The sequence below is a fragment of the uncultured Eudoraea sp. genome (assembly GCF_947490415.1).
In the GTDB taxonomy this organism is placed as follows: Bacteria; Bacteroidota; Bacteroidia; order Flavobacteriales; family Flavobacteriaceae; genus Eudoraea.
Genome location: NZ_CANLGX010000001.1, coordinates 807,400 through 865,070 on the forward strand (window position 1 = coordinate 807,400; position 57,671 = coordinate 865,070).

General features: G+C 38.8%; 39 protein-coding genes and 1 tRNA gene (2 of these 40 only partly in view). 22 read left to right on the plus strand and 18 right to left on the minus strand.

Going from position 1 to position 57,671, the window contains the following annotated elements; translation table 11 throughout:
- Positions 1 to 203, plus strand: the final stretch of a protein-coding gene (locus Q0874_RS03620) for a M1 family metallopeptidase (protein WP_299159475.1). The gene continues 1,663 nt to the left of window position 1, outside the view; 203 of the gene's 1,866 nt are visible here — the last part of the coding sequence; its start codon lies beyond the left edge, outside the window; its stop codon occupies positions 201 to 203.
- Positions 204 to 241: 38 nt separating this feature from the next.
- Here Q0874_RS03620 and Q0874_RS03625 read toward each other — a convergent pair whose 3' ends face one another.
- Complete coding sequence (locus Q0874_RS03625) at positions 242 to 1,447, minus strand: succinylglutamate desuccinylase/aspartoacylase family protein (RefSeq protein ID WP_299159477.1); 1,206 nt, start codon at positions 1,445 to 1,447, stop codon at positions 242 to 244.
- A gap of 3 nt (positions 1,448 to 1,450) precedes the next feature.
- Complete coding sequence (locus Q0874_RS03630; RefSeq protein WP_299159479.1) at positions 1,451 to 3,388, minus strand: CBS domain-containing protein; 1,938 nt, start codon at positions 3,386 to 3,388, stop codon at positions 1,451 to 1,453.
- A gap of 41 nt (positions 3,389 to 3,429) precedes the next feature.
- Between Q0874_RS03630 and rnpA the strand changes: the two genes are divergently transcribed.
- From rnpA to Q0874_RS03675, 9 genes are all read left to right on the plus strand, one after another.
- Positions 3,430 to 3,819 (plus strand): ribonuclease P protein component, encoded by a 390-nt coding sequence (gene rnpA / locus Q0874_RS03635; RefSeq protein WP_299159481.1) that lies wholly within the window; start codon positions 3,430 to 3,432, stop codon positions 3,817 to 3,819.
- Positions 3,800 to 5,428: a S41 family peptidase gene (locus tag Q0874_RS03640; RefSeq protein WP_299159484.1), complete on the plus strand. Its 1,629-nt coding sequence runs from the start codon at positions 3,800 to 3,802 to the stop codon at positions 5,426 to 5,428. Before rnpA ends, Q0874_RS03640 begins: the two co-directional genes overlap by 20 nt.
- A 241-nt stretch (positions 5,429 to 5,669) precedes the next feature.
- Positions 5,670 to 6,515 (plus strand): fumarylacetoacetate hydrolase family protein, encoded by an 846-nt coding sequence (locus tag Q0874_RS03645; RefSeq protein ID WP_299159487.1) that lies wholly within the window; start codon positions 5,670 to 5,672, stop codon positions 6,513 to 6,515.
- 13 nt (positions 6,516 to 6,528) lie between these two features.
- Complete coding sequence (locus tag Q0874_RS03650) at positions 6,529 to 7,410, plus strand: SMP-30/gluconolactonase/LRE family protein (protein WP_299159489.1); 882 nt, start codon at positions 6,529 to 6,531, stop codon at positions 7,408 to 7,410.
- On the plus strand, positions 7,407 to 8,189 hold the full coding sequence (locus Q0874_RS03655; RefSeq protein WP_299159491.1) for an SDR family NAD(P)-dependent oxidoreductase: 783 nt from the start codon (positions 7,407 to 7,409) through the stop codon (positions 8,187 to 8,189). The genes Q0874_RS03650 and Q0874_RS03655 overlap by 4 nt, the downstream gene beginning before the upstream one ends.
- 89 nt (positions 8,190 to 8,278) lie before the next feature.
- Positions 8,279 to 9,922, plus strand: a complete 1,644-nt coding sequence (gene glgP / locus Q0874_RS03660) for an alpha-glucan family phosphorylase (RefSeq protein WP_299159494.1) — start codon at positions 8,279 to 8,281, stop codon at positions 9,920 to 9,922.
- Between the two features lie 35 nt (positions 9,923 to 9,957).
- Positions 9,958 to 10,818, plus strand: a complete 861-nt coding sequence (locus Q0874_RS03665) for a fructosamine kinase family protein (RefSeq protein ID WP_299159496.1) — start codon at positions 9,958 to 9,960, stop codon at positions 10,816 to 10,818.
- 85 nt (positions 10,819 to 10,903) lie between these two features.
- Complete coding sequence (locus Q0874_RS03670; protein ID WP_299159498.1) at positions 10,904 to 13,012, plus strand: PQQ-binding-like beta-propeller repeat protein; 2,109 nt, start codon at positions 10,904 to 10,906, stop codon at positions 13,010 to 13,012.
- Positions 13,013 to 13,155: 143 nt separating this feature from the next.
- Complete coding sequence (locus Q0874_RS03675) at positions 13,156 to 14,217, plus strand: Gfo/Idh/MocA family oxidoreductase (protein WP_299159500.1); 1,062 nt, start codon at positions 13,156 to 13,158, stop codon at positions 14,215 to 14,217.
- Between the two features lie 22 nt (positions 14,218 to 14,239).
- Here the strand turns inward: Q0874_RS03675 and Q0874_RS03680 are convergent, their stop codons facing one another.
- From Q0874_RS03680 to rpiB, 3 genes are read right to left on the minus strand one after another with little or no spacing between them, the layout of a single operon-like run.
- On the minus strand, positions 14,240 to 14,680 hold the full coding sequence (locus Q0874_RS03680) for a GNAT family N-acetyltransferase (RefSeq protein WP_299159502.1): 441 nt from the start codon (positions 14,678 to 14,680) through the stop codon (positions 14,240 to 14,242).
- A gap of 3 nt (positions 14,681 to 14,683) precedes the next feature.
- Positions 14,684 to 15,601 (minus strand): cation diffusion facilitator family transporter, encoded by a 918-nt coding sequence (locus Q0874_RS03685; RefSeq protein ID WP_299159504.1) that lies wholly within the window; start codon positions 15,599 to 15,601, stop codon positions 14,684 to 14,686.
- A gap of 9 nt (positions 15,602 to 15,610) precedes the next feature.
- Complete coding sequence (gene rpiB / locus Q0874_RS03690) at positions 15,611 to 16,042, minus strand: ribose 5-phosphate isomerase B (protein ID WP_299159506.1); 432 nt, start codon at positions 16,040 to 16,042, stop codon at positions 15,611 to 15,613.
- A 612-nt stretch (positions 16,043 to 16,654) separates the two neighbouring features.
- Between rpiB and rnr the strand changes: the two genes are divergently transcribed.
- Genes rnr through Q0874_RS03705 form a run of 3 tightly spaced genes read left to right on the plus strand, consistent with a single transcriptional unit; the run spans position 16,655 to position 20,264 of the window.
- Positions 16,655 to 18,844 (plus strand): ribonuclease R, encoded by a 2,190-nt coding sequence (gene rnr, locus Q0874_RS03695; protein ID WP_299159508.1) that lies wholly within the window; start codon positions 16,655 to 16,657, stop codon positions 18,842 to 18,844.
- A 56-nt stretch (positions 18,845 to 18,900) separates the two neighbouring features.
- Entirely contained in the window at positions 18,901 to 19,581 is a 681-nt protein-coding gene (locus Q0874_RS03700) for a head GIN domain-containing protein (RefSeq protein ID WP_299159528.1), read from the plus strand.
- Between the two features lie 17 nt (positions 19,582 to 19,598).
- Positions 19,599 to 20,264 (plus strand): LysE family translocator, encoded by a 666-nt coding sequence (locus tag Q0874_RS03705; RefSeq protein WP_299159534.1) that lies wholly within the window; start codon positions 19,599 to 19,601, stop codon positions 20,262 to 20,264.
- Positions 20,265 to 20,306: 42 nt separating this feature from the next.
- Here the strand turns inward: Q0874_RS03705 and Q0874_RS03710 are convergent.
- The 6 genes from Q0874_RS03710 to Q0874_RS03735 form a co-directional block, all read right to left on the minus strand.
- Positions 20,307 to 20,380, minus strand: a tRNA-Cys gene (locus Q0874_RS03710).
- A 47-nt stretch (positions 20,381 to 20,427) separates the two neighbouring features.
- Positions 20,428 to 20,787, minus strand: a complete 360-nt coding sequence (gene folB / locus Q0874_RS03715) for a dihydroneopterin aldolase (protein WP_299159536.1) — start codon at positions 20,785 to 20,787, stop codon at positions 20,428 to 20,430.
- Positions 20,788 to 20,831: 44 nt separating this feature from the next.
- Positions 20,832 to 21,773, minus strand: coding sequence for a type IX secretion system membrane protein PorP/SprF (locus Q0874_RS03720; RefSeq protein ID WP_299159539.1), 942 nt, complete (start codon positions 21,771 to 21,773; stop codon positions 20,832 to 20,834).
- Positions 21,774 to 21,794: 21 nt separating this feature from the next.
- The gene (locus tag Q0874_RS03725; protein WP_299159542.1) at positions 21,795 to 33,608 is read right to left on the minus strand and encodes a T9SS type B sorting domain-containing protein; all 11,814 of its coding nucleotides are present in this window, start codon (positions 33,606 to 33,608) and stop codon (positions 21,795 to 21,797) included.
- Complete coding sequence (locus tag Q0874_RS03730) at positions 33,609 to 35,618, minus strand: type IX secretion system membrane protein PorP/SprF (RefSeq protein ID WP_299159545.1); 2,010 nt, start codon at positions 35,616 to 35,618, stop codon at positions 33,609 to 33,611. It abuts the gene before it with no gap.
- Positions 35,619 to 35,626: 8 nt separating this feature from the next.
- On the minus strand, positions 35,627 to 37,882 hold the full coding sequence (locus Q0874_RS03735) for a gliding motility-associated C-terminal domain-containing protein (RefSeq protein ID WP_299159548.1): 2,256 nt from the start codon (positions 37,880 to 37,882) through the stop codon (positions 35,627 to 35,629).
- 285 nt (positions 37,883 to 38,167) lie between these two features.
- Here Q0874_RS03735 and Q0874_RS03740 point away from each other — a divergent pair, with 285 nt between their 5' ends.
- A complete protein-coding gene (locus Q0874_RS03740; protein ID WP_299159551.1) occupies positions 38,168 to 39,862 on the plus strand; it encodes a glutamine--tRNA ligase/YqeY domain fusion protein in 1,695 nt (564 codons plus the stop codon).
- A 259-nt stretch (positions 39,863 to 40,121) separates the two neighbouring features.
- On the opposite strand, the gene Q0874_RS03745 is transcribed toward Q0874_RS03740, so the two are convergent.
- From Q0874_RS03745 to Q0874_RS03755, 3 genes are all read right to left on the minus strand, one after another.
- Positions 40,122 to 41,042: an SPFH domain-containing protein gene (locus Q0874_RS03745; RefSeq protein ID WP_299159554.1), complete on the minus strand. Its 921-nt coding sequence runs from the start codon at positions 41,040 to 41,042 to the stop codon at positions 40,122 to 40,124.
- Between the two features lie 76 nt (positions 41,043 to 41,118).
- Entirely contained in the window at positions 41,119 to 42,642 is a 1,524-nt protein-coding gene (gene gltX / locus Q0874_RS03750; RefSeq protein ID WP_299159557.1) for a glutamate--tRNA ligase, read from the minus strand.
- 53 nt (positions 42,643 to 42,695) lie between these two features.
- A complete protein-coding gene (locus Q0874_RS03755) occupies positions 42,696 to 43,745 on the minus strand; it encodes an alkane 1-monooxygenase (RefSeq protein WP_299159559.1) in 1,050 nt (349 codons plus the stop codon).
- A gap of 136 nt (positions 43,746 to 43,881) precedes the next feature.
- On the opposite strand from Q0874_RS03755, the gene Q0874_RS03760 reads away from it, so the two are divergent.
- The 5 genes from Q0874_RS03760 (at position 43,882) to Q0874_RS03780 (ending at position 51,412) form a co-directional block, all read left to right on the plus strand.
- Positions 43,882 to 47,265, plus strand: coding sequence for a DUF4175 family protein (locus Q0874_RS03760; RefSeq protein ID WP_299159561.1), 3,384 nt, complete (start codon positions 43,882 to 43,884; stop codon positions 47,263 to 47,265).
- Positions 47,258 to 47,677 (plus strand): rRNA maturation RNase YbeY, encoded by a 420-nt coding sequence (gene ybeY, locus Q0874_RS03765; protein WP_299159563.1) that lies wholly within the window; start codon positions 47,258 to 47,260, stop codon positions 47,675 to 47,677. The genes Q0874_RS03760 and ybeY overlap by 8 nt, the downstream gene beginning before the upstream one ends.
- 7 nt (positions 47,678 to 47,684) lie before the next feature.
- Positions 47,685 to 49,553 carry a tRNA uridine-5-carboxymethylaminomethyl(34) synthesis enzyme MnmG gene (gene mnmG / locus Q0874_RS03770; protein ID WP_299159566.1) on the plus strand — a complete coding sequence of 623 codons (1,869 nt, stop codon included), beginning with the start codon at positions 47,685 to 47,687 and terminating at the stop codon, positions 49,551 to 49,553.
- A 245-nt stretch (positions 49,554 to 49,798) separates the two neighbouring features.
- Positions 49,799 to 50,638, plus strand: a complete 840-nt coding sequence (locus Q0874_RS03775; protein WP_299159569.1) for a class I SAM-dependent methyltransferase — start codon at positions 49,799 to 49,801, stop codon at positions 50,636 to 50,638.
- A gap of 267 nt (positions 50,639 to 50,905) precedes the next feature.
- A complete protein-coding gene (locus Q0874_RS03780) occupies positions 50,906 to 51,412 on the plus strand; it encodes an OmpH family outer membrane protein (protein ID WP_299159571.1) in 507 nt (168 codons plus the stop codon).
- An 87-nt stretch (positions 51,413 to 51,499) separates the two neighbouring features.
- On the opposite strand, the gene Q0874_RS03785 is transcribed toward Q0874_RS03780, so the two are convergent.
- Positions 51,500 to 51,898, minus strand: coding sequence for a DoxX family protein (locus tag Q0874_RS03785; protein WP_299159573.1), 399 nt, complete (start codon positions 51,896 to 51,898; stop codon positions 51,500 to 51,502).
- Positions 51,899 to 51,941: 43 nt separating this feature from the next.
- Positions 51,942 to 53,102, minus strand: a complete 1,161-nt coding sequence (locus tag Q0874_RS03790; RefSeq protein WP_299160101.1) for an ATP-binding protein — start codon at positions 53,100 to 53,102, stop codon at positions 51,942 to 51,944.
- Positions 53,103 to 53,209: 107 nt separating this feature from the next.
- Between Q0874_RS03790 and pgk the strand changes: the two genes are divergently transcribed.
- The 3 genes from pgk to Q0874_RS03805 all read left to right on the plus strand — a co-directional run bounded on the left by pgk (position 53,210) and on the right by Q0874_RS03805 (position 57,145).
- Complete coding sequence (gene pgk / locus Q0874_RS03795) at positions 53,210 to 54,403, plus strand: phosphoglycerate kinase (RefSeq protein ID WP_299159575.1); 1,194 nt, start codon at positions 53,210 to 53,212, stop codon at positions 54,401 to 54,403.
- 116 nt (positions 54,404 to 54,519) lie between these two features.
- Entirely contained in the window at positions 54,520 to 56,154 is a 1,635-nt protein-coding gene (locus Q0874_RS03800; RefSeq protein WP_299159578.1) for a lytic transglycosylase domain-containing protein, read from the plus strand.
- 10 nt (positions 56,155 to 56,164) lie between these two features.
- Entirely contained in the window at positions 56,165 to 57,145 is a 981-nt protein-coding gene (locus tag Q0874_RS03805) for a DUF4837 family protein (RefSeq protein ID WP_299159581.1), read from the plus strand.
- A gap of 72 nt (positions 57,146 to 57,217) precedes the next feature.
- Here the strand turns inward: Q0874_RS03805 and Q0874_RS03810 are convergent, their stop codons facing one another.
- Positions 57,218 to 57,388, minus strand: coding sequence for a DUF6747 family protein (locus Q0874_RS03810; RefSeq protein WP_299159584.1), 171 nt, complete (start codon positions 57,386 to 57,388; stop codon positions 57,218 to 57,220).
- 244 nt (positions 57,389 to 57,632) lie between these two features.
- A protein-coding gene (locus tag Q0874_RS03815; RefSeq protein WP_299159587.1) for a DUF6747 family protein crosses the window boundary here: on the minus strand, positions 57,633 to 57,671 show its final stretch. It continues 132 nt past the right edge of the window; the window shows 39 of its 171 coding nt (coding positions 133-171); its start codon lies beyond the right edge, outside the window; the stop codon is at positions 57,633 to 57,635.

A 57,671-nucleotide genomic window follows, 5' to 3' on the forward strand; every position in this document is an offset into this window, starting at 1 on the left:
CATTACGTATTATGAGAGGGCAAAAAGATAATCCTTATCCAAATATTGAGAGAACAATTTTACCAGATTGGCCATGGGCTTATCCTGTATTTGAATTTGTTATTGATAAACCTGTCAGTGCCATCAAAGCGGTAGTAATTGACCCGTCACAGCTAATGGCTGATATTAACCTTGAAAACAATATTTGGCAAGCTTCTGAGTAATTGTGTTTACCTGGCAGGAGAATACGTATAAAAAGGATTTAGTTTTTATACCAAAAGGTATCTTTATACATTTCATTTTTCGCGGTCCGCTCCCGATTATTTAAAAGTAAATGTGTTTGATCAACCATCCTGTTCCTATACCCCAGAAGGTGAAAAAAGGGTTTACTAAAGAACCTGGCTATTTTTAAATTGACCTTAAGCTTATCGCGAGCCTCATTTGACCATGAAACTCCCGGAAGTAATGCCAGAAAAGAATCAAATTTTATTCTGCGCAAAAATGCCGAAAATGATAATATCCATCCGGGTATTCTGCGAATAAGAAAAAAGCCCTCTTCACCCTGAACCTGATAAAGAGGCATGAAAACTATAGTGTCTTTATACGCGGCAATCTCTTCTCCATTATAATTGGCCATTGCCCTGCCCTTCCGCAATTTGTCAAAACTGCGGAAGCCGGGTAACATTTCAAAGTTATCAGACTCAGTAATGCAATGTCTGTGAATTACTTCATAGAAAATAGTATTTCCCTTTGCCGCCAAACTAAGTTGGTCATGATACTTTTTATAGTCAGGTAACTGTTCTTTAGCAAGCACTCCACAATAAATCATGGTCAACCAGATAAAGGAAATTGTATTTGTTACTGCGTCTTCTGTAAAGTGTTGCCCGGATTCAAATCCTAAGGATACATATCCTTTTTGATTGATATAACTTAATAACGGTCCTTCCAGATATTCTTCTATCCCAAGGATTACCGGAACAGGAAATAAGCAAGCAAATTCCCGGTTTATTAAAGCGTCATTTATTGTGATAAATGGCAACGTAGGGCTGGAAGTGGTATGAAAATCAATAAAGTAGAAAGGAGGAGATTGAGTCTCAAATATATCTGAAATCAGTTGATAAATTTCAGACAACTCATTTTCTTCAACTGAACGCTCTGATTCGCTTCTGCGTTTAATGTCGTCCATTCTGGAATGAGTCCAAATTCGATTTAGATCGTGCTCTAAAAAACGTTTCTTTTCGAGTAATGCCGGTAAATTGCCCTTAATTCCAAAAATCGATCCCTTTATTTGCAGTTCACTGACCTTTAATTGCCTAAAAACTTGCTCAAGAGCTTCAACCCCTGAAGGTTCGTTTCCATGTATTCCTCCAAACAAAACCAGGGTAGGGCCCGTTTCCTCCCCGGAAATTTGACCTATTATTCTTTCGGTTTTCAGTTTTACGATAGACTTAGTTTGGATTTGATCCATGAATCATAAATCATTGGTCGTGATAATTCCAATTAATTTTTTTCCCTCTACTACAGGTAAACAATTAATGTTATTAGAGCTCATAAGTTTTTTGGCTTCATTTAATGGCGTTTCCGGGCCTGCAGTAATCAAATCCCTGGTCATTAGCGTGCTAATATTTTGTTTTAGCTTAGCAGGGTTTTCCATATAATTTTTTACATCTGTCCAGCTCAGTAATCCGCTAAGGTCAAGATTTTGATCTAATATTGGAGCATGGTGAATATTTTTCCAAAGCATCATTTTTAAAACCAATTCTGCACTGTCATTCTCTTGTGCGGTCAATGTTTTTCTGTTCATTCGGTCTTTAACTTTAAGATGATCTTCAGAAATCACATATTCATCTCCTCTTGGTAGTTGCCAAATATCTACGGTATAACGCTTTTCCTGTCTCTCATACATTGTGGCTACCAAAATCTTAAGTGCATCCGTTACGTTATAACTTTCTTTGAGTTTCCGGAATGATTTAATCATCCACCTGGAGCCATTATTTGAACGAATTCTATTTTCAATAATAGATAAATAATGTTCTGCGTCTCTTGGAGCAACACCCATGCTATATAGTCCTCTGAAAGCCATGGGTAAAAAGTGATCAAGTAGTAATTCCTGGCTGCTAATCAGTTTTCCATCCCAATAAAACTGTGCTGCCATACCATATCTTGCAGCGTTGAAGAAATTGCCTTTTATATCTTTAAAATTCATTTTATTATGAATTTCATCAAAGGCTTTCGGCCTTCCCATCATCACCCCTACCCATAACATCATATTTGCAATTTCATCATCTGTGGTAGGTCCGGATGGCATATATCTATTCTCAATTCTCACATGGGGGACATTGTCTGTCACCCCATAACAAACCCTGTTCCATTTATAAATAGTCCCATTATGAAGCGCTAATGCCCTTAATTTTGGCGTTTGACCACTTTTAAGCAATGTCATGCTGTCGGTATCAAAGTCGGTAGTTAACAGGCTCCTAAATCTGATTATAGCATCTTTATAAAAATCGGCTACAGATCCTGAAACCCAATCATTTCCAAAACCTACTCTGGATTCCTTTTCGTTGAGAATGAAGGTACTTGCCCTGGTGTCAACACTTTGAGTAAATAAAGCAATTCGTGTCTCTTCCCATAATTCCTGCCCCAACAACAAAGGAGAATTAGCGGAAATAGAAAGTATTGGTCCTGCAATGGCTTGTGCCCAGTTATAGGTATCCGCAAAATTATCCGCGTCAATTTGAAGATGTGATTGGAAGCTTGTATTACAGCCTTCATACAGTATTGTATTGTGATGAAGGTTAACCTCATCTACCCCTTTTATGTGCAACTCTATATCATCTTTCCTGATATCTTTAATAGCTTCGTTTAAAACCCGATATCGCTTTAAGGGGGTCATATATGACGTTTCTAAATACTTCGTATCTACAGTAGGCAATATTCCGGTTAGAATAACTTTGGTGCCGTGTTTTGCTGCGCTTGATTTGGCTTTGTCGATTAATTCTAATAATTGTTTGTGCAGCTCAGAAAAACATTGGTCATTTAATACAAGAGGGTCCAGGTTGATTTCTAAATTATAAAGTGTCAACTCAGAAGTAAAGTGAGGGTCATTTATGTCCTCGAGGATTTTATCTGCTATATTTGTGGGCTCCCATTTTTCATCGGTAAGACAGAATTCCTGCTCTGCTCCAATGCGCACCGGGGTCTTTTTAAACATTTTATTTTCCAGCATATATTCAAGTGCTTCAATATCAGTAAGCAATTGATCAATATAACCAACCTTTTCTTCGTTCTGCGTAAGCTTTTTTACATTCAATTCCCCCATAATGAGTGGTATTTTGGTATATAGCCTTGAAATATAATCCAATGCAAGATAAAATCCTAGTTCACGGATAAATATGATAATTATCATGCTGCCGGGGCATGGTTTTTATTGTTTAATTTAGCGGCGTTATGTCTTCAAAATTTCCAAAAAAAGAAAAATTAAAAAGCGAGATCCTTATTCGTAGTATTTTTGAAGAAGGAAAATCGATTACCAGCTATCCATTAAAGCTGATCTATTTGGACATAAAAGACCCGACCAGAGTAAAAATTCAATGTGGGGTTACGGTACCCAAAAGAAATTTTAAAAGTGCGGTAAAAAGAAATCGTATTAAGAGATTGTTAAGGGAAAGCTACAGGTTAAACAAAGAACAAATTTTTAACAACATCGAGGGAAGCTTTGCGTTTCTATTTTTATATATTGGAAAGGAAATACCCGGATACGAAGAAGTAGAAAAGCACATGCGGGTAATTCTAGAGAAATTTTTAAAAAAAGTAACTAATGAAAACTCTATTGAGTAAAAAAATCCTGATACCTGTACTAGCGGTGGTTATGCTAGCCGTTGGAAGTAGTTTTAAAAGCGATTTTTTTGAAATTGCTAAACAGATAGAAATTTTTACCACCTTGTTCAAGGAGCTAAACATGAATTATGTAGACGAGACCAATCCTGCAGAGCTTATGGATACCGCCATAAAGAATATGTTGGATGATCTTGATCCATACACTAAATTCCTAAATGAGCAGGATGTTGAGGCTTATAAAATAAACAACGCAGGGGAATATTCCGGTATCGGATCCTTGGTTCGTTCATATGACAGCAAACTGGTGATTATTGAACCATATAAAGGTTATCCGGCAGATAAAGCAGGCTTAAAGGCGGGAGATGAAATCATTAAAATTGGAGACATTTCCATTGCAGATTTTAAAGATGATGCCAGTGAATTATTAAAAGGAGCCAACAATACCAAAGTTGAAGTAACGTACCTAAGACAAGGTAAAACAAATACTACTGTAATTGAAAGAGAGGCTATCGAAGTTGATGCCGTTCCCTTTTACAATATGGTTAATGAAAATACAGGCTATATAGTGCTTTCCAAATTTAATGCAAAGGCCTCTTCCCAAACAAAGGCTGCTCTTCGCGATTTAAAGGGGAAAGGTGCTGAGCAAATTATTTTAGATCTGAGAGGAAATCCCGGTGGGCTCTTATCTGAAGCAATTAATGTTACAAATCTCTTCGTGCCTAAAGGAGAGCTGATTGTAACGACCAAATCCAAAGTAAAAAAATTCAACAGTGAATACAAAACAAAAAATCAGCCCGTGGATGAAGATATCCCATTGGTTGTCTTAGTAAATGGAGGAAGTGCATCGGCTAGTGAAATTGTTTCGGGAAGCCTACAGGATTTGGATCGTGCTGTAATCATTGGGGCCCGTAGTTTTGGTAAGGGATTAGTTCAACGGCCTCTGCGGCTTACTTATGGAACTCAATTAAAAGTTACTATCTCCAGATATTATACCCCTTCCGGGCGCTGTATACAATCTTTGGATTATTGGAATAGAGATCAAAATGGCAACGCTGTAAAAACCACAAAATTTAATGAATTTAGGACAAGAAATGGCAGAAAAGTTGAAGATGGTGGAGGGGTTATGCCAGATATTGAAATAGCAGCCCTAAAAACTAACGCACTAACTAAGGCGCTTATTAACAATAGTGTTGTATTTGATTTCGCCACCAACTATTACTATCAAAATACGATTACAAATGTTGACGACTTTGACTTTAGCTCTTCGGATTTTGAAGAATTCAGAAACTATGTGTCTCAGAGCAATTTCAATTTTGAAACTAAAACGGAAAAGGCTCTAAAAGAAGCAATTACAGGTGATGACAAGGCCATATATGGCGCAGATATACAGGATAGCTACAAAAGCCTGTTAGCAGAAATTAGTAAACGTAAACTCAACGCCCTGGAAACGTATCAAAAGGAAATTCAGATAAATCTTCAGGACGAAATTATAAAGCGCTATTTCTACAGAGAAGGCCTTTATCAGTATTATTTAAAAAATGATGAAGCCATACTAACGGCTGTCGATCTGATGGAAGATAAAGCAAAATATCAGTCTGTCTTGAAATAGGTGTTTAAAACAGCTTTGATTACCCTGTTTTACCACTTTCTTATGCCTTGGAGAATATTAATCTCCGGGATTTTATTACCTTGTTTTTAAAACGCGCACTAATCCCCGATGATTGTGCTTTTTTCTCAACTATATTATTAAGTTGGGGCTAATAAAACTATGTTTACTTTTTAAGTTTTAATCTCATATAAAATAGTTATAAATTGATTGACGTTTGACCAAAATTTAAATACGACCAACTATGAAACTTATACGCTTTGGCGAAAAAGAAAATGAAAAGCCCGGTGTTCTTCATCTAGGTAAAAGATTAGACTGCTCCGAAGAATTCAGCGATTGGGACAGAAACTTTTTTCAAAATAATGGCTTACAAAGACTTGAGAAGTACTTAGAATCGAATGCAGCGGAGTTGCAGGAAATTCCTGATTCTGTAAGACATGCCCCCTGTATTAGCAGGCCTGGAATGATTATGTGTATAGGGCTTAATTATTCTGAACACGCTGCGGAATCTAATATGGCCATTCCCGAAGAACCCATTATTTTTGGCAAAGCTACCAACACCTTAAGCGGCCCCTATGATGACGTATCTATTCCAAAAAATTCTATCAAAACAGATTATGAAGTAGAGCTTGGGGTGGTTCTGAATAAAGATGTCCTCTACCTTAAAAATGAGGCGGAGGCCGCAGAAGCGATCGCTGGATATTGCGTTATAAATGATTTGTCTGAAAGGTCATTTCAATTAGAAAAAGGAGGGCAGTGGATTAAAGGGAAATCATGCCCGGGCTTTAGTCCTGTTGGCCCATACCTGGCTACTCCGGATGAATTAGGGGATCTTAATAATTTAAAAATGACTCTATCTGTAAATACGGATTTAAGGCAAAATGGCAATACTTCAAATATGATTTTCAGGCCGGCCTTTATTATCTATTACCTGTCCCAATTTATGCTTCTTGAGGCGGGTGATTTAATTTCTACCGGCACACCTGCCGGCGTTGGTATAGGCTTAGATCCACCCTCTTACCTTTCTAAAGGAGATTTGGTTGAGTTAAGCATTGAAGGGCTTGGAACTCAAAAACAAAAAATGATTTAAATCCATTTAGAGGGTGCAGAAAGCAAATCTTGTTTATGATGCAAAAGCAACGCTTGGAGAAGGTCCTTTTTGGGATCATGAATCTGAGCAGCTATTTTGGGTAGATATAGAAGCTGGTATCGTTCATGGACACCACTTAAAAACCAATAAGAATTCTGAATGGGTTTTTGATGAAATGATAGGGGCGGTAATTCCAATTAGTAGGGGTAAGTTACTTTTGGCTATGGAGAGCGGCATTACATCCTTTAATTACCAGACTAATGAACTCAAAAGCCTTCATATCCTGGAAAACTCCGATCAAAATTTGAGGTTTAACGATGGTAAGTGTGATTCCTCCGGCAACTTCTGGATAGGAACCATGCATAAAAATCTCAATCCCGGCTATGGTAATCTTTTCAAACTGGATAAAGATTTGAAGGCGACCATACAAATTAAAAATACCTCAATTTCAAATGGGATGTCCTGGTCTCCTGATAATACTAAATTTTATTATATTGATACTGCTGTTTATGAGGTTTGGGAATATGATTTCGAGCTTTCAACCGGTGAAATTTCTAACCGGAGAACCTTATTCAAAATCCCTAAATCCTATGGCGGAGCGGATGGAATGACTATTGATCAGGAAGGGATGCTTTGGATTGCTCATTGGGGGGGTGGTTGTGTGAGACGTTGGAACCCAAAAACAGCTGAAGTTGAAGAGAAAATTGTTGTCGATGCGCCTCATGTCACTTCTTGCTGCTTTGGGGGAAAAGAAATGAAAACATTATATATTACCACAGCCCGGAGCGGCCTGTCGGAAGAAAGTCTGAGGCTATACCCGCAAAGCGGAGGGCTCTTTAGTTATAAAACAAAAATTGGTGGTTTTAAGGTTAATTGTTTTAAAGGCAATCTATGATCTACACAGGAATAAAGGAAAAAGTGGCAATTATAACCGGGGCAGGCATGGGAATAGGTTATGCCATTGCTGAATTATTGCTGAAAAATGGTGCAAGGGTAGTTCTAAATGAGGTAGATGAAAAGGTGGCAGAGAACACATTGATAAGTCTGAAGAAAAAATTTCCTGATAGTTGTTCCCTTTTTATTGGTGATGCAGGGGACGTTGAGGTAATTGACGGGCTTGTTCATTTTACATTGGAACAATATGGCAGAATAGATTTTGTTATTCCAAATGCCGGGATTACCTTATTTGGTGATTTCTTTAAATTTAAGCCGCAGGAATTCGACAAAGTAATAGGTGTTAATTTGAAAGGCGCTTTTTTTCTCGTGCAAAAAACCGGAGAAATTATGAAAAAACAAGGTGATGGGGGGCGGGTCATTTTGATGTCCTCCATTACGGGAATCAAAGGATACCCCAATTTAACAGCCTATTCCATGACTAAAGCAGCCTTGCAAATGATGGCCAAAAGCCTGGTGCTTGCCCTGGCGCCTCATGAAATAACTGTAAATGCCATTGCTCCCGGGGCAACCCTTACAGAACGCACAAAAGAAGAAGAGCCTGACTATGCGGGAACATGGGGTAAACTTATCCCTAGAGGTATTGTTGGAAAGCCAAATGACGTGGCAGAAGCCTGTCTTTTTCTGCTTTCTGATGGGGCGGCGCATATAAATGGTCAAACCTTGGTTGTAGATGGTGGCTGGACAGCAATTGGCCGCTATCCCGAAGATCTGGAGTAGTTTATGCTATAATGCCAAAAAAATGTTTCTTTCACTTCTCATTCATTTCTATTATTTTAAATTAGTGGCTTCTTAAAAAACACCTTTTTATGTCAAGTAAATATAGTACATGGTATCATCCCTACAAACCAGATACAAAATATAAAAAAAGAGCAGCTTATTTTAGTATGGAATTTGGTATTCATCAGGCGCTTAAAATCTATTCCGGAGGCCTCGGTTATCTTGCGGGATCTCATATGATTTCAGCAATGGAATTGAAGCAGAATATGATAGGAATAGGAATGCTTTGGAAATACGGGTATTATGACCAGGGCCGAAACACCGATCAGACCTTACAAACCAGTTTTATTGAAAAGCACTATAATTTCCTTGAAGACTCCGGAATAGAAGTAGAGGTAAAAATTCACGATAACCCATCCGTTAAAGTTCGGGCCTACGTTCTTAAACCGGAAGTGTTTGGCTCCGTGCCAATCTATCTGCTTACCACAGATGTTCCGGGTAATGATCATTTGTCTAAAACCATTACAGACCATTTATATGACAATAATACATTAACACGTATCTCCCAAAATATTGTGCTTGGTATTGGAGGCGCCAAGGTTGTTCAGGAATTAGGTGGGGCAGACATATATCATTTAAATGAAGGGCATGCGCTGCCCGCTTTTTATTACCTGCGCAATATTGGAATTACCAAAAGTCAAATGTTCTTTACCACACATACTCCTGAAAAGGCTGGTAACATGGAGCGAAATGGCCATCTGCTGAATAGTTGTGGCTTCTTTGGAAAAACACTTACCGACGAAGAATTGCAAAAAGAAGTGGTTAATGATGATATGCTAAACTATACAGTGGCGGCGCTTAGAATGGCTAAAAGAGCTAATGCTGTTTCCAGGCTCCATGCTGTTGTTGCCAACAATATGTGGAATAGTTTTAAAGGGACAAGTAAAATTATTCCGATAACCAATTCCCAAAACCAGCATTTTTGGCAGGATAGTATTCTTGCTAAGGCCTGGAAAGGTCTTAATGCAAAGGCGTTTAAAAAGCGAAAACTGGAATTAAAAACCCAGCTTTTTGATGTTGTATTAGATCAGACCGGGAAACTTTTTGATCCCAATATCCTTACTATAGTCTGGGCAAGAAGATTTGCTCAATATAAACGGGCCGACCTGTTATTATATGATCTTGAGCGTTTTGAAAAACTTGTCTCTTCGGTGAACTATCCGGTTCAGGTTATTTGGGCAGGGAAACCATATCCTACCGATTATTATTCTATAGACATGTTTAATCACCTTGTTAATTATACAAAATTTAAACCGAATATGGCGGTCCTTATTGGATATGAAATGGAGCTTTCCCGTAAGCTTAAAAAAGGTTCTGATGTATGGTTGAATACCCCAAGAATTACCCGGGAAGCTTCTGGTACAAGTGGGATGACTGCTGCCATGAATGGCTCTTTAAACTTAACAATTAACGATGGCTGGGTCCCGGAGTTTGCTGTAGATGGTGTGAATTCGTTTGTTCTTCCCGAAGCAGATTATAGATCCCCTGCCTGGGAACAGGATAAATTTGACAGTGATAATCTCTATAATACTTTGGAAAAGCGTGTTCTTCCGACGTTTTATGAGGATCCAAAGAAATGGCAGGAAATGGTTTTTAAAGGAATTGATGGGGTTGTGCCGGCCTTTACAAGCCGCAGAATGGCTGATGAGTATTATAATGTTCTTTATAAATAGAAGAAAATGCCCGTGAGTCTTTTTAAGTAAGAAAAATGAAAGCCGAGATTAAAGATTTTATAGGCACGCTCATTGGAACCAAAATTAAAAACTGTGTACCTGTATCCGGCGGAGATATTTCCAGGGCATATGTGCTATATACAGATTCTGATCGCATTTTTTGCAAATTAAATAATTCTTCCGCAGCGAAGTCTATGTTTGAAGCAGAAGAAGAAGGTTTGAAGGCTATTGACAAAACTAAAACTGTAAAAACCCCCATCGTTTACGCTGTTAATGCTTTGGAAAAAGGGGCTTGTTTGTTAATGGAGTACGTGGCCTCCAAAAACCCGGAATCAAAGGATTTGGAAATGTTTGGTGTTCAACTTGCTGTAATGCATCAAACAAGTTCCGATTTTTATGGCTGGGATAATCCAAATTTTATCGGGAATTTACTGCAGTCCAACCACAAACATCCCAATTGGGTTTCTTTTTACGTAAAAGAACGTTTAGACTCTCAACTTCAAACTGCTGTTCGTCGCGGATTTTTAACAAAAGAAGAGGTTCCGAGCATTGATAAACTTCAATCTGTTATTAGCTCTTATTGTACAGGTATTAAACCATCTTTGTTGCATGGCGATTTATGGAGCGGTAATTACTTAATCTCCGAAAATGGCGAGCCTTATCTTATAGATCCGGCTGTATATTTTGGCCATAGTGAAATAGACTTGTCCATGTCCCGCCTTTTTGGTGGTTTTAGCTCTTCTTTTTACGCTGCTTATTTTGAAATTAATCCATCACAACCAGGTGAGTCTGATCGTATGGCAATCTATCAGCTTTATTATTTGCTAGTTCACCTCAACATCTTTGGAAAGTCTTATTACAAATCAGTAAAAGAAATCCTGCAAGTGCATTTCTGATAAAATCTGTATTGGCTTATGTGAAAATATCGCTAGCTAAATTTAGATTCTTTTAATACTTTTAAAAACAACTAAGTTTAGCAGAATGTTTTTAAGGAAATCCTATTGTATTGTCTTTTTTATAGCCCTCTTTGTTTCTGGTTGTCAAAATTCAGAAGAGCCTGTTAAGGAGAAATCAACATACACTACCTGGTCTTCTTATTTAGGTGGTCCTGACAGAAATCACTTTTCCACTCTTTCCCAAATAACGAAAGAAAATGTAGATCGCCTGAAAATTGCCTGGCGATACGAGGCCCCGGATTATGGACAAATGCAAATGAATCCTATAGTTGTAGACACCATTTTATATGGCGTTACGGCGGCTCTAAGGGTAGTTGCCCTCCAGGCTGAAACCGGTAAAGAAATCTGGCGATATGGTGATTCTTTGCAAATATGGCATTCAACCAGCAGGGGTGTTTCTTATTGGGAGGAGGGGGAAGATAAACGAATTCTGTTCACAAAAGGGCCTGAATTATTTGCACTGAATGCCATCACCGGAAAACCCATTACCGAGTTTGGAGTTAATGGCAAGGTTGATATGCATATAGGCATGTCAGAAACGGCAAAAGATAAGTTTGTTATATCAAATACCCCCGGGACTATTTTTGAAGACCTTATTATTATGCCACTAAGGGTTTCTGAGGATGTGGGCGCTGCGCCAGGGAACATTATGGCTTTTAATATTAAAACAGGAAACCTTGAATGGGTTTTTCATACCATTCCTCTCTCGGGGGAGGCGGGCAACGAAACCTGGGAGGATAAAAACCCTTTGGTTGGAGCGGCAAACAATTGGGCCGGGATGGCGGTTGATGAAGCCAGGGGTATTATTTACGTGCCTACAGGTTCTGCAGCTCCGGATTTTTATGGAGGCATCCGAAAAGGAAGTAATTTATTTGCCAATTGCCTGCTGGCGTTGGATGCAAAAACAGGCAGGCGACTATGGCATTTTCAATTCACACATCACGATATTTGGGATCGGGACCCGCCGGCGCCTCCTAATTTAATTACTATTACCAGAAATGGTAAAAAAATACCGGCCGTGGCCCAGGTTACAAAACAGGGCTATGTATATGTTTTTCACAGAGAAACCGGTGATCCCTTGTTTGATATCGATGAAGTGCCTGTCCCCGCCTCCTCCCTAAAAGGGGAAAGGTCCTGGGAAACACAGCCATTTCCGGTTTCGCCTAAGCCCTTTGCGCGTCAGTCTTCAGAGTTGACAGAAAATGATGTCAACCCTTATTCCAAAAACCAGGATTCACTTAAAGCTATTCTCAATAACGCGGATAAGCGTATTTATGCCCCGCCCAGCCTCAAGCCGGTTTTGCTTTTCCCGGGATATGATGGTGCGGCCGAATGGGGAGGTGCTTCGGCAGATCCGGAAGATGGAATATTATATGTTAATTCCAATGAGATGCCCTGGATAATGGAAATGGAAGAAAACAAACCTGCTCCCGAAGATCTTCCCTATGGAGAAAGTGTTTATCAAAAATACTGTGCTGTTTGTCACCAAAAAGACAGGGGTGGTATGGCTGCTAGCGGATTTCCCTCTTTGATAAATATTGGTGATAAATTAAGTAAAGAAGAATTGCTTAATCAAATTAAACTTGGAAAAGGTATGATGATCGGTTTTCCGCAGCTAACATCAATCGAAAAAGAAGGTCTTATTAGTTTCCTGATGGACGAGGATGATAAAAAAGAAGTAGGGTCCAACCTTCCTGCATCGGAAGACATTCCATATAAACATAAGGGGTACAATAAGTTTTTGACAAGTGATGGCCTTCCGGCTATTTCACCTCCATGGGGAACCCTCCATGCAATTGATCTCAATTCAGGGGAATTTATCTGGTCTGTACCTTTCGGGGATACTCCCGAATTAAAAGAACAGGGATACCCAACAACCGGAACAGAAAATTATGGGGGTGCCGTGGTTACAGAAAATGGTCTGTTATTTATAGGTGCTACAAAAGATGGTTACTTCAGGGTGTTCGACAAACACAACGGAAAGGTTCTTTGGGAATTTAAATTGCCTGCTGCGGCTTTTGCAACACCGGCAATGTATCAGGTTAATGGGAAACAGTATATTGCTATTGCCTGTGGAGGTGAAAAGTTGGGGACAGAGAAAGGGAATCAGATAGTGGCGTTTTCTTTAGAATAGTGTGGCCCATTTTTAAAAAGCCACCATTAATATCGCCTGAATTAAATTTAAGTGGCTTGGCTTATAAATATATAAAAAGTGTGCTATTTTTAAACCTCCGGAATTATAGCTTTCTTTAATTCTTTGTGTAAAACGAACTGAATATGGAAAAAATTAAAATCCTTGTTGTGGGTTGTGGAAATATGGGTACCAGCCATGCCCGTGCATACCACAAATTACCGGGTTTTGAAATTGTCGGATTGGTTAGCAGAAAACCCCAAAGCCGTGAGCGGCTTTCTGATGAATTGGGTGGCTTGCCTAAATTTGGTGATTTTAAAAAGGCTTTGGCCACTACCAAACCCGATGCTGTAGCCATAAGTACTTATCCCGACACCCACGCAGCCTATGTTAGAGAAAGTCTGATGGCGGGGGCTCATGTTTTTGTTGAAAAACCCATAGCCTTAACCGTTGAGGAGGCAGAAGAACTTGTTGAATTAGCTAAAACAAAAAAGAAAAAATTAGTTGTTGGTTATATTTTAAGGGTTCACCCAGCCTGGACAAAATTTGTGGAAACTGCACAAACCCTTGGTAAACCACTTGTAATGCGAATGAACCTTAATCAACAAAGTTCTGAAGAGCAGTGGTATACGCATAAACAACTAATGCAGTCGATGTCGCCAATTGTTGATTGCGGGGTGCATTATGTTGATATTATGTGTTTAATGACAGGGGCGCAACCCGTAAGCGTAAGCGCTATTGGAGCCCGGTTAACCGAAGAGATAGATACTGATATGTATAATTACGGGCAGTTGCAGGTGCGTTTTAATGATGGTTCTGTTGGTTGGTATGAGGCCGGTTGGGGCCCTATGATTAGTGAAACGGCTTTTTTTGTAAAGGATGTAATTGGGCCCAAAGGCTCCGTTTCTATTGCGGATGAAAAAAAGGGAGATTCAGATGATATTGAAGGGCATACCAAAACGGGGGGGCTGATTTTACATTTTAGTGAGCTGGATGAAAATGGAAAATTTATTAAAAAAGATAGGTTGCTTAGTACTGAAGATGAACCGGATCACGATGGGCTTTGTTTATTAGAGCAGGAATATTTCTTAAAATCTATTCAAAGAGATCTTGACCTGACCAATCATTTATCCGATGCTGTTAATAGCTTAAAAATTGTTCTTGCGGCTGATAAATCTTTTAGAACTGGCGAAACAGTTCATCTATAAGACTGTTTATTTAGAAATTAAGCTATTCTTTTACCATAAGAATATGCGGAATATCATCTTCTAAATACGTTTCTCCAACAGCTATAAAGCCTAATTCGCTATAGAATTTCTGCAAATAGGTCTGTGCCGAAAGATAAATTGTGGTCTCTTTAAAATTATCCTTAATGGCATCAATTGAAGCCAGCATTATTTCTTTTCCATACCCTCCTTGCCTTTCTGATTTCCTAACTACCACGCGCCCTATACTGGCGTGCTCCATATAATCCCCCGGTCTGAAAATTCGGGTGTAAGCTATTATTTTATTATTCTTTGATCCTATAACATGCAAAGCCTTGACGTCTTTTCCGTCCATGTCCTGATATACACAATCCTGCTCCACCACAAAAACCTCAGTCCGCAATTGAAGAATCTGATATAATTCCAGTTTACTTAGTTCTTGAAAAGATTTTGTGTTGATATTCATTAGTTAATCCTGTACAATAACTTTTTTGCTATCGCATTTTCCATATTCGGGCTGTATGTTCAAATGGCTTATACCAAATTTATGATAGACTTCTTCTTCTATTTTTTCCAATATCAGATCAAATTCTGAAAGGTTTATATCTTCATCAAAATCGATGTGTGCTTCCAGGTGTACCTCATCTTCATTTAGTTGCCAGACATGTACATGGTGTACATTTTTTACAGGTCGTATTTTGGTAATAGCAGATACTATTTGTTGAACCTCTATCGTGTTCGGGGTAAAAAGCATTAAAACTCTGGTAGATGTCTTTAACAGATCATACCCCATATAAATAAGGTATAGCGCAATTAATATGGTTAAGATCGGATCTACCCAATAAAACTCGTAAAACTTCATCAATATGCCCCCAATAAGCACTGCAACAGACGCCATCATATCTGTAAATAAATGGAGGTATGCAGATTTCATATTCATATTTACTTTAGCATCCTTCTTAATTAAAAGAACACTAAATCCATTGGCTAAAATCCCTAATAGTGATAACCAGATAACTAAATTCGATTCAATCTCAACCGGATTTACAAATCGTTCAACAGCCTCTTTGATTAATATTATAGCGACTATTATCAAGGTTGAAGAATTAACAAAAGCAGCAATTATTTCCGCCCTCTTATATCCAAAGGTCTTTCTAACAGAGGCTTTCTTTTTTGATAATAAAGTAGCTACATAACTTATAATCAGGGAGACGACGTCGCTAAAATTGTGGAGGGCGTCTGATAATAAAGAGAGACTGCCAGAAATTATTCCGCCAATTGCCTGGGCAACGGTTATTAAGATATTCAGGAATATTGTAATAATAAGATTCCTTCCTTTTAAATCCTTATGAGAATGGGAATGATTATGAGAATGGGAATGGCTCATTTAATTACTTTAAGAACAGGGAATTTTTTCAATCCTTCGTTCATGTCTCCCTCCTTCAAATTTTGTGTTGAGAAAAGTTTTAACCATTTCTAAAGCCTGAGTGAGTGAAATAAAACGGGCAGGAAGACTAAGAATGTTTGCATTGTTGTGCTCTCTGGCTAATTCTACTATTTCTTTGTTCCAGCAAAGTGCAGCTCTAACTCCCTGATGTTTATTAGCCGTCATACTTGCCCCATTTCCACTACCACAAATAATAATTCCTGAATCTGCATCTCTATTTTCCACGTCAGTTGCAACAGGATGTATAAAATCCGGGTAATCTACACTATCAGTACCATCCGTACCGTGATTAATTACTTCTATACTCATCGATTTAAGAAGACCTACTATTGCCAGTTTATATTCCGTACCGGCATGATCATTACCAATTGATATTTTCATATAATATAGGTATTTAGAATTAACACAAAGTTACAAATACCTTTGTTATACCTTCTTTATAATATTGTTAACATAGTTATTTATAAAAAACCCTAAGTGTTTGGATAAGAACGTTTTGTTTATTTGTCTGATTTGTTAATAACCGGAGGATAAGAAATAAGTACTATTTTTTACAGACTGCTTAAAAAAATGCTTTACAAAACCTGTTGATATTTAGAAATTAAAATTTTTAAAACTTAATAGAAAGATATTAAAAATGAAACTGTGGTAGTTAACAGAAATAAAAAAATTAGTTGTAAGTAGTTTGTATTAAAACTAGTTATTAATAGTCGTTCATAACATACTTAAGTAATTGACTATTAGAATATATAATAATATTTAAATTGTCAATAAACTCAATTACTTGTTTATAGCAACAATCCTGCAAAAAATTTATAAGCAGTACTAACAAGCAATCATAAACATCATTTTTTTTATAAATTAATAAAACAAATAATTAATTACTTAATAAGTGTTCATATGTTATTTATCAAGTGAGTTTATCGAAATGTAATTTGTTCAATATAATGCTATGGATTATAATTCGTAATTTTCCACGCAAATAAAGATTTAATGTCGAAGAAAAAGAAACGTGCAAAAAGCCACAAAAAAAATGAAATTACCAAGGGTATATTTAATGTCCTTGAAAAGGAGCCATCAAAAAGCTTTAATTATAAACAAGTTGCCTCTAAACTTGATCTTATTGATACTGAAAGTAGAAATTTATTAATTAGAAGATTAGGTGAATTAAAAAATGAAAAACGAATCCTGGAAAATACACGAGGTAAATACCAGGCAATAACAAATGGGGAATATTACCAGGGAAAAGTAGATATTACAGCAAGGGGAAATGCTTATGTTGTGGTTGATGAATTAGAGAATGACATCTTTGTACCTTATAATAGAATAAATAGAGCATTCCACGGTGATATCGTTGAAGTAGATATACTAAATAAGAAAAGTAATAAAAAACCAGAAGGAGAAATTAAAAAAATTCTGGAGCGAAAAAAGAAAAGATTTGTTGGTATAGTAGATTTACAGAAAACATTTGCATTTATAAGACCCACCGATATAAGAATGTATACAGATATATTTATACCTCCTGAAGGTGTAGGTAAAGCAAAGAATGGGGAAAAAGTACTTGTAGAAATTATTGAATGGCCCGATAAAGCGGAATCACCCTATGGAAAAATAATTGAAATACTTGGTAAACCGGGTGAACACCACACAGAAATTCATGCCATATTAGCCGAATATGGATTGCCATCTGAATTTCCCGCTGAAGTAGAAAATTTTGCCAATACTTTAGATACTTCAATAAAAGAGGAAGAAATTTTAAAAAGAAAGGACTTACGAGAACTTCTTACATTCACAATTGATCCAAAAGACGCAAAAGATTTTGATGATGCCTTATCGTTTGAAATTTTACAAAACGGTAATTTCTCAATTGGCATCCATATTGCTGATGTTTCTCATTATCTAAAACCCGATACAGTATTGGAACAGGAAGCTTATGAAAGAGCTACCTCGGTTTATCTGGTAGACAGGGTTGTACCAATGTTACCTGAAGTATTATCTAATAATGCTTGTTCTTTACGCCCACATGAGGATAAATATACATTTTCTGCAATTTTTGAAATAGATGAACATTGTTCAGTAAAAAACCAATGGTTTGGGCGAACTGTTATAAATTCAAATGAACGATTTGCTTATGAGGAAGCCCAATATATAATAGAAACGGGCGAAGAATCTATTCCTGAGTCTGTCTCAATTCGAAATAAGGCTTATACTGTAGGTAAAGAGACTGTTTATGCTATTAACACCTTAAATAGCTTAGCGAAAAAAATGAGGATTAAAAGGATGGATTCCGGAGCTATATCATTCGATAAAGTAGAAGTTAAATTCATTCTTAACGCTGAAAACGAACCTCAGGGTGTTTATTTTAAAGAGGCTAAAGACTCAAACAAGTTAATTGAAGAGTTTATGTTATTAGCAAACCGCAAAGTAGCAGAGTTTATAGGTAAACAAAAACCAACAAAAACATTTGTATACAGAATTCATGATCAACCGGATGAAGAGAAGTTATTAGCTCTAAACAACATTATTTCACGTTTTGGACACAAGCTTAACCTTAGGGATAAAAAAGCCGTTAACAGCTCTTTAAATAAGCTTCTGGAGGACGTTAGAGGCAAGAAGGAGCAAAATCTTGTAGATACTTTAGCTATTCGAAGTATGAGTAAGGCAATTTACAGTACAGATAACATTGGGCATTACGGTTTAGCTTTTGATTTTTACTCACATTTTACATCACCTATAAGGCGTTATCCGGATGTCTTGGTACACAGGCTGTTGCAACATTATTTAGATGGCGGGCAATCTCCCAAAAAGGAAACTTATGAGGAATTGTGTAAACACTCTTCAGATATGGAAGGTTTAGCTTCCAGTGCTGAACGTGATTCTATTAAATATATGCAGATAAAGTTTATGCAAGATCATAAGGATCAAGAATTTACAGGTGTTATTTCCGGAGTTACAGAATGGGGAATTTATGTTGAGATAATTGAAAATAAATGCGAAGGCATGGTGCGTATACGAGATATAAAAGATGATTATTATACCTTTGATGAAAGGGAATATGCTATAATTGGTGAACGTACACATAAAAAGTACCAACTGGGAGATACAGTCAGGGTTATGGTTAAAAGCACAGATTTAGTAAAACGTCATTTGGATTTCTCACTTTTAGGCAAACCTGAAGAATAAATAATATTTGGAATAGAATTTGTTTATTTTCATTGATAAACACTAAAACCAACATAATGAAACAAGTAATACTTTTTGTTTTATTCCTGTTTCTTATACAGACAGTAAGACCTCAGGATGGAAAAATCAGTATGAATTTGACAAAATTCACGGAGGTTAAGGCGTTTGATGGTATATCTGTGAACTTAATAAAATCAAATGAAAATAAAGCCGTAATTACTGGAGCTAACACTGATAAGGTTAATATTGTGAATACTGATGGAATTCTAAAAATCCGTATGCAGATAACTAAAATTTTTAGTGGATACAGGACTTTTGTAAATCTTTACTATTCAGAGAATTTACTCGTAATTGATGTTAATGAAGACGCGAGAATCACCTCTGAAGAATTGATAAACCAGGAAGTAATTGAATTAAAAGCTCAGGAAGGAGGAGAACTAAAAATAAAAGCGGAGGTAGAACAAATGTTAATCAGATCTGTCTCAGGAGGAGTTATTACCACTACTGGAGCTTCAGATGTTCAGGATGTAGCTATTAATACCGGTGGTTCTTATTTAGGTAAAGAATTTAAAACAAAATTTACCACAGTTAATGTAAACGCAGGATCCAACGCAGAGATTTTTGCGTCAGATTATGTAAAGGCTACGGTAAAAGCCGGAGGAGAAGTTTTAGTTTATGGAGATCCAACAAAAATGGATGAAAAAACTGTTTTTGGAGGTAAAGTAACAAGAATGTAAAGGAATTCTATAGTTTAATGATAGAAGATATTCAGGCAGCGATACCCCTAGGTTTTTTGTTAGCCTTTATGATTGGCCCTGTTTTTTTTGTGCTACTGGAAACAGGCGCAACAAAGGGCTTTAGAGCAGGTTTGTTTTTTGATCTGGGCGTTATTCTTGCAGACATAATTTTTCTTACAATTGCTTATTTCAGTAGTTTTCAATTACTGGAGAATTTGAGCAATCAACCAGGCTTGTATGTCTTTGGGGGTGTCATTCTTCTAATTTATGGTCTTACCACCTTTTTTAACAGAGACTATGTAAGGGGGAAACCAGACATCAAACCCAGAAAAGGAGGCTATTTAAGCCTTTTTATTAAAGGCTTCTTACTGAACTTTATTAATATTGGGGTGCTTGTTTTTTGGCTGGGCGTGATTATAATCGTGGGCCCAAGTCTCGACAACGAACCAAACAGAATTATTGTATTCTTTTCAACCATGCTTGGAGCCTATTTCATTACCGATATATTTAAAATACTACTGGCTAAACAACTTCGCCGTAAGCTTACTACAGAAAGGATTCGTATGGTTAAGAAAGCCCTGGGGGTTATACTGGTTATTTGCGGACTTGTGCTTATCATTAAAGGTTTTCTGCCAAAAGACAAATTAAACATAGAAAAAGGAATAGAATATATAAGAGAGTAAAAACTCCGGATACTAAAAAACCTCTCAATAATTGAGAGGTTTTGGAGGCATCGAACGGATTCGAACCGTTGTACAAGCTTTTGCAGAGCTGCGCCTAGCCACTCGGCCACGATGCCATTTAAAGGCGCAAAGGTACTATTTTTTCTTTCTAAGAAAAAGAAACTTATTCCCTCTTTTCTTTAAGAGTTACAGTTACCATTTCTACATCTCCTTCAATAGGGGGATTCATTTTAGAAACTGAAATCACCGCCCTGCTAACGCTTTGCATTTCATTAAAAACGCGATCCAGTATTCTTTTTGCCACATGTTCAAGAAGTTTTGAACTGATTCGCATTTCTTCTTTAACGACTTTGTTAATGAATACATAATCGACAGTATCCGCCAAATTATCCGAAACACTTGCTTTTTCTAAGTCCGCTTTGATTTCTACAGTTACAAGGTAGTCGCTACCAATAATACTTTCTTCTTCCAGACACCCGTGATAGGCGTATACCCTGATATTGCTTACCGTAATTTTACCCACGTCAGTTAAGTTTTTGCAAACTTAACCTAAACACCCGAGAATTTTTAATAAGTACACCTGCAATTACTTATACCCTGGAAGAGGTCTACCCCAATTGTAATAACATGGGTACCTGTACTGAAACCGAGTATTTCATTCAATATAATCTGATAGGAGTATCCAAAATAAAAATTACTTTTCTTAAGTCCAATTAATGGCGCTATATATAATGGGCTTCCTACCTGATCATTTAGAAAACGATAAGTCACACCTGCGTAGTAATAATCTTCAAAGTCGTACCATCTGAATTTAGCATTCAAATCGGTAACAGATCGCCCATCACTTTCAAACCATTGGAAGAAAACAGAGGGCTCTATTTCAAAATTGCTTTTTTTCTTACTGAATCTATAACCTGTATAGAGATAATAATTCCTTAATTGGTTAGGTTCTGATATCGGATTAAACTTAGTTAGATCTTTGTCCAGAAGATTAGAAGCATTTGCACTAAGATAAAACTTATCCTTTCTATACAAAATACCAACATCGAAATTGTGGTTCGTTGTAGAACGGTCATCAGTAACACTAGGATCCAGACCATCAAAATTTTCAATATCTATCCTGAACTGGTTAAAATTATATGAAAGACCAAATGAAAGAAATTCGTCTTCATACCTATCCAATGTCAGGTGATGCGCGAAGGATAACCTCGCCCCCCTTTGTTTGGTTTGCCCGTTACTATCATTATAAAGAATCATACCTACCCCGGAGCGGTTGCCCACCCTGCCATCAGCAGCCAGAGACTGTGTGTCAGGAGCATCTTTTATTCCCACCCATTGCGTCAGACCATTAATTCGCACTTTAATATAGTCACCTATTCCCGCATAGGTTGGTGATATAACAAAGGGATTATCTGCCAAATACTGTGATAGCTGTGGAAGTGTAAGCTCTTGCGCACTCGAGGCAAACACACATAACAGCAGCATTGAAAATAGCAATCTATTGCGCATAATTCATAATTAGGTTAAGTTTTATCTATATAGGGTAAAATGTCCTACAAATTCTCTTTCATCACGCTCACCATTCAGCTTAATGACGTACCAATAATCTCCCGTAGGCAACTCATTGCCGTGGTATAATCCATCCCATCCGTTCGGCACTATAGTTTCCTCGGCGACTACTCTACCATAACGATCATATATTTTTATTAGTATTTCAGGATATCCTTCAATGTTATCAGGAATCCAATAATCATTTAATCCATCACCGTCAGGAGTAAAGAAATTGGGGATTTCTATATCTATAAACTCCATGAATATTTGTGCAGATACTTCACACCCATTTTCATCTATTACCGTAACTGTATAGGTACCAGTCATTGTAATATAATAGGTGTTATCTGTACCATTATTATCATCATTGAAATAGAACGTATAATCTTCAAGCCCGCCTTCCGCAATTGCGGTTATCTCATTAAGATTATTCTGTTCCAGGGTCAGCGTAAGTGGTTCAAAGGCCTGAATCTCGAAATCAACAGTTTGTACACAACCGTTAGCGTGTGAAATGGCAATAAAATGGCTACCCGGACTACTATTTCTAAAGTCAGGATTTAATTGCATATCTGCAGGGTCTGTTGAATCTAAAGCATACATAACAGAGCTAAGAACCGTTGGATCCTGCAATGTAATGTTTACATAATTTTCAGGCAGGATATCTGTACATTCATAAACAGGCTCTACCGTTGCGTTGAGATTAACTCCGCCACCCACTTCCAGAATAACCACATCCTCACAATCGTTGGCGTCTCTTACAAATATCGCATACGTTCCTTCTGCTAATCCACTGAAAGTCGGATTGTCTCCCAGATCCACAAAATCATCAATGGTATTCGAATTAAATGCGGTTCTGTAAGGTGCCGTACCACCTAAAATGGAGATTGAGATAGACCCGTTAGCCTCTCCAGAGCATACCACAGGCTCTATAGCGCCAAGGGCAATGGAAACCGGTTCAGGATCAATAATTTCAATGTACTCAACATAGAAACATTCGTTCGCGTCTTGTACAATTACTGTGTAAGTACCAGGTGCTAGATCTTCAAACCTATAATGTCCTGCCGGAAGTCCCTGGTCTGGATCTTCATCGAAGAACTGGTTAAGATTGGGCGAGATGGCATATTGATAACCTCCGCCCCCACCAGACAACATTAATGTAATTGCACCATCTTCATTACCGTTACAGCTTACGTTATCAGCCTCGTAGGTAAAGATCAGCGGTTCAGGATTGTCTATAACTACAGGTTCCTGATCTGGATTACAACCTCCCTCACTGGTAGCTATTACTGTGTAATTGCCAGGTGAAAGGTTTTCAAAGACCACATTTCGTGGATCGGTGACCGATGTCACCAGGTTTCCGTTAAGAAGCAGATCAAAGGTGTAGTTTCCAATTCCACCAACAGCATAGGCATAGATAGATGCGGTCATGGCATCTGCACAATTCACCGAAGCACTCGCATACTCTATGATCAGATCAACATCCGGAATTGGGTTGATGATTACAGGAACCTGAGTAATGGATTGACAATTATTTACATCTCTGATTGTTGCATAATGTCTTCCTTCCGTGACATTGTAAACATGTTGTGAACCACTGTTGAATGATTCCCAAACACTGGTATCTGGATTAAAGTATTCATAGGGCGCCGTGCCACCGGTGACTGTTAGGGTTACAACAGCATCATCAATACAAGTCATTGCTGTGGTAAGCTCAAGTTCGGCAAGCAGTTGGTCAGGACCATCGAGATGAATAATACTAGTTGTATCAGTACAATCCATATTATCTATTACAGTAACACTGTAATACCCTTCTCCTAAGAAATTGAATTCGTTACTTAGTTGTGGAACAGATGGGGTAAATTCTATTGTAGTTCCGGTCTCATCATAATAATTAATAAAGTAATTATAACTACCAGACCCTCCTGAAGCGGTAACAACTATGGTTCCGTCCGGATTTTCATAACAGACTGGCGCCGTTCCTACTGCATTGGCCACTATAGGAGGTGTTGGAGCAACATTTGCAGCTCCATTCCAGATACAACCCTCTGCATCGAGCACCTCGACAGTATAGCTGCCAGATGGCAGCCCTGTAAACACGTGGGCATTTACATCGTTTGCAGTGTATTGCTGACCTCCGCTATCGGTTAATGTAATATCATAAGGGAGATAACCACCTTCAGGAACCACACTTATTTCGCCTAAATTATCTGGACAGCCCGCGGCCAATAGCTCTTCAATTAAAGCATCTAACATTTCTGTTGGCGATGCTACTGTTTGTACCAGGGTGTCTTCCGGATCGCAATATGGATAATCTAGTGGTAACACACGAACTAAATAATTGCCCGCAGGAACATTAGTTATGAGCAACGGGTGTGCATTGCTGTTGTTGCCTGAAATTCCAGTAGCTGTACCATCTTCATAAAAGACCTCATAGTCGTATGCTCCGGCATACCCGGTAAAAGTAACTTCCAAAGTGCCATCAGTGTCACCGAAACAGGTAATCGGAGTAACTGCACTTAGCGCTACACTGTATTGAGGCCTTGGATCAACTTCATAGGTTATAGTTTCATAACACCCCGTTATGTTATCGGTTACTCTAATCGTATATATGCCAGGCTCCATAATATTGAATACCTGAGTATTTGAAGTAAGGTTTGGCCTCACATCAGCTGTTTCAAGCAGCTCAAAAGTAAGGTCTGTGGCTGGCGCGGTAGAATGCCCGGTAGAAGTCACAGTAATTTCCTGGCCCGTTGGGCAATCAGCTGGCCCTACGGCAAGATCCAATACAATTTGTGGTAACGGCTCAATGGTCTGTGTTGGAAGCGTGAACAAACATCCGTTAGCATCCCGAATCACAATATCAAAATTACCAGCCGTAGTTACACTATGGGTGAAAACATTTCCTCCTGTCGGAAGGTAGTTACCACCGTTTACGCTGTAGAAATAATCTGGTGTTCCGGTGCCCGCGGCAATTGTTACTTCAATGGTAGCAGCACTTTGGTTGTTAGAAGGATCACAGGCAAAAGGAACCACATTGGTAATAGCGGCATCCAGGGCTACAGGTTGATCGATTATGACCTGATCCGTTTCAACACAGTTTCTGTTGGATGTAACCGTGATGTCATAAGTGCCTGCTGGAAGACCAGTAAACACATTGGTATCCTGGGTTATGGTGGTTGTACCATCGGTTATTTCGTAAGTATAAGGAGGATTGTCATTTACCCCGGGACTGGCAGGTTCCAGGTTGATGATGATGGAACCATCAGAACCTCCTGCACAACTCACATCTGTCCAGTCTGTTGCCAACAAAGTAACAGGCGTTGGTTCTTCTAGTGAAACAGGAGCCTCTGCCACACAATTTGGAGCGCCGAGGGTATCATCCGTTACCCTTATAATATAATCTCCAAAAGCCACTCCGGTAAACTGGTTGCCGGAAGGTGCAATACCGGTAGGCGTGAGGTCTGACCTCAGCAATTCAACCGTGTTCGACCCTGAGCCTCCGGCGACGACAAATTCTATCACTCCGTCATTTGTATCACAACTTGGCTGGGTGACAGCAATTGCACTTACAACCAATTCGGGTTCAATGGTTATATTTTCAAGCTCTTGACACCCATTGGCATCGCGAATTTCAATGGTATAGCCTCCGGAAACAAGGCCGGTATAGGTGTATGGGAAACTGGAAACACTCTGGAATGCGCTTCCATTGATGCTAAGGCCGTACGGAGACACACCTGTATTCACGGCATCTAATGACACAACAATCGCAAAGCTCCCTTGTGCAGCACACTCATCTACTATGGCTAAAGAAATATCCGGACTGGTGTCAGTGTCTATTGTAACCGCTATAGGCGCATCAATAATACATCCGTTAGCATCCCTGACATAGATATCCCAGTTAAGACTTACTGTAGGATCCAGTTCTACTGTATTATCGAAAGGGAAGGTTGCGGGCACTCCGGCACCACTAACACTTGCACCATATTCATAAGGCGCAGTACCGCCAGTGGCCTGTACCGTTACCACTGCATTGGCCATGTTACAATTGGCATTCACAGTGTCTAAAAGCTGTAAAGCAAGTGGCTCGGGAGCATCAATGGTTACAAAGTTGGATTCCCCAACACACTGCGGATACGCAGTTTGTGTAATCTGTACGGAATAGATTCCGGCAGCTAATGTCGTTGCAACAGTAAAAGTGTATGGGTCAGAAACCGCATTTTCAGCTCCGGATGCTCCGGCAACAAAACCTCCGCTGCTATCCAGAACCTGATAGTTAAATGTTCCTGTATATCCAGTAATAGTTACTTCAATGATGCCGTCAGAACTGTCACTACAGGTAGCATCAGTAAGAACAGCAGCGGTAACATCCATAAGGTCATAAGGAGGTACCAAATGTTCTACAATAACAGAACAGTTTGTAACGGTGTCTACAATTTCATATACGTAGGTTCCCGGTTGTGTGAGGACAATATTAGAAGGATCTGGCACCACATTACCGCCTGGAAGCTCAAAGTAGTCGTAGTTTCCGGAACCGTCCACTGCTATAATTTCTATGATCTCAGCACCATTCATACAATCGATGGCCTGCAGCGGGTTTATTGAAGCGGTAACCTCCTGCATTACAGGAATAGGAACATCAACACTATCCGTACAGCCATTGGCATCCCGCACAACAACCGTTACATCTGGTGAGCCGAATGCCACCTGAATTGTATTGCCGCTTTGGAAATTCACTCCGTTATCAAAACTGTACAAATAAGGGCTCGTACCGGAAGGGTTGCCAAAACCATCATCGTCTATGGTGACAGTAATTGTGCTTGCAGCATCATCACAGCTAAAAGTAGTTGCCGTAGCTGAAATGGAAAGTTCACTCGGCTCACTTATTGTGACGGGGAGTGTGTCTTCACATCCTTTGGAGGAGATAACGGTTACGTTATAATTACCTTGTGCTAAACCAGTGAATACATTGGAAGCTTGGGTAGTGGCACCCCCATCCAGACTATAGCGATAAGGAGTGTCTATATTGCCCGGATCCAGGGTTACAGTAATCGAGCCGTCACTTCCGCCAAAACAGCTCACATCTGTTGCGTTTAGGGTAAAGGTTGGAATAACCGGTGCTGGCAACATCATGTCAACAGTTGTTGTACAGCCTGTAACAGTGTCTTCTACTTCAAAAGTGTAGGTTATTGAATGAGTTAGTCCACTGAACAACCCTGTAACGTTTGTTGGACCTGCAGGACTGATCTGGGTATAAGAATAGCTTCCAGAACCTCCGCTGGTGGTAACGCTTACTGCTCCCGAATTAGCTGGATCACAGTTTTCATCAACCGTAATATTGGCGGCAATAGCCAAAGGAGGATATATGGTGATGTTTTCAATTTCACCGCATCCGTTCTGATCGATTATTTCAAAGGTATGCGGCCCGGAACTCAGGTTGGATATAGTAATCACATTCCCTGCATTAACCAGTCCGGTGGCGGCCTGAGCTGCCCCACCATCTATGCGTATGGCATGGGGGGCAATACCCGCCACAACCAACGTAACATCAACACTGTAGTTGCCTTCCGCTGCAGTACACTGGTCGTTCAGCGCCACAGAGATCTGCGGCGAAGGATCAGTCGGGACCGTTACCGGATCGGACTGTATACAGCCATTGGCATCCCTGACGTATACGATATAATCCCCGCCATCAACATTAAATACATTTGCTGGACTGCCTGTCCAGGTAGCTACTGTGGGGGCCGGGTCTGTGCTCAGGGCAATCTGATACTCGTAGGGAGCAGTTCCAAATTGGCCAACTGCAGACACCTGACCGGCATTGAGGTTACAGTTGTCATTACGCTCCAGGCTTGCTGTTACCTCAAGCAGGTTAGTCGACTCTGTAATGGTGAATTGGCTTGATCCTACAGTACATCCGTCATTTGCACCACCTACTTCGGTAAGCAGTAGGTAGTATATTCCAGGAGGGAGTGATGCAAAATTGTCAACGATTACAGGTCCTCCAGGAGGGTTAACTATTGCAGAACTGGCGAAGCCTGTAGAAACATTGGATTGTGCAGTGAATATTTCGTAATCCACCCGGGTTGCCGCTGCGTCAAAATTGTCAAAAGTAAAACTCACATTTCCATCCGCAGCTCCTGTACAGGTAACATTGGCCGCCACAAGGGAATCTACCGTCATGTTAGACGGAGTATTGATGGGGGCATTAGCGGTTTCAAAATAATAACAGTTCGTACCAACATCGTATACGATAAAGGTGTAGGTAACTCCGGGAACGAGGGCTGTAAATGTAGAAGTGTCTCCTCCCGGAGCGTCAGGCCCTTGATAAGATGATGAATACGGCGCCGAATAGGTTTCAAGAATTCCGAATTGATAGTTTCCACTACCCCCGGCAGCTACAGTTACTGTTGCACTTCCTCCTGTTGCACAATCAGCGGTAAGGGCACTAACATCAATATCCAGATCACTGGGCGGCGAGGCTATAATATTTGTAGTTCGCACGGAACAGCCGTTAGCATCTACAACATCTACCTCGTAAATTCCGAACTGGAGGATGGTAAAAGTGTGGTCTTCTCCAATAATGGCATTATACTGTTGGCTAGTCCCGTTATTCCCTGTCAGGTAATAGTTATATCCTGCAGTGCCTCCTGTAAGGTTCTCTACGGTGATAGACCCTAAAGTGGTTCCGACTGCTGTACAGGTAATTGGAACCAGGTTGATATCATAGGCAATGGGGTCAGGCTCTCCAATGACAATCACCTCCATGTCTGAACAGAAATTGGCGTCTGTTACAGTAACTTCATAACTTCCTGCAGGTAGTCCGGATGTCTGGGTTCCATAGTATGTGGCGGTCGTGGTATTTACCACGGAGACGGTAAATGGCGCCAAGCCCTGGCTTGTATCTAGGTTTAATTGAATGGAGGCCCCGGCATCTCCGTTACACAGGATATCCGTGGTCTGGACCAGGGAGGTAATTACAGGTGTGGTAATAGGTTCAACAACTGCCCGAGTCAATGCCGTACACCCTTCGGCGTCCGTAATCCTGAAATCAAAGGTTCCATCAACTGCTGTGCTATAACTAAAGCTGTTTCCGGCTAATGCAACAGGTGCAGACCAGCCGCCTCCATTAATACGCACTTCATAAGAGGCATATGGGGTGTATCCGTTACTTATGGTAACATCAATAACAGCATCTAGGGAAACTGTACAATCCAGAGCCTTGCTTACTACAGCAGAGGCCTGGAGCTGGGGCTCAATGGTTTCTGTGATAATGTTGGACACACAACCATATGCATCTGTTACTTGTATATTGTAAGTTCCGGGAATAAGGTTGCTAATAGTAAAAGGGTTCCCCCCAGCAGCCGTTTGTCCACCACCATTTATGGAGTAGGTATACGGCGCTACACCGTCTGTTATGGTAACTGACAATGACGCCTGGTTTGTTGAGTCGTAACATAAATCAGATGCAGCAAAAGCGATAACAGGTGCAGCCGCAGGATCGATGGTCACGGGGCGTGTTGTTTCACATCCCTCAGCATCCCGGACATAAATGGTATAGCTTCCGGGAGCAACTCCCGTAAAAGTGTTCGAATTCTGATAGGGCACTACAATAGCAGGTCCTGCAGTATTTTCCAGCTGGTATTCGTATCCACCCCAACCATTAGTAGCCGATATTGTAATAGTGGCATCATTAATACAGGTAACCGGTGTTGCTGTAAAGGTAAAATCAAGTTCTGCAGGAGGCCCGGCAATGACCACACTGGTAGTAGTACTACAAGTAGTGGTATCATCTGTTATTGTTACGGTATAGGTGTCTGCCGGCAGACTGTTTACAGCTATAGCTGTGGTGATATTGATGTTATTTTGTAAATCAACTACGGCAGCAGCGCTGTTTTCAACTACATAACTGTAGGTAGTTGCAAAATCACTTACGGTGAAGGTAAAGGCCCCATCTGTATCCGTGAAACAGGTAATATTACTAACCAGCTGGGAAATGGCATTTACCTGGGGAATATCGGCAATGGTATAATTTTCCTGAATCACACAACCTCTGTCGTCCGTGACCTGAAACGTATAAGTTCCCGGACTTAAGTTAGTGAAAAGGTTGTTATTTCCATTAGGACCGGCACTTGAAGCTGGAGCTATAATCTCATATGTATAAGGGGCAGTTCCGTCTACAACCGAAACAGTTACATCGGCGGTAATGGCCGGACAGCTGGGGGCTGTCTGGGCAAATGTAAGATCAGTTGGCGGATTCAGCGGATCTATAACAACAGCTGGCGTTTGGGCAACACACCCATTGGCATCGCGGATGGTAATGGTATAGGTACCGGCAGTAATCCCTGTACTGAAGGTATCTGAGCCCTGCCAAAACACTCCGTCCAGGCTAAACTCATAAGGCAGGGTACCACCCGAATAATTTATTGCCTGCAGGATGGCCGAGGCATTGTCGCAACTATAATTCTGAACCACGTCTATTGTTCCCGGAATTAGGGCGGGCGGAGCAACAAGCGTTACATCCCCTGAAACTGGACACCCTTTAGCATCGGTCACAGTGTAACTATGGGGTCCGGCAGTAAGCCCGGCATAAGTGGTCTGTGTAGAAGGCGCTGAGCCGTCAAACACTATTTGATAAGGTGGTGTTCCACCAGATATTTGTAATTCAACAACCCCATCTGCACTCGCATCACACAATGGGTTGGTAACGACTTCGGTAATACTGGGCAGGGTGTTGTCCGTTACAATTACTTGGTTTGTGGTTACCGTACATGCCTGGCTGTCCGTAATTAGAAATTCGTAGGTTCCGGCGATTGTGGTGAAGAAAGAAAATGGTATACCGGGAACAGCGGTGCTGGCCTGGATAACAGATCCATCGCGTATTACTTCATAGGTAAAGGCTGGGTTTCCCCCCGTAATATCTACATTAATTTCTGCATCTGGTGTAGGGGAACAGTCCAAATCCTTGACCAGAGTTGCATTAGCCGCAAGCGTAGGGAAGACATCAATGCTGGCAGAGGCCGTACAATTTTTACTGTCTATAACTTCTATGGTATAACTCCCCGGGCCTAATCCGGTAAAATCAGGACTTGATTGATAGGCACCCCCATTGAGTCGATACTGGAATGGTGCCTCACCTCCTGAGGTAATGGTTGCGGTTAATGTAAGTCCTGTAGTGCTGTCATAACAAAGACTGTTGGCTGCAACATCCAACACGGGATTCACAATTGGGGTTAAAGCAAAGGTCTGTGTTACCTCACAACCTCCAGCATCTGTTACAATTACAGCGTAGTTTCCTGAGGTGTCTGAAAGACCAGTAAAAGAATTATTGCTTTGAGGCGCTGTTGCAACTCCACTTGGATCTACAAGTACATATTCATAGCCGCCCCATCCACCAGCAGCAGTTATTACTACATTACCGGTGACCGTACCGCTTGCAGAACAACTTAAATCTGATACATTCAGATCAGAAATAAGCAGTGCACTTGGAGGCCCCGATATGATTATATCAGTTGTGTCTGTACAATTAGTGTCATTGTCGGTAACAACAATGGTATACGTTCCTGCCGCAAGGTTGGATAGCGATATAGCAGAAGAAATTTCTCCAGTGCCACTAAAGCTCATTGGTCCTGTTACGGAGTAATCAAAGGAACTGTTAAAGCCAGTAACGGTATAGGAGATTTCTCCATTGGTGTCCCCGAAGCAGGTTACATTACTAATAAGCTGGCCTGAGACGCCGATGGGAGTAATGGGAAGAATGGTAAAGCTTTCACTGTAAGTACAGTCCGTAGCGTCCGTAACATTGAAAACGTAGGTACCCGGAATCAGGTTTTCAAATAAGGCAACATTATCAGAAATACTTGTAGGGCCCTGCACGGCAGGTGATGTGATTTGGATATCAAATGGTCCCGTACCGCCGATAATAGTTACAGTAAGATCTGAGCCAGGAGAGTCACAAGTAATCTGAGTAGGCGCAAAGATTAAATCATCTGGCCCGTCTACATCAAGAATTTCAACAGGATTCGTTTCTACAACACACCCTAGCGCATCCCTAATAAGAATAGTATAGCTTCCGGGAAGCAAGCCAATAAACATATCGTCTGTCTCCCAGTTGGCACCATTAAGACTAAATTCGTACGGGGAAACACCGCCTCCATAATTATTGGCACGGATGGTTCCTGTTTGTACACAGGTATAAGGTTGTATGAGTATTGCTTCTCCGGCAAGTTCTGTGGCCGGGCCATCAACTGAATAATAATAGGGATAGTCGCAATCAGCACTTCCCTTTCTCATATTAATTATAATGGTGTAATCACCTTGCATTAAGCCAGGAAAAAATCCTGATAAATTCGTGGCAATCGCATTGTTAATGTTAAAATTACCGTCGAAAACGTCTTGTTGAGGAATGACTTGGTCAAAAAGATAGTAGGTCAGTTGATACCCGTTATCATCAATTAGGTTCATTTGAATAGAGCCGGTAGCTTCTCCAAAGCAGGCCTGATCAATAATTGTAGGTGCCGCAAATTCTGCAGGAGGCACAAATTCTATATCTACCGAATTTGATACGGTGAAACAGCCAAATCGGTCTATTAGGACAAAGGTGTAGTTTCCTGGGGTTAGAATATCGAAAATTTCGCTTGTCTGAAATTCACTAGTAGGAATTTCTGAAGGCGAATTATAGGAGGTAATGAGGTTGTCGGTTTCATCAATATATTGCCAAATAGCATACCGGTATGGGGGCTTACCTCCTGCTGGATCAACCAGGATGTTTCCTTCCTTGCAAGTAATATGTTGTGACACCCGGGCCTCAAAAGCCAAAGTATTGCTTGCATCTACAGCAACGGTTACAACATCAGATTGTTCACAACCATCACTATTAATTCCAACAACACTATATTCGCCTTGACCTACTCCTGAAAAGGTATAGGTATCAGATGTTTGCCCGGTTACTACTTGAACCAGGGTTCCCCTGCCGCCATCAAGTCCGTCGTTTAATCTGAGCTCATAGGTATAGTCGGGTGAACCGTTAAAAAGATTGGCGGTTATGGTGGCAACCCCGGAGCAATCCACTTCTGTAGAAGCCGCAGATACCGAAAAATTACTGGTCCCAATAGGAATAGATGGTGTGCTAAAAAGACAAGCGTTTGGAATAGGATTTCCGTTATCGCCATCGAGTTGTGTCGCCTCTATCCTATAGTTTCCATTGCCAGGTATTAGAAACGAAGGCCCGTTGTTGGCGCTAAAAGGCACAAGCACCTGATCATTGTCTGCATTAATCAATTGAAATCCATAAAGACTTCCAAGGTTTGTAATAGTGATATTCCCAAAGGGCTCACAGCCAATGTCTGCCTTTTGATACAGGAGGTCTAGATCGTTCTGAAAGACATGAAAATAATGGTTTTCAAAAACCCCATTACCCAGGTTTACCCTTAAGCGATATTTGCCGTCCTGGCCTACAGGGAAGGTATTTCCAGTGGCTACTGTGTTATAGTCACAACTTTGGCTTTGATTGGTACAGTTGTCTCCAAAGTTGGTGCAGCTGTTTTCATCAAGAAGCTGCCATTCAATGGTGCTTCCGGGATAGCTTACGACAAGGTTTGCCATGTCATTTGCCCCACATAAAAAAATATGCGGCAGGTTACTTCCATCATTCGCGCAGACAACCACTTGTCCGTCTATATCATTATTCGGGGTATTTACCAGATCAATTATAGGATTGATTTGGGCCATAATGGCCTGACTGGCCAAAAAGAAAAGTACAAATAAAAAGATTAATTTTTTAAATAGTGCTTCCATCTAGGTTATTAAGTTTGGGGTTACGCGCATGATCCACATTTTGTCGTCATATGCGTTATTAAGTTTTGAGTAGTAAGATATGAGGGCGTTGTTCCAGGATTCGTGTCGCTTTAAATAAACATACCGATAGTTATTTACCGGATTTATAAAGTAACTGGCACTGAGCCCCTGGGAGTTTAATAGTTTTACAAATCGATTGGCATTTCTAGGGTTTGCAAAGACATTGGCTATAATATAATAAGCGGAGCCAACTCCTTGAATAAATTGACTTTTCGACTTTGGCTCGCCGCCTTTTACATTATCCCTTACAACAACATTCTTTTGAAGAACATCTGAGTCATATTCAGAAGATTTCTTACTAATTTTATTTGCATTTTCGGCATAGGCCTCGTTGGTATAGCGGTTATCAACATTCATTACCCATAGTTCGCCATTATAGGTTCCGTTTAATCCGGATTTGTGCGCGGCAAGTGCTTCCTTCCATGTATCGTATCTCTTTAGGTATACATACTTTAATCCGTTTTTTGGATTGTCAATATAATCAGCGCTTAACCCCTGATTATTAAGATTGTCTATGAATTTATTCAGGTAATGCTTGCCTTTGTAAACATTGGCAACTACATAGTATCCATTTTCCACACCTTCCAGGTCTCTGAATTTTTGACCTTTAACATTGTTTCGTTTAGCTTCCTGAATAAATACGTCTGCTTGAGTTTTTTTCCTGACTATAGGTTTATATTCAGTTGGACTAGGTTTCTCTACATTTTCAACAAGAGCTGTTTTGTCGTTATTAATGAAATACATTTCCCTGGCCTTTTCTTCAAGATCAGGGCGATCTCCATTGGTTTCATTGCGCACCATGCGCATAACCATCTCAAACCTTCTTTCAAGATCTTTTTCGCGATTTGTCTCTATGGAGTCCTGCCTAAAAATCAGCTCAGCAAGGATCGCGTCATTTTCTGCGAGGCGACGCTTGAGTTCTGTAATCTCTTCGTCATCAGAAGCAAGGGATTCTTCTATTGCTTCTTGTTCTTCTTCAGTATCTGCAATTGCTTCTTCATTTTCTTCCAGCATTACCCTGTCTTCTGTAAGGTTGGGAGTAAACGAGTAGGCAAAGGAAATTTCGTGGGTAGTACCAAAGTTGTCAAAACTATTTGACAGACCCTTCTCCATGGTATACCCCAGAGAGAGCCTTTTTCCAAGGTTAAAACCTATTCCGGCAGAAGCTCCGTAAAAGCTGTCGTATCCTGCTTGTATCCAACCTAATTTCGGTAAGTCGAAAATAAGATTACCACCTAAAACAATATCTTCCTGACCAACCTGTCTGACCCTGGCCAGTGGCATCAATCGGGAGTTTTCAAATACTCCGGAGTTATTTTCTAACTCATAAGTATATTGTAAATGAGCCGAGAAGGTTTTGTCCTTAAACTCGGTAATAGATTGACTTGTTTTCAGATTATAATCAAAAAGGTTTTCTGCAAAAACACCGAAATCAAACTGATCATATGAAATGTTAAAACCCGGTTGAAAGGAAAGCAGAGAACTATCCTGAAAGCCACTCAAAAGTGGATCGAGCTCTATAGGGTTGGCCCTGTTCTGATCCAAGCCGCTACTGTAATAGGATAAATTTGCTCCAAAGGTGAAATTACTTTTATCGCTTAATTTTACCCCATAAGCATAATTCGCTAATATTCCGTAATTACTAACAACTCCCTCCCTTTGTGTATACAGACTTAACCCCAGTCCGGATCTATCGTTAATCCTACCACTGTAACTAAGGAAATATAGCTGGTTATTATCATCAAAAGATACCGATTGGTTTCTATGTAAAAGATTAATATATGACAAGTCTTCACGAACTGTTGAGAAAGTCGGATTTATTAAAAACCTATTGAACTTTAATAGGTTCTGTGAAGGCACATCATAAGAAATAAAGGGATTCTCTTCCTGTGCACTTATTTTGGTAAGTGCCATGATGAACAATAACAGGTATGCGAGCTTTAGTTTCATTTTTCTGGTTAACGAATAATGGTTATGGTTCCTTGTTTTAAAACTTCATTTGAGTCTTTTATCTTATAGAAAAAGACCATATTTTGTTTGGCAAAAGTCATTGAAGATTCTGGCCAGTTATTTTGATAATTGAATTCATTTAATACCTCTTTACCTGCGCTATTGAAGATGACTACATTCACTTCAGCCTTGTTGGAGTAGGAATTAGGAATAATCCACTGATCATTTATTCCGTCGCCATTGACAGTAATAACATTAGGTATTTTAAAGTTGTCAAGATATTCTACGGTTAACTCCCTGCTTACCTCACAATTCCCTATAGTTGCTATAAGAACATAAGAGCCTTCTTCTGTAAATGTTGCGGAGGAGGAAGTGCTTATTTCTGTATTATTAGAATCATACCACCTGTAGGAGTCACCGCCACTTGCGGTAACTGTTCGGGAGCTGCTTTCAGGAAAAACGATTGTACCAGAGGGGTCAAGAGTTATCAATGCAGGATCCAGACCAGAGATAACTATTTGATTAGAAGGAAGAGGACAACCATTTCTATCTAATACCAATTGGTATGTTCCTGGTTCTGTTACCGTTAATGCTATATCGGTGATATTTAGATTTACACCATCTCTAAACCAATCATAAGATTCACCAGTCAAATTCGTGGCGGTATTTATTGTAATAGGTTCTGAAGGACCACAACTAATAAGACCGGTACTGTTAATGGTCAAAGTCTCATTTACCAATAACTGAACAGTCAGGGAGTTTGATGTTGCGTTATATGTAGTAATATTTCCGTCTACTTCATAATTACCATTTTCAGTAATATCCGTTAAACTTAGGCTTGCCGAAGTTTCTCCACTAATAGGACTGCCATCTTTTTTCCACTGGTATGAAAATCCGGAGATAAGAGAAGCAGTTACATCAGTCACGCCCCCACCCGAATCTATGGCATTAATAGTCGTTACATCAAGGACAATACTGTTGTTCGCACAGGCCGTATAAGCAGAGGCATAATCAATTACCACCTCAAAAGAGGCAGGAGTAACTACCATAGTTGCTTCAGAATCTATAGAGGTTGAGGAACACGGTCCACCGCTTAGGGAAACTCGGGCAAAATAGGAACCGGTTTCTGTTTCACTGACCGTCAAACTATTGCTTGTGGCTCCCGATATCGGGCTACCATCTCTATACCATTGAAAAGTAGGAGAAGAAGCGTCCGTTGTGACACTTAATATTTCATTTTGTCCGGGTAACACTACGACGTTCGCAGGATTATTTCTGGTTACCGTAAAATTCCCGGCATTAGTAATGGTCACGGCTGAAGATCTTTCCACACAAGCTCCGGAACCAAAAATTTCGACCTGATAGTCTCCTTCAAACCCGGGTACAGATGCATCTACAGTAAAAATATAATTATTAGATGATGGAATGGCTGCACCATCTTTAAACCAGGCATATGTTAAACTGGCATTATTAATATTTGCTTCAAGATTTTCAGTTTCACCAGTACATAAGTCAGTTTTAGTAGGGGTGTTAATAGCTATTCCTAAACTGGCCCCGGTGGTTACATCGATTATGTTTGAAAGGGTATTACCAGATCCGGAACACGCACCATAATCAATTTCCACATTATACATTCCTGCCTGTGAAACTGTAATGGAATTACTTTTTTCGGCTAAAGGCGATCCGCTTCTATACCAATTATACTGATAGGTATTTGCGTTAGGAAGATTATAAACCTCCAGGGTAATGGAGTTCCCGTTACAGACTTCAGCAGTACCATCTCCGAAGTCGGCATTGCCTTGTTGCCTGATCGTAATACCAGAATTTACATCAATAAAGTACATGGGATATGCGGCAGATGCGGCTCCAATAACAGCCGGACTTGTGCTTCTAACCCGAATTTTATAGCCTTCTCCCCTCGTATCTGTTGGGAGTGAAAACGGTATAAAGAAGTCAAAATTTGTATTTTTTGTAGCATCTCGGGCAAGTTCTACTGGGCTTGCAAAGCTCCCGCTCGCATCTGAGAGCTCAAGAATAAATTCATTATCACTGTTAACTAATGGAGGACTCCAGGTGAAATTTACCCAGTAGTCATTAAAAGTACCAGAGGCACAGGCCTTATCCCAGGGAGAACTTCCGGGAGGAGGAGTCTGGTTAGGTGCGGCAACAGGAGCATTTAAAACCTGTGCACTGAGTTGCATGCATCCTAACAGCAGTATGGTCAAAAAGAAATACTTGATTTTAAAGGATAGTTTTGCTCTCATAAGTAGTGTAGTTTGGGGGAACTACAGTTTTACCTTTTACTGGATTTGGGTTTTGGCAAACCGTATTGGGTGTTCGTTATTTTTTCGTTTTACATGCGCTGTTAAAGTTTTACTCGAATTTACCAGTGTATTTAACAACAAATATGTCATTTAATTACCTGGATGGGAATTTAATGTTGTAGCACTAATTAAATATGTTGTGAAATGGGGTTATTGTATGGTGAGGATCTTTTATAGGTGGTCATACCCTCAATTTTCCTACATTTGTGTTTCAAAATCGAATCCATGAGTGAAACACCTAAATCACTTAATTTTATAGAACATATTATTGAAGAGGACCTGGCTAATGGGTTTCCTGCTAATGCATTAAGATTTCGGTTTCCGCCGGAACCAAATGGCTACCTGCACATTGGCCACGCAAGCTCTATTTGCCTTAATTTTGGCCTTGGCCTGCGCTATAATGCACCTGTAAACCTGAGGTTTGATGACACTAACCCCATAAAAGAAGAACAGGAGTATGTAGACGCCATTAAGCGTGATGTAGAGTGGATGGGATTTGAATGGGACAGAGAATGTTATGCTTCAGATTATTTTCAACCCCTCTTTGATTGGGCGTTGGAACTTATAGAACAAGGAAAAGCCTATGTAGATAGCCAATCATCCGAAGAGATGGCCAAACAAAAAGGCACTCCAACAGAACCAGGGGTCAATAGCCCATATAGAGACCGGTCTGTTGCGGAAAACATAGAACTTTTTAAAGGAATGAAAGAGGGTCTTTATGAGGAAGGAACCCATGTTCTCAGGGCTAAAATAGATATGTCATCGAGCAATATGTTAATGCGCGACCCGATTATGTATCGCATCCTGAAGCGCGCGCATCACAGAACAAATACCGATTGGTGTATTTATCCTATGTATGACTGGACGCATGGAGAAAGTGATTATATAGAACAGGTTACTCACTCATTGTGTACTCTTGAGTTTGCTCCTCACAGGGAATTATATGATTGGTTTCTCGATAACGTAGCTGATCCAAAGAAAATAAGACCTAAACAGCGTGAATTCGCCCGGAGAAACTTAAGTCACACGGTTGTAAGTAAGCGTAAATTACTACAATTGGTTGAAAAAGGACTTGTAAATGGTTGGGACGATCCAAGAATGCCTACGATATCCGGACTTAGGAGAAGAGGATTTACGCCGGAATCTATCCGGAATTTTGCTGAGACCATAGGAATAGCTAAGCGGGAAAATGTTGCGGATGTTTCACTCTTAGAATTTCACATTAGAGAGCATCTCAATAAAATTACACCCAGGGTGATGGCTGTTTTGAATCCTTTGAAATTGGTAATAACCAATTATCCTGAAGGTGAAGAAGAATGGCTTCAGGCAGAAAATAACCCGGAAGATGAATCAGCCGGTTTTCGCCAGCTACCTTTTTCTAAAGAGTTATACATAGAACAGGAAGATTTTAGGGAAGAGGCTAACAGAAAATTTTTTAGATTAAAACTAGGCGGCGAGGTTCGTCTTAAGAATGCATATATCATTAAGGCAGAGAGTTGTACTAAGGATTCAGAGGGAAATATTTTGGAAGTTCAATGCACATATGATCCTAAAAGCAAGAGTGGTAGTGGAAGTGAGGAAAGTTTGCGAAAAGTTAAGGGCACCCTGCATTGGGTCTCTATTAAGCACGCTTTACCTGTTGAGGTAAGATTGTACGATAGGCTCTTTACAGATGAAACACCCGATGGGCATAAGGATAAAGATTTTCTGGAATTTATTAACCCAAATTCGCTAGAGGTTATTACCGGTTATGTTGAACCCAGTCTGAAAGAGGCAAATATTAACGATCGTTTTCAATTTCAGAGATTAGGATATTTTAATGTAGATGAAGATTCAACCCAAGAAAAAATGGTATTTAACAGAACCGTAACTCTTCGTGATACATGGGCCAAAATAGAACATAAACCCTTGAATAAATAAACCTTATCTGTTTAAATATTACGATTGGTATTATTTATACAAATCAATTAATATGGGGCTTGTTTAAGAGCTTCTCCACTTTGAGCCATACATTTGTAAAGCCCTAAGGTCAAATAAGCCAATAGAAGTCGCATATGGCTGTTTTAAAATTAATTAGCGTGAAAATTCCGGAATATTCAAGAATATAATATCAAAAGAAAACTCCTGCCTGAAGAATTCTGGCTGAAGTTTTAAAAAACGCTCATTAGTTTTTCTTTCCTTATTTTTTAGGTTTTTGTTTTTTCATAGATTCACCTATCATATTACTTGCAGTAAATGAAGCCACCATATTATTCAGCATATCACTGCCGGCCTGTGGTGAATTTGGAAGCAATATGAGATTGGTGTTGGTTTCTTCACCAATAGATTGAAGTGTGTCATAATGTTGGGTTACCACAATAAGAGCTGAGGCCTCCTGAGAATTTATCCCCACTTTATTAAGTACTTCTACAGATTCTTCCAATCCTCTTGCGATTTCTCGTCTTTGATCTGCAATACCCTGGCCTTGCAGGCGCTTACTTTCTGCTTCTGCCTTGGCCTTTTCAACTATCAGGATTCGCGCTGCATCTCCTTCAAACTGTGCAGCTATCTTTTCACGTTCTGAAGCATTAATTCTGTTCATAGCCTCTTTTACCTGAGCATCCGGGTCAATATCGGTCACCAAAGTTTTTATAATATCGTATCCATAGTCTAACATGGCTTCCTGTAATTCAGATTTTACTGCTATAGCAATATCATCTTTCTTTACAAAGACATCGTCTAATTTCATTTTAGGAACCTCTGCCCTAACCACATCAAAGACATAAGAAGTAATTTGATCGTGTGGATATTCTAACTTATAAAATGCCTCATAAACTTTTTCTTTAAGAACCACATATTGTACTGAAATTTTCAGTTTTACAAATACGTCGTCCAGGGTTTTGGTTTCAACAATTACATCTAATTGCTGTATTTTAAGGCCCAGGCGAGCCGCGATACGATCTATCAACGGAATTTTCATCTGTAATCCGGAATTTCTGATGCTGTGAAACCTTCCAAACCGCTCAACAATCACAGCAGTTTGTTGTTTGACAGTGAAAAATGAGGCCATAAGAATAAAAAGACCAATAAAAATAATAGGTATAAGAAGTAAATTGCCCATAGTGTATAAATTAAGTTAGTGAATACTATTTAAGAGATAGAGATGTAGAAGATATGTCGGAATTATAACCAATTTGTTACAATTTGGCCAACGCTGTTCTAATTCTATTTAGAGTTTCTTCCTTTCCAACCAAGGCCATGATATCAAATAAATGCGGACCTTTTAAATCTCCTACCATAACTAATCTTAAAGGAGCCATAACCTGTCCGAATGTTAATTGCTCTTCCCCAATCCATTTTTTAATCATTTTTTCAAGCTCAGGAGAAGAAAAATCTTCTAAGGATTCCAAGGTTAAGGCAATCTTATTCAAAATAGAAGGGGTATTTTCTTTCCACTGTTTTTTAACCACCTTTTCGCTATATGAATTTGGTGTCTGGAAAAAGTAGTTGCCCAGTTCCCAAAATTCTGACACAAAAGATGCGCGCTCTTTTATCAAAGAAATTACGCTGGTAATGTAGTTATCATTAGTAAAGAGACTGATATCAAATGCTTGTCCTTTATCTAATTTTTCGGTGAGTAAAGGTTTAAAGGAGTCTAGTAAGACTACATCATCTTGTTCTTGCAGATAATGATGATTATACCACTTGGTTTTTTCAGGATCAAATCTGGCGCCGGATTTGTGTACCCGACTTAGGTCGAAAGTTTTAATCAGCTCATCCAGGTTGAAAAGCTCCTGTTCCGTACCGGGGTTCCAACCCAATAGTGCGAGAAAATTCACCACTGCTTCCGGAAAGTAACCAGCCTCTTTGTAGCCTACAGAATCCCCCCATGAAAGTGGAAATATTGGAAACCCACCTTTTTCCCCATCGCGTTTACTCAATTTACCTTTTCCTTCAGGTTTCATAATTAATGGAAGATGGGCAAATTTAGGGGCATGCCATCCAAAAGCATCATATAATTGTGTATGAAGGGCCAATGAAGGTAACCATTCTTCACCGCGAATGACGTGACTTATCTCCATAAGATGATCGTCTACAATATTGGCCAGATGATAAGTGGGCATTCCATCACTTTTATATAAAACCTTATCATCTAATATGTTGGTGTCAATTTGTATATCACCCCTAATAATATCCTTTAGATGCAATACTTCATCCTCTGGGGTATAAAAGCGGATAACATAATTTTGTTGATTGGCCAACCTGTTTTGAAGTTCTTCCGGCGTGAGTGATAGCGAATTATCTAGTTTTAAACGATTATGCCAATTATATATAAACGTCTTACCCTTCCTTTCATGGTCCTTCCGGTGAGCATCAAGACTTTCAGCGGAGTCAAAAGCGTAATAAGCCTTTCCGCTCTCAATGAGCAGATCTGCATATTTCTTGTAAAGTAATTTTCGCTCGCTTTGTCTGTATGGGCCATAACCTGATTCTTTTTCCGGACCTTCATCAAAAGGAATGCCGCACCAGTTTAAGGCATCAATGATATACTTCTCTGCCCCTTCCACATACCTATTTTGATCTGTGTCTTCTATTCTGAGAATGAAATCGCCATTGTTTTGTTTAGCGAAGAGATAATTATAAAGGGCAGTTCTAACCCCACCTATATGTAGTGGCCCTGTTGGACTTGGCGCAAACCGAACACGAACTTTTTGAGTCATTTAAACAAAGTTAGGCGACAAAGATAGTTGTAAAAAAAGCACAATAAAATAAATTATAAACTTGCTGCTTTCATTTCATCAGGTATTCTTGGATTCATTACTCTAAACCATAGCGGAGGCAGAAAGGAAAGGACCATTGAAGTGGGGTAACCAAAGGGCATCTGTGGTGAACTATCATGATAATCCAAAATCTGGTATTTTTTGGATGACTTAAAGTGGTGGTCACTATGTCTCGTCAATTCATATAAAATGATGCGACCCATTACATGATTACTGTTCCAGGAATGAACTTCGCGAACTCGCTCATAGCGGCCTGAGGGTAGTTTTTTTCTGATCAATCCATAATGTTCTATATAATTAACAGTTTCAAGGAGTAAAAAACCGACTAATGCCGCCAGGATGGCATATATTAAAACTGAATAACCAAAAACGAAGTAGATAAAACCTAAGTAAATCAACTGAATTATGGTATACCACAGCATATCATTATATACGGAGAACATACCCCTGTTATGGGATCTCAGCAGTTTTCTCATAATAACCCAGGCATTTATGTATTGCCGTGAAACAGAAGTTATCCAAAAAGAATATACCGATTGGTTATATTTTGCAGTAGCGGGATCTTCTTTTGTGGCCGCATGAACATGATGCCCAAAATTATGTTCAATGTAGAAATGCATGTATAAAGACGGAAGAAGTAAAAGCTTACCCAAAAAACGCTCATAAGTGTTTGCGCGGTGCCCTAATTCATGCGCTACATTAATACCATTGGTTCCCAATACAATGCCCGTAGATATTATTATTCCCAGTAATTCATGGTTGTCATATGAACTGCTGGCAAGTATATTTAAGGAATAGTAAAGGAGCCCAAAAACAAGGGGAATATTTAAATATAGTAACCAGTCAAAAAGTTTATTTTTTAGACTGGCTTCTCTTTCCTTTCCTTCAAGGTTTGTGGCATTTATGGGGAGCAACAACTCCATAGCCGGGATCAGCAAAAACGCGTATACTGGCGTAATAAAACTCCAATATCCCTTAAAGTAAATTCCAATAAAGGCTGAGATTGGTATAGTAAATGCGGCAAGGTACTTTAAATCTTTCATTCACTACTTTTTAACAAATATTTGAGGCAAAAATCTAGTTTAACAGGTATCTTGGTATTAAATATAGCAGAATTTGAGCAGTTATGACAACATATTAGATAAACTGAATCAGTTTAGTCGTAAGTATTATACGAAAATGTTGATAAAAGGAGGGCTACTTTTTTTAGCTTTTGGGGTGCTGTATTTTCTGTTAATACTTGGTATTGAATACTTGTTCTGGCTTAATTCAGAAGGACGTTTTATATTGTTATTACTGTTTTTGGCAGTTGAGGCATTCTTAATCTATTATTATATAGCAATTCCCATTTTCTATATATTAAAATTTAAAAAGGGAATAAGTAATAAAGAAGCTTCATTATTAATCGGGAAACACTTTGGGGAAGTAGGAGATAAATTATACAATCTACTTGATTTAGCAGAGGACAATGACAGGTCTGAACTTTTATTGGCGAGTATCCAACAGCGTTCAGACAATTTAACAATGGTGCCTTTTACCAGAGCAGTAAACTTCAAGGATAGTTATAAGTACTTAAAATATGCAACGATTCCTGTTTTATCAATATTGGTGCTATGGATTTCAGGAAATATGGATTCTTTTTTTGGTTCTTATGAGCGAGTTATAAATTATGATACGGCTTACGAACCACCAGCTCCTTTTGTTTTCAGACTAATATCCGGTGATTTACAGGTTTTGGAGGACAGCAGTTTTACAGTTCAGGTAGCAACAGAAGGGAAAGTTAAGCCAACGGATGTCTATATAGTTGTAAATGGGAAGGAAATCTTGCTTCAAAAGGCTAATGGTTTCTATGAGTATACTTTTAGCGCTCCTTTACTTACGACAGAATTCTTCTTTAAAGCCAATGAGGTTAGTTCAAGGGTTTATGAATTGAAATCATTGAAAACACCATCAATACAATTATTTGAGATTACTTTAGATTATCCGCCATATACTAAAATGCCCCCGGACATCCTTAAAAGTACCGGAAATGCAACTTTCCCGGAAGGAACAAAAGTAAGCTGGAAACTTGAAGGACTTAATACGGAAGAAATAGTCTTAAGCAGCAAAGACACTACGATTACATTAAATAATAATCAAAATGTATTTACACTTAGCAAGACAATTTATAATGAGTTTTATTACGCCCTAGCTACATCAAACAGGAATGTGGCAAACTATGAAAAACTCGATTATCATTTTCGCGTTGTTAAGGATGCTTATCCCTCTATTAATGCGAAGATGGTTACAGACTCTATAAACCCTAATATGGTCTATTTCATTGGAGAAGCTTCTGATGATTATGAGTTGAAATCAATTAAGCTAATTTGCTATCCGGATAACAATATAGAAGATAGACAAACGATAAGTTTAGGAACACCAAATGCAAATTATAATCAGTTTTATTACACTTTTCCCACAGGTTTAAATCTGGAAGAGGGACGGACTTATTCATACTATTTTGAGGCGGTAGATAATGACGCAATTCACAATGGAAAGGCGTCTAAATCACAATTATTTACGACTGCAATATTGGATAGTAATGAGTTGAATAACAAAGAATTAGAAGCGCAACAAGCTTTAATTAAGGGTATTGATAATACGCTTGAAAAGTTTAAAAAACAAGAAGAAGCGCTGAAGGAAATTAACAGGGAGCAAAAGGAAAAGAATAGCTTGAATTTTAACGATCAGATGCAAGTAAAAGACTTCTTAAAAAAGCAACAGGATCAGGAGCAGTTGATGCAAAAATTCAGCAAGCAATTAAAGGATAATCTTGAAGCTTCAGACAAGGAAGATAAATTAAGTAAAATGCTAATGGAACGCCTGGAACGCCAGGAAATAGAGGCAAAAAAGAACGAAAAACTGCTGGAAGAACTCAATAAGGTAGCCGACAAAATAGACAAGAAGGAATTGTCAAAGCGACTTGAGGAACTAGGTAAGAGTCAACAAAATAGCAAAAGAAATTTAGAACAACTGCTTGAATTAACTAAGCGGTATTATGTTACAGAAAAGGCAGCACAATTAGCAAAGGATTTAGAAAAATTAGCCGAAAAACAGAAGGAATTATCCGAAACAGAAATGGATAAGATTAGTCCTGATTTGCAAGAGGAAATGAATAAACAGTTCGAGAAACTAGCCAGGGAACTGGAGGAACTTAAAAAAGACAATAAGAATCTTAAAAAGCCCATTGATTTAAAGATTGATAAGAATAAGGAAGAGGGAATCAAAGGTGATCAAAAGGAGGCCCTGGAAGAATTGAATAAACAAAAAGGGGAGGAACAATCTGCTAATGAAAGTGATCAGGAGAGATCTGCCAATAAAGTAAAACAAAAACAAAAAGCCGCATCTCAGAAGATGCAGGAAATGAGCGAAGAGTTGAGCGCATCAGGCTCTATGAGCGGAGAATCGAATATTACTGAAGACGCCGAAATGTTGCGTCAGATTTTAGATAATTTAGTTACTTTTTCTTTTAAACAGGAGAACTTATTTGATCAGTTGGAAAGCACAGATTTTGATATGACAAATTATTCGGGTACTGTAAGAAAACAAAAGGAATTGCGAAATTTGTTTGAACATATAGATGATAGTTTGTTTGCCTTATCCTTAAGAAGAGCCGAACTATCCGAGTTTGTAAATGAACAAATAACCGAAGTCTATTATAATATAGATAAGTCATTAGAGAGCATAGCGGATAATAAAATATATCAAGGCGCTGCATATGAGCAATATGTTTTGAATGCTTCAAATAGCCTGGCTGATTTTTTGGCAAACCTCCTTGATAATATGCAGCAAAGTATGAAACCGGGATCTGGATCGGGGAACCCAAATGATGGGTTTCAGCTTCCGGATATAATTAAGGGACAGGGTGAACTTAAGGATAAAATGGGTCAGATGGGTGAAATGGGAAAAGAGGGCGGTGAAGGCAAAGAAGGAAAGGGTGAAAAGCCTGGTCAAAAAGGACAAGGAGGGGAGGAAGGTAGTAAGGGTAATAATGAAAATGGTGATACTAAGCAAAACGGGGATGCTAAACCTGGCGAGGGAAATAAAGGGGATGAAGGAAAGGATGGGAAGACTGGCGCTGGCGGTGAAGGAGGCATAAGTGAAGAAGAAATGAAAGAAATTTATGAAATCTATAAGGAACAGGAATATTTAAAACAGCAACTGGAAAGACAATTACAAGACATGTTAAATGCTGGGGATAAAGGGCTGGCTCAAAAACTCGTCAAACAAATGGAGGATTTTCAAAATGATCTTTTGGAAAATGGAATAACCCAAAGAACAATGGACAGGATGAATTTCATTGAGCATCAATTGTTAAAACTGGAAAATGCGGCCCTGAAACAGGGTAGAAAGGAAGAAAGAGAGAGTAAAACGAATACCAAACAATTTCAAAATCCGGTTTTAACCAGGCCGGCTGTTCTGGAGAATTATAAAAATGAAATTGAGATTTTAAACAGGCAAGCCTTACCTTTGCGGCAAAATTATCAGGAAAGGGTTAGAAGTTATTTTAGAAAGGATGATTAACTATCACTATGAAGGAAAATTTCATCTAGAGGACAGCAATAAATATACCAGTTGGATTAAAAATATTTTAGAAAGCGAAAACGCTCAATTAGGTGAATTAAGCTATATCTTTTGTACAGACGAATATTTGATTGAATTAAATCAAAAGTATTTGAAGCACAATTCATATACTGACATTATTACGTTCGACTATTCTGAAAAGGATATTATATCAGGCGAGATCTATATTTCGGTAGATCGTGTTAGGGAAAACGCACTGCATTTTAATGAAGAATTTAATAAGGAATTACAACGTGTAATGGCCCATGGAGTTTTACATCTGTTGGGTTATAAAGATAAGACGGAGAAGGAAAGAGAAAAAATGAGGACTAAGGAAAATGAAAAAATCAAAATGTTCCACGTGAAACAATAAGTGAATAATGTTTGAAAAGGAGTATGATGTTATTGTCGTAGGAGGTGGGCATGCCGGAGCTGAAGCTGCGGCTGCCGCCGCTAATATGGGTTCAAAAACATTGTTAGTAACAATGAATTTGCAGACTATTGGACAAATGTCCTGTAACCCTGCTATGGGTGGAATTGCCAAAGGACAAATAGTTAGAGAAATAGATGCCCTGGGTGGTTATAGTGGAATTATAACGGATAAATCGGCTATTCAATTTAAGATGTTGAACAAGTCTAAAGGCCCTGCTATGTGGAGTCCAAGGGCGCAAAATGACCGAATGCGTTTTGCTGAAGAATGGAGACTTGCCTTAGAGAAGACAGCTTTAGTTGATTTTTACCAGGAAATGGTAAATGGATTACTAGTAGAGGGAGATAGAGTGATAGGTGTTAGAACTTCATTGGGTGTGGATATAAAATCCAGAGCAGTGGTGCTTACGAACGGTACATTTTTAAATGGTCTGATACATATTGGGGATAAACAATTTGGAGGCGGCAGAGCAGGTGAAAAATCAGCTACCGGAATTACAGAACAATTGACTGATTTTGGATTTCAGAGTGGTCGCATGAAAACAGGCACACCACCTAGGGTAGACGGGCGATCTTTAGATTATTCTAAAATGATTATACAGCCGGGGGATCCAAATCCGGAAAAATTTTCATTTTTGGAATCTCATACTTTAAAGGAACAGCGTGATTGTCATATGACCCACACCAATAGCCTTGTGCACGAGTTATTAAAAGAAGGTTTTGACCGTTCTCCAATGTTTAATGGAAGAATAAAAAGTATTGGTCCAAGATATTGTCCATCTATTGAGGATAAGATTAATCGATTTGCCGATAAAGACAGCCATCAGATTTTTGTAGAACCTGAAGGATGGCATACAGTCGAAGTTTATGTAAATGGATTTTCTACATCACTACCGGAAGATATACAGTACAAAGCATTAAAATCGGTAGTTGGATTTGAGGGTGTGAAATTTTTCAGACCCGGATATGCTATAGAGTACGATTATTTTCCACCTACCCAGTTAAAACATACATTAGAGACCAAGCTGGTGCAAAATCTTTATTTTGCCGGACAAATTAATGGCACTACAGGTTATGAAGAAGCCGCATCTCAAGGCATAATGGCCGGTATAAATGCACATTTGAAGATTAATGAAAACGAACCTTTTATTTTACAAAGGGATGAGGCTTATATTGGCGTTTTAATAGATGACCTTATTACTAAAGGAACAGAGGAACCTTACAGGATGTTTACCTCAAGGGCAGAATATCGGACCCTGCTAAGACAGGATAATGCAGATCTTAGGCTCACTCCAAAAAGTTTTGAAATAGGACTGGCCAAAGAAGACCGTCTTATTGCTATGAGGGAAAAGGAAAAAAAGTCTAATGAGTTTATACAATTTTTCAAAAATACCAGCTTTAACCCGGCACAGATCAATCCAATTTTGGAAGATGTGTCTTCGGCACCGGTAAAACAGTCCGATAAAATGTTCAAAGTATTTTCCAGACCCGGAGTCACAATGTCTCATATGTTAAAACTGGAAAAGGTTTCGAATTATGTAGATACTAATCACTTAAACAGAGAGGTATTAGAGCAGGCTGAAATCCAGGTAAAATATGCAGGATATATAGCTAAAGAAAAGAATAATGCAGATAAACTTCAACGCTTAGAAAATATCAAAATTCCTCAAAACTTTGATTATAGTAAGTTAAAATCCCTTTCTTTTGAGGCCAGGGAAAAACTATTAAGTATACAACCTGCCACAATTTCCCAGGCCTCCAGGATAAGCGGGGTTTCTCCAAGCGATATAAGTGTTTTGCTGGTGTACATGGGGAGATAGACAAAGATTGTTCCACGTGGAACAAATAGCAGGGAAGACGATTAGTATTCCGGAATTGTTTGCCTCTTATTTAGCCGCCAGAACAAAGAGTATAGCTCAATTTAATACTGGGAAAAACATACTTAAAATCTAAAAATTCTTTGGGTATTACGGGAGGTGGACTTAATGGAGTTTCGTTTTTTCAAGACGGTGTTTTAGACTATCTTCGAATTGGAAAAACAGATTTTAGGCGAGATTAATTGAAAATGAAGAAATTTTTAAAGACCAAAGATTTTTCGGTTTCCGGGGAAGAATTTGAATTAATATTGGACTCGGAATTAAATATGCTACGGACACACCCGGAGCCTAAGGACCTGGATAATTATTATAATAGTGAAGCATATATTTCTCATACAGATTCCAAAAAAACTTTAGTTGAAAAACTCTATCAATATATTAAAAAGCACAATCTCAGAAAAAAAATTAACCTAATTAATAAATATTCCACCTCAGACAAAACACTATTGGATATTGGAGCAGGCACTGGTTCTTTCCTTGAATCTGCTAAAGATAAGGGCTGGGAGGTATATGGAATAGAGCCAAATAAAAAGGCAAGGGACCTGGCATTAAATAAGGGATTGAAACTAGAAGAAAACATCGATCTTCTGGAAAAACAAAGTTATCAGGTAATCACTCTTTGGCATGTACTTGAACATTTGCCTGATCTGGAATTACAGATAAACAGAATAACATCACTTTTAAATAAAGATGGGACTTTGATCCTTGCAGTTCCAAATTTTCAATCTTATGATGCAGGGCATTATAAGGAATATTGGGCAGCTTATGATGTTCCCAGACATCTTTCGCACTTCTCACAATTATCTATTAGAAAGCTTTTTGCTAAAAACGGAATGAAGGTAATAAGAACAAGGCCCATGATATTCGATTCCTTTTATGTCTCTTTACTTTCCGAAAAATATAAACACGGCAAGGGGAATTTTATAAAAGCATTTTTGGTTGGGCTCAAATCAAATATATGGGCATGGAAGACAAAAGAGTATTCATCGCTTCTTTACATTCTTAAAATGGATAAAAAAGCGTTTTAAAGCGATTTAAGCGTATATTATTTAAGCCAGTATTGTTTCCCTCATTTATCTTGAATTTTATCAATTATAAGGCGTTAAGCAAACGCAAAAACAATAGACAAAACATCTGATATGTTTAAAATATTATAAACAAAATCTATTATCAATTTAGTCTATAAAGAAGGAGAGCTTATTCTCTTTTTAAGAGTAGCCAGGCTAATTATTGAATAAAACTCAAAGCATTACAAAAACCTTTACTATTTTTGCCGAACAAAATTTAAGGACCACATGAAGAAAATAGTTTTAGCAATTCTTTTAATCACAGCAGTAGCTTGTGAGCAAAATAAAATTGGCTTTGTTGATAACGTAACATTGATGGATGGTTATCAGGAAAAAATTGATATGGAAGCCAGATATAAAATTAAAGCAGAAGCACTAAATAAAAAAAGAGATAGTATTTCTCAGGTGTTTCAATTGGAAGCACAGGCTTTTCAAACCAAAGCGCAAAGTATGCCTCAAACTAAAGCTCAGGAAGAGTATGGATTGTTGCAACAAAAGGGTCAGTTTATAGGCCAACAATTACAGCAGGAAGAACAACAAATGCAATCGGAAGGTCAGGTCGAAATGGATAGCTTGATAAATAAGGTAAAAAAGGAGATTACCGGCTTTGGAAAAAGTAATGGCTTTACTTATATCTTAAGCGGTGGAGAGGGTGGCAGTGTACTATATGGAACTGACGCCAAGGATCTTACACAGGACATTCTGAAAATCCTAAACGAGAAATATAAGAACTGATATCTAGGATTAATTTAGCTATAAAGCGCTTGCAAGAAGATTTATTTAAAACCAAAAGGAAAGCTAATCTGGAGAATTAATTTTGATTTAAGGCTGAAGTAGAAAAACAAGGAAAACAGCCGGAATAAAATAAATTGCAATAGTTCTTGCCCCATCATAATCTTTTGCGATTCTTTGCCCAAACAGCAACATTAGCAATGCTATACACGACAAGATTGCCCCATAAAGCGCAATGGTGCCTTCTCCAATAAAGATTAGTTGATATATCCCTACAGAACATAAAACCGCCGCAATCACTTCTGCAAGAAGTATGGTAGCCAGCAGGAATGGAACCAGTCCTTTTAATGGCGTATCCATAAAATGACCTTGCAACCAACCCAGATTTCCTTTCCAATCAATTATTTTGTCAATCCCGCTTTGAAAAAAGGTAATTATCAGGAAGAGTAAGATTAAAATAGCGGCCGCATTATTCAGAATGTTTTCCATAATATATTATATAACAGTTTTATAATCAATTATTTGGAATAGATTATACTGATTTGGCAGCTCGTTTATGTAAAAGGCGAGTTAGCCTTATGGATAAATCCGTCAGTATAATTTTTGAATTCCCATTGCGTTCTATATGATAAATAGCTTCTTCCAATTCCTTTACTATAGGCACAATATTTCTTTCGTGAATAAAAGGGGCAAATTTCTCAAGTTGAAAGCCGTCAATATGAATACGCATATAGACCAATTCTTTGACATTATAATTCAATAGCATGGCCTGTCTCATTACTGCCAAACAATATTTTAAAAATTTTTTCTGAGTTTCTCTTCCGGTTTTGGCAACTTCTTCACTCCAGAGAATTAATTCATGAATAGCTGCCTTATTACCTTTTGCTTTAAAAGCACTTCGAACCCATTGCACAAACCACTTTTCAAAAATTAACTCTTCAGAATCTTTGTTCATAAGATCCATAGCTTTGTTAAAATTTCCGTTCGCTTCATGGGCAACCCTCAAAGCTTCTTCTCTCATTAATCCTTTTTCTATTAATGCAGCAGCAATTGCATCTTCAGATAATGGCGGAAAGTGTAATACCTGACACCTGGAACGTATCGTTTGTAGGATCTGTTCTTCGTCCTCGGCAATAAATATGAATACAGTTTTATCAGGAGGCTCTTCAATTAATTTAAGCAGTTTATTAGAAGCGGCAATATTCATTGTTTCAGCCATCCAAAGAACCATTATTTTATATCCCCCCTCATAAGATTTTAAGGAGAGTTTTTTTACAATATCATGAGCTTCGTCAACTCCAATTTGTCCTTGTTTTTTTTCAATACCAATAAGTTGGTACCAATCAAAAAGATTTCCATAAGGCTGTTCTTTTACGAATTGCCGCCATTCTTGCAAATAATTATCGCTAACGGCATGAGATTTAACTTTATCTGAATTGGACACGGGAAATGCAAAGTGTAAATCCGGATGGGATAAAGAATTACATTTCAGATTACATGAATCTTCCATTGGAATGTTCTCACCCCCTGAATTCTCACACAACAAATATTGAGCATAAGCCAAAGCTGTTACAAGCGTGCCACAACCCTCGGGCCCTACAAATAATTGTGCGTGCGGTATGCGTCCTGCATCAGCACTTGACCACAGATGATTTTTAATATGAGAAAGCCCCAGAATATCCTTAAATAACATACCTTCAAATATAGGACATTTGATCATCTAACAATAAATTATTGGAGTCGCCTTTAACTGAATTGTAATAATCTTTACATTTGCCATTCTCTAAACAATTATTCCTAATGGTAACAGTAGATGATTTTAATTTTAAAAACAAAAAAGCTTTAATTCGGGTAGATTTTAATGTTCCGTTAGATGGGGAATTTAATGTAACAGATTCCAATCGAATTGAGGCGGCCAAACCAACTATAATTAAAATTCTGGAAGACGGGGGAAGCGTAGTTCTTATGAGTCATCTTGGGAGACCTAAGGGAGAGCGAATTTCTGCCTTATCATTATCTCATATTTGTGATAAAGTATCAGAAGTCATCGGCGTTGAGGTGAAGTTTGTAGATGATTGCGTAGGAGAAAAGGCCGAAAGAGCGGTAGCAGAATTAGAAAATGGAGAAGTCCTTTTGTTAGAAAATCTTCGCTTTTATGCTGAAGAAGAAAAAGGAGATGCAGCCTTTGCAGAACAATTGTCACACTTAGGAGATATATTTGTCAATGATGCTTTTGGCACAGCCCACAGAGCTCATGCTTCTACGACAATAGTGGCAGGTTTTTTTCCTGATAAAAAATGTTTTGGATACCTGTTGGCAAAAGAAATCAAGGCTATAGATAAGGTTATGAAAACAGGAGAAAAACCTGTTACAGCAATACTAGGAGGTGCTAAGGTCTCCTCTAAAATCACCATTATTGAAAACATCCTGAGTAAAATAAATCATTTGATTATTGGGGGTGGGATGACCTATACTTTTATAAAAGCGCAAGGGGGTAAAGTAGGAAATTCAATATGTGAAGATGATAAAATGGAACTTGCACTTTCCATACTTAAAAAAGCGAAAGAACTGGGAGTTCAGGTTCATCTTCCCGTAGATGTTATAGCCGCCGATGCTTTTAATAAAGATGCAAACACTAAAATTGTAGCCGTTGATAATATCCCTGATGGCTGGCAGGGATTGGATGCCGGCCCAAGGACTTTAGAGATCTTTAAAGAAGTAATACTAGCTTCCAAAACAATACTGTGGAATGGTCCTGTAGGCGTTTTTGAAATGGAGAGCTTTGCAAAAGGCACCATATCTGTTGGTAATTTTATTGACGAAGCTACGAGAAATGGGGCATTTTCCTTAGTTGGAGGAGGAGATTCCGTCGCAGCTGTAAAACAATTTGGGTTTGAAGATAAAGTAAGTTATGTATCTACTGGCGGAGGCGCCATGCTGGAAAGCCTGGAAGGTAAATCGCTACCCGGAATTGCGGCAATATTAGAGGCTTAAAGCCGTTATCGATTAACGGGTGTTTTGTTTTTTAAAAATAGTTTAGGAAGCATTATTTTAATGTTTCATAAAAAAATGCGATTTTCGCTTACACCCTTCGGCCAAATATCAGATTTATGACTGCAATTAGAGAAATCATTCTTTACATTTTTCTTCTTGTTTTTGTTGGGCCATTGCTGGCACAAAAACAAGACACACCACCTATTTTGGATGACGCATCCTCAATAAATAAATCGACGAATGAAAAGGTTGAAATAATCCAAAAACCAATTAACCTGAATGCCGTATTCAAGGAAACCTTGACAAAAAAGGACAATTCAATTGAATCCACTGCGATAAGTGAAGGCTACAGCCTTAAGGATAATTCTAAAGCTGCTGAATATGACAGCTTATGGATGAAGGAACTATATGAAAATGCAAGCCTCTATGATGACATGTATAATTATGTCTCAAATTTGGAAACAGACTCTTTAAAAGAGCGCACCATTGATACTGATGTATTAAAGGAACGATTAGAATTACTTAATCAGAAAACTCCATTTAACATTGCATATAACCCCTCACTGGAAAGAGTAATACAGTCTTTTTTGTTGCGGAAGCATGAATTTATGGAACGCATGATTACGGCAAGCCAGTTTTATTTTCCCATGTTTGAGCAGGAATTGGACAATTACAATATTCCTTTGGAAATAAAGTATCTCGCAATCGTGGAATCGGCATTAAACCCCAGGGCAAAGTCAAGAGTGGGTGCTACGGGTCTTTGGCAATTTATGTATAGCACAGGCAAGATGTATGGTTTGGATGTAAGTAGTTATGTGGATGAGCGCAGCGACCCCATTAAATCAACTGAAGCGGCATGTAAATATTTATCTAAACTTTATGAAACCTTTGGGGACTGGGATTTAGCTTTGGCGGCGTACAATTCGGGCCCCGGCAATGTAAATAAAGCTATTAGAAGATCGGGTGGTTATACGAATTATTGGAATATTAGAAGGAATCTTCCCAGAGAAACTGCTGGTTACGTACCGGCATTTTTAGCGACTATGTATTTGTTCGAGTATGCAAACGAACATGGAATAAAGTTAAATAAGGCTGAACGACCTTATTTTGAAACGGATACTGTTCTGGTTAAAAAGCTTATTACGTTTGATCAAATTTCAAAACTGGTAGGCGTAAGTAATGAAGAGTTAAAAGTTCTTAATCCTTCATATAAACTAGACATTATTCCTAAAATAAAAGGGAAAGAATATTCCTTGCGACTCCCTAAAGATGCTATGGGTAAATTTGTAGCCAACGAGGCAGCTATTTACGCATTCGCAGAAAAAGAAAATAAAAGCAAAGAAAGCACCTTGCCGCAATTGGTTACAGCTGAGGACAGAATTCGATATAAGGTTAGAAGCGGGGATTACCTGGGCAGGATAGCCGAACGTTATGGTGTTGGAGTTAGCCAGATTAAACAATGGAATGGCCTTAGAACTAATAATTTAAGAATTGGTCAACGACTCACCATTTATCCCAGAAAGCCGGTAACCGTGGTTTCTTCTAATAATAAAACCCCTGTTAAATCTACCCCCACAGTTAGTTTTTCAGGCGATTCTAAAGTTCACACTGTAAAAGAAGGCGATTCATTATGGACTATCTCCAGAAAATATCCCGGAATTACTATTGAAAAATTGCGACAATGGAACGGTATTAGCGGTAACAATCTGCAGCCAGGCACAAAATTGAAACTGTGCGATTGTTCATCCTAAAATGAATTATATGAAATACTTTGGAACGCTATTTTTATCTCTCTTTTTATTAGTTTCTTGTAACGACAAAAATAAAAAGACCTATAAACCTGTTTCGGTTGGCGCAATCAATTCGCTGGCTGTGGTAATGGATAATCAACTTTGGGAAGGTAAGGTGGGCGATAAAGTAAGAGAGCATTTTGCGGCACCTATACTAGGGCTTACCTGGAACGAACCCCAATTTACTATAGAACATATGCCCCTTCAGGTATTTACGGGGATGACACGTCATAGACGTTCCGTTTTATATGTCAGTTTAGACAGTCTGGATTTGGCACATATAAAAACCGATTTGTACGCAACACCTCAAAAGGTTGGTGTAATAAAAGGGAGAACAGAAGAAGAACTCATTAATAATCTGGATGCCGGGGCTGATGAAATCATTGCGTCTTTCAAAAGCACAGAAATGAAAGAGGCCCAAAAAAGATTTTTGCGCTCGCTGAATAAAGACACAATATTACAGTCCAAATTTGACATTTCACTTAGGCTACCATCAATTTATAAGGTGGGGAAAGAAGAAGATAATTTTATTTGGATAGATCGTGAAATTCCCAAGGGGACTATGAATATTATTGTGTACGCTATGCCCTGGGAAAGTTTTGAAAATGATTCTACTTTCGTGAAAGATATTGTAAAGATGAGGGATTCTATTGGCAAAAAGCATATCCCTGGTCCTGATATTCCTAATAAAACGACCTATATGGTTACTGAGAAGGCATTTGCTCCTTACGTGTTCCCGGCTGAGATTTCCGGAAAAAAAGCGGCGGAAGCCAGAGGGATATGGGAAATTCAAAATTATCCTATGGCAGGTCCTTTTTTGACCTATATTATAAACGACAAGGCAAATAATAGAAAATTGATCCTGGAGGGATTTACTTTTGCTCCTGCAACCAACAAAAGAGATTATATGTTTGAACTAGAAGCCATTCTCAAAACAGTTCAGTTTAATTAGGCTTAAATAGTAGTAGTTAAAAAGCCCCTGAAAATATTTTTCAGGGGCTTTTATATTTTATACCTCCGATAATTAATCAAATGCAAAACCGGTGGCTACTCTAAATATAAAAGCATATACGGTAATGAGTAGCAGAGCAAAACAAAACCAGGAAAATACTTTGAAATATTTATTTAAAAAAATGTTCGTCCAATTTCTGAAAGCTTCTAAATAGAGCTCTTTAAAAAGTAATATTTTATCCATAAAGTGTATTTTTTGAAGTTAACTATAACAAAGATCATTTTATAGATTAAATATGGTATATAAATCGGTTGAAGAGCATAAATATTTGCCGTAGGAACAGACATGCTTTCCGACATCTTTGAAAGGCATGAAATAGGCGTTTAAATGCACGGAGAGCAGACTTTACTAGAGAACCCTAGGGAATATATAGAAAATAAAAAAGCGCCCGGCTAAGGGCGCTCTTTGGTATTTAGGTTGCTTGGTGTTAATCGAAAGCAAATCCCGTAGCTACTCTAAACAAAAA

Bases quoted from the DNA above. Each gene is read 5' to 3' on its own strand.
- Q0874_RS03625 (WP_299159477.1), bottom strand. From the start codon at position 1,447: ATGGATCAAATCCAAACTAAGTCTATCGTAAAACTGAAAACCGAAAGA.
- Q0874_RS03630 (WP_299159479.1), bottom strand. From the start codon at position 3,388: ATGATAATTATCATATTTATCCGTGAACTAGGATTTTATCTTGCATTG.
- rnpA (WP_299159481.1), top strand. From the start codon at position 3,430: ATGTCTTCAAAATTTCCAAAAAAAGAAAAATTAAAAAGCGAGATCCTT.
- Q0874_RS03640 (WP_299159484.1), top strand. From the start codon at position 3,800: ATGAAAACTCTATTGAGTAAAAAAATCCTGATACCTGTACTAGCGGTG.
- Q0874_RS03645 (WP_299159487.1), top strand. From the start codon at position 5,670: ATGAAACTTATACGCTTTGGCGAAAAAGAAAATGAAAAGCCCGGTGTT.
- Q0874_RS03655 (WP_299159491.1), top strand. From the start codon at position 7,407: ATGATCTACACAGGAATAAAGGAAAAAGTGGCAATTATAACCGGGGCA.
- glgP (WP_299159494.1), top strand. From the start codon at position 8,279: ATGTCAAGTAAATATAGTACATGGTATCATCCCTACAAACCAGATACA.
- Q0874_RS03665 (WP_299159496.1), top strand. From the start codon at position 9,958: ATGAAAGCCGAGATTAAAGATTTTATAGGCACGCTCATTGGAACCAAA.
- Q0874_RS03670 (WP_299159498.1), top strand. From the start codon at position 10,904: ATGTTTTTAAGGAAATCCTATTGTATTGTCTTTTTTATAGCCCTCTTT.
- Q0874_RS03675 (WP_299159500.1), top strand. From the start codon at position 13,156: ATGGAAAAAATTAAAATCCTTGTTGTGGGTTGTGGAAATATGGGTACC.
- Q0874_RS03680 (WP_299159502.1), bottom strand. From the start codon at position 14,680: ATGAATATCAACACAAAATCTTTTCAAGAACTAAGTAAACTGGAATTA.
- Q0874_RS03685 (WP_299159504.1), bottom strand. From the start codon at position 15,601: ATGAGCCATTCCCATTCTCATAATCATTCCCATTCTCATAAGGATTTA.
- rpiB (WP_299159506.1), bottom strand. From the start codon at position 16,042: ATGAAAATATCAATTGGTAATGATCATGCCGGTACGGAATATAAACTG.
- rnr (WP_299159508.1), top strand. From the start codon at position 16,655: ATGTCGAAGAAAAAGAAACGTGCAAAAAGCCACAAAAAAAATGAAATT.
- Q0874_RS03700 (WP_299159528.1), top strand. From the start codon at position 18,901: ATGAAACAAGTAATACTTTTTGTTTTATTCCTGTTTCTTATACAGACA.
- Q0874_RS03705 (WP_299159534.1), top strand. From the start codon at position 19,599: ATGATAGAAGATATTCAGGCAGCGATACCCCTAGGTTTTTTGTTAGCC.
- Q0874_RS03720 (WP_299159539.1), bottom strand. From the start codon at position 21,773: ATGCGCAATAGATTGCTATTTTCAATGCTGCTGTTATGTGTGTTTGCC.
- Q0874_RS03725 (WP_299159542.1), bottom strand. From the start codon at position 33,608: ATGGAAGCACTATTTAAAAAATTAATCTTTTTATTTGTACTTTTCTTT.
- Q0874_RS03730 (WP_299159545.1), bottom strand. From the start codon at position 35,618: ATGAAACTAAAGCTCGCATACCTGTTATTGTTCATCATGGCACTTACC.
- Q0874_RS03735 (WP_299159548.1), bottom strand. From the start codon at position 37,882: ATGAGAGCAAAACTATCCTTTAAAATCAAGTATTTCTTTTTGACCATA.
- Q0874_RS03740 (WP_299159551.1), top strand. From the start codon at position 38,168: ATGAGTGAAACACCTAAATCACTTAATTTTATAGAACATATTATTGAA.
- Q0874_RS03745 (WP_299159554.1), bottom strand. From the start codon at position 41,042: ATGGGCAATTTACTTCTTATACCTATTATTTTTATTGGTCTTTTTATT.
- gltX (WP_299159557.1), bottom strand. From the start codon at position 42,642: ATGACTCAAAAAGTTCGTGTTCGGTTTGCGCCAAGTCCAACAGGGCCA.
- Q0874_RS03755 (WP_299159559.1), bottom strand. From the start codon at position 43,745: ATGAAAGATTTAAAGTACCTTGCCGCATTTACTATACCAATCTCAGCC.
- Q0874_RS03760 (WP_299159561.1), top strand. From the start codon at position 43,882: ATGTTGATAAAAGGAGGGCTACTTTTTTTAGCTTTTGGGGTGCTGTAT.
- ybeY (WP_299159563.1), top strand. From the start codon at position 47,258: ATGATTAACTATCACTATGAAGGAAAATTTCATCTAGAGGACAGCAAT.
- mnmG (WP_299159566.1), top strand. From the start codon at position 47,685: ATGTTTGAAAAGGAGTATGATGTTATTGTCGTAGGAGGTGGGCATGCC.
- Q0874_RS03775 (WP_299159569.1), top strand. From the start codon at position 49,799: ATGAAGAAATTTTTAAAGACCAAAGATTTTTCGGTTTCCGGGGAAGAA.
- Q0874_RS03780 (WP_299159571.1), top strand. From the start codon at position 50,906: ATGAAGAAAATAGTTTTAGCAATTCTTTTAATCACAGCAGTAGCTTGT.
- Q0874_RS03785 (WP_299159573.1), bottom strand. From the start codon at position 51,898: ATGGAAAACATTCTGAATAATGCGGCCGCTATTTTAATCTTACTCTTC.
- Q0874_RS03790 (WP_299160101.1), bottom strand. From the start codon at position 53,102: ATGTTATTTAAGGATATTCTGGGGCTTTCTCATATTAAAAATCATCTG.
- pgk (WP_299159575.1), top strand. From the start codon at position 53,210: ATGGTAACAGTAGATGATTTTAATTTTAAAAACAAAAAAGCTTTAATT.
- Q0874_RS03800 (WP_299159578.1), top strand. From the start codon at position 54,520: ATGACTGCAATTAGAGAAATCATTCTTTACATTTTTCTTCTTGTTTTT.
- Q0874_RS03805 (WP_299159581.1), top strand. From the start codon at position 56,165: ATGAAATACTTTGGAACGCTATTTTTATCTCTCTTTTTATTAGTTTCT.
- Q0874_RS03810 (WP_299159584.1), bottom strand. From the start codon at position 57,388: ATGGATAAAATATTACTTTTTAAAGAGCTCTATTTAGAAGCTTTCAGA.